Below are 57,671 nucleotides of genomic sequence, written 5' to 3'. Positions count from 1 at the left end.
GATGTTCACCGGGCAGTTGCAGCGCGGTGAGCATCGCCCGCCGCTCGTGATACGGCAGGTGCTGCGTCGACCGCCCATCCAGGACCAGCAGATCGAACACGTAGTAGGCGACCGGTGCGACGCGCAACGCCCGGACACCCACGGTGCTGCGAGTGCGACGCTGCAGCAGCCCGAAGTCAGGGCGCTGGTCGGGCCCGAGGGCAACAATCTCGCCGTCGAGCACCACCGTTCGCCCGTGCAGCAGCTCCGGCAGAACCCGCAGCTCCGGGAACCGGTCGATCAACTCCAACTGGTTGCGGCTGAGCATCCGCACCCGGTCCCCCTGACAGTACGCCACGCCGCGGTAGCCGTCCCACTTGAACTCGACCGCCCACCCTGGGCCTGCGGGAGGTTCACCGAGGGTGGCAAGCATCGGCGCGATGATCGGCTGATCAGCAGGAACAGCGGCAGCGCGTCCCACCTCGACCACCTCCAGCACCGGCAGGTATTCATCGTCACCGGGAATCAGGTGGAGCGCGATCGCACAGACGACAGGCAGCCACCTGCACCACATTCACACGACTGGCGAGCAACAATGCCGACAAGATCATCATGACGTGACCGGCCCCTACATCGATGCGATCAGGTCCGAGAAGGACTGTTACCAGCAGGCGGATCACGTCGGGGCCCACGAGGGAACACCCCCGATCGCCTTCACGACAGCCAGCATCGCCGCCAACGAGGGACAAGACACGGCCCTGTACGAGCTCGCCTACCGTCTACCCTCGTCGGTGACGTGAACCAGAACCCGACGTGGCCTCGGCCCGCCCCCGCTTCGACCTGCATGATCACCCGACACACGCACCTATCGCCGCTGCGCCTGGGTGCCAGCGTTGCGCTGGCGCAACGGTCAGAACGGCTCCTCCTCCAACTCCGACAGCCGACGTATTGCCGTCTTTTCCGGCATCAGGTGCCGCATCCGGGAGGGGAGAGGCCCAGTCCGGATTCGTCGCGCGAGCTCGTTCATGACGAGGGCGAACCATGGCAGGTAGATGCGAATAGTCCTCATGAGTCACACGTTCGAGTGAACGACGCGGGTTGCGTGTAACGCAATGCGACTGAACATCGAAGATCGAGACATCCCATCTGACAGGTTGTACTCGACCGTGAGACGAGTGCTGACCGAATGCTCTCAGGAGTCCATGTGCGACTTGCCGCAGTGGAGGCTCGCAACTTCCGCTCACTCCGCTACGTAACGGTGCCGCTACGCGAGCGTCTGACCGTCGTGATCGGAGAGAACAACGCTGGTAAGTCGAATCTGTTGGATGCGATCCGTCTGCTGACCGACCCGCTCGACGGCCGCAGGGACCGGTACTGGGATGTCGACGACGTCTCCAGGATTCCCGACGCCGCAGCCGCCGAGTTGGCCGCCAGGTACGTCATGACGTCGCCCGAACAGCTGGGAACCTACAGCCAGGGAGTCCTCGCCGACTCGTCCACGGTCCGCTATCAGGTGACGTACACGCCTCCGGTCGGGACCGAGACTCGAGGCCGGACCACGTGGGTCGCCGGTCAGGAGACGTCCAGCGATCGCGACCCCGAACCCGAGGCCCGCGAGCGATTGCGGCATGTCTACCTGCCACCGCTGCGCGATGCCCAGCGAGAGCTGAACTCGGGTTCGGGCAGCCGGTTGCGCATCGTGCTGCGCTACCTGTTGGCCGAGCACAACGTCAGCGAGACAGACTTCGTCAACACCGTCAAGGACAAGCTGGCCAGTCTCCGGAAGGATCCGGTGTCCGGCGAGGTGCTGAAGGGCGTCGAGCAGGCGGTGAGGGCTCCGCTGGCCGACGTGTCGGCGGGCGCCAGTCCCCAGGATTCCGACGTCTCGTTCGTCGACCCGGACCTGCTGTCCATCGCGCGATCGCTGCGTATCCGGATGAACGATCACGGTCTCGACCCCAGGAACATCGCGGACTCGGGACTGGGTTACGCGAACCTGCTGTTCATCGCCACCGTCGTGGCGGAGTTGCGCGCAGCCCAGGACCACGACCTGACGGTGTTCCTCGTAGAGGAACCCGAGGCACACCTGCACCCGCAACTCCAAGCCCTGCTGCTGGAGTACCTGCGTGACGCCGCTGAGGCGTCGACCGCCCGGACCGACACCTTCGGATACGCCGGGCGCATCCAGGTGGTCGTGACGACGCACTCCCCTCTCGTCGCCGCCTCGGCCGACATCGAGGACCTGGTGGTGATCAAACGCCATCCGCTTTTGTCTCGGGACAAGCACGCGTTCATCGTCGACCGATCGGCGCCTTCACAACCCGAGCCTTCGGTTCCGGGCAGAGACGAGAGCCTTTACGAGACCAAGGCGATCCCGCTGGCTTCGTTGGAGCTGAACGGTGGCGAGGGCAAGCTCAAGCGCTACCTCGACGCGACCCGCAGTGCCATGTTGTTCGGCCCGCGCGTCGTCCTGGTCGAAGGCATAGCCGAAGCTCTGCTCGTGCCCGCCTTCGCACGCCAGGTCCTGCGCCGTCCTCCGACCACGCCGCTCTTCCAGACCGCCCGCAACCTGGGCGCTTCGGAGCCGAAGCGGGACGACCATGACGATCGGGCGAGCTGGGCACGATTCGTCGGCACCACGATCGTCGCGATCGACGGTGTCGACTTCGAGCCCTACATCCGGGTGCTGCTCACTCCTCACGAAGGCGGCCGGGTCGCCGAGCAGGTCGCCGTCATCACCGACGACGACCCCGCGGCACCCGGTGATCGACGCATCGCGTTGACCAAGCTCGCGGTCGAACTGGAGGCCGAGGACAGGCTCCAGGTCTTCGTGGCACATCCGACCCTGGAACCGGAACTCCTGCGTGCCGGCTCCGCCAACGACGCGGTGATCAGGGATGCCTACATGCGGCAGCGTCCCCGCGCGGGCAAGGACGACTGGGAACGGATCGACGCTCTGGCAACCAGCTCCGAGAGGATCACGGCGTTTCAGCGGGAGTTCGCACAGCACAAGCTGCGCAAGGGCGACTTCGCCCAGGCGGTGGCCGAGTTGAGCACCACGAGTCCCGAATTCGTGGTGCCGGAGTACTTGAAGGCTGCGATCACCTGGATCTCCGAGGCACACGCGTGACGACCATCGAGGCAAGGCGAAAGCAGGCCCTGCTCCGGCAGAAGGACGCCATCGAACGACCGGCCCCGCTGTACGTCCAGGCATGTCCCGGAGCCGGCAAGACCAAGGTCATCGTGGAACGGCACCTGTCCGGTGGCGCCATGCGCGGCAGGCGCGGACGTGCTGTCGTCTCGTTCACCAACGTGGCATGCGACGAGGTCGTCCGACGGTGCCGTGAGGCAAGGCGTGACGACCTCCTCGCGTTCCCCAACTTCATCGGCACCATCGACACCTTCCTGTGGCGCTACCTCGTCCGCCCCTTCCTGCCTGGAGGAAAAGTCTGGGAGCGGCTCGACTCGTGGGACCGGATCAACGCGAAAGTCGACATCCCGGGCGAACCCAGGTACCGGCCCCGGCTGAGCGACTTCCAGTTCAGCCGCGACGAATCCGCGACCGCCTGCACGGCCCGACTTCAACCTTCCAAGAACTTCACCCTCTACCGAGCGCTGAAGAAGCAAGGACTGCTCGACGCCGCAGAGAAGGCAGCGCTCAAGACCCGCAAGAGGTACATCGACCTCGGATACGTCACCGGCCACGAGGTTCGCATCCTCGCCCTGCACGCGATTAACAAACCCGACGTTCACCCCATCGCCACGCTGTCCACGAGGTTCACCGAAGTGGTCATCGACGAGGCACAGGACTGCTCGCACATCGACCTGGCGATCTTCGCCAAGCTCCGTGACACCGGGCTTCCGCTGGTGTTCGTCTGCGACCCCGATCAAGCGATCTACGAGTTCCGGGGCGCGCGACCGGACAAGGTACGCGACTTCGGCATCACGCTCGGTTCTCGCGTCGACCTCACGGGCAACTGGCGCAGCAGCAGCGCCATCTGCAACCTGGCGGCCACACTGCGGCCCACACGATTCGCACGACCACCCGACGATCCCATCGGCCGACACCACGACGAGCCCGCCGGCATCGTGCTGGTGAAGACGGGCAACGGCACGCTCGACCACGCCCTCGCCGTCTTCACCGACCGCGCCGACGCCATGGGCGTCCCGACCGACAACCGACTCGTTCTCGCCCACTCCGCGGCCAACCTCCCCCGACAAGCCGGCCCGACAGGCAACCCGCCCGACACCCCGGCAGCACGCGTCGCCTGGGCCGCCACCATCCTCTCCGCCCCGCACCAAGGCCGACGCCGTCGCGACAGCGCCTACGGCATCCTTGAACGGTGCCTGCTGGACTACTGGTACGCCCATACCGACGGGAAGAGCACCAAGAGCCTGTGCGACCGACTCGGCATCGACAACCAGACACTCCGATCCACCGCCGCCAGGTTCGCAACCGCCCTACCCGACCTGGACCAGGGAACCTTCGGGAACTGGTGCACCGCGGTCAACAAACTGCTCAAGCACCATCCACCACAACCGGACATCGTTCGCCAGGACAACCGTGGGTCACTTCGCCCAAGTCCAGCACTGAAATCGGAGACCGCGCGTGAAGCGGGAGGAGCATCGTCTAACAGCAAGTCCGAGCCAATCCGCACCTCTCTGATCCACCAGGTCAAGGGTGAGGAAGCCGACGCCGTCCTCGTCATCGTGCCACCGAAGGACAAGCGCACGGATGCCGTGATCGACGCATGGATCTCCGGTGTACACGAAGACCACGTCGCCGAGAGCCTGCGAGTGTTGTACGTCGCCGCGACCCGAGCCCGTCGACTCCTCGCCATCGCATTGCCCGAGTCTGCTCACGACCGCATCGCAGCGCATCTCAAGGACAACAACGTGCCCGTCGACCTCGACATCGTATAGACCCGAACTCAGAACAAGTACCGACTGACAACGACAGTGCTGTGACGATGTAACGACGCAGCCAACCACAATCCATCGTCATTAACATCAATCACGTCTCAGAGAAAACCAGGTCCATACCCAAGCAGGGGGTCCAAGCGAAGACGCCACGATGCTGGTTCCCGTTTACCCATTCAACGATTGGCATTTGGTGGGAACCCATTGCTTGTGGGGGAGGGAGTCACGGCAGGAACGTCACAGCACTCGGCTGAGGTGCGTGAGCGAGCGGTGCGACTGACCCAAGAGCAGGTTCGAACTTCTTGATCAAGCCGAGCAATCGGCACCCTTGGTCGCGCTGTTGAACTCGACGCGCAGTGCAATGGCGAAGTCGGGATCTCGGTCGGCGGCAACCGCAATCTCGGACCGCGCCGCGGCATCATCCTGCGGCGGGTACCGTCATCGTGAACTCGCCGGACAGCGGTCCGTCGGCCTGCGCCGCCGCGACGGTGACGTCGTCGGCCAACGTGCGCCACCAGCGCTGCGCGGCGGAGTGGTTGGCCTTCTCCACCACGCCCTTGCGGTTGCCCCGCCGAGGCGGACAGACCACCGACCGGACTCCATAGTGCTTGGCCACCTGGGCGAACGCCGCCGTGATCCGTCCCGACGCCGGCGAACAAACCGTGGCCATCCGGTCGAACCGCCAGACCCGGGTCACCCCGCCCAGCTTGCGCACCAACGCGTCCAGCGCCTCGACCAGGTGCGGGAAGTCCTCCGCCTCGGCCAGCACCGCCCGCCACCGACCCGAGTGCGCCACCGCCCCGACCAGCAGATGCGCGTGCCTCCCGAGTCCCCAGGCGGCGGGCGGGTCGGGCAGCTCGACCCAGTCCCACTGAGTCTCCTCGCCCGCCGGGTGGGTGATGATCGCGACGTCACGACCCCTGGTCGCCTGGCAGGGTTCACAGTGCGGTCGCAGCCGGTGACGGCGCAACGCCCGGGTGAAGGTGGAATACCCGCCGCCGTAACCCAACTCGGTGATCTCGTCGAGCAGCGTCGAGGCCCACAGATGCGGATCGTCGACCAACCGCGCCCGGCAGTACGCCACGAACGGCTCGAACGGGTCCGCCGTCGACCGCCGCCGGCGCCCTGGGACTACCTCGCCCGCCAGGTAACGCCGGATCGTCTTGCGGTCCCGCTTCAGGTGACGGGCGATCGCCGAGATCGACCAACCCTGCTCGCGCAGCGCCTGCGCCTCCACGTCCTCCTCCAGCGAGAGCATCCAACCTCCAGCCGAACGGTCCACGGTGACCAACACCAAGACCGTCGTCCGGAAGCAACTGACCAGCGCAAACGACGCGCCGGAAGGACACCCGACTGGGGAACTAACAAGAGCGGGGCTGGCCCATTTCAGAGAGCACCATCAGGCTCGGCTACCAGATCTCCACCGTGGCGCAGCAGCAGTCCTACGGGGCGCTGGCCCGTCGCGAGGGCAACGGTCGGCTCCCTGGCCCGACCTCTCGCTCCGCGCCATGAACGCGCTGCAGTCGACGGCCGTTACGTCGACGACGCCCCGACCGTATTCAACCGGCCTTACGCGGGCTGACGAACACCCTCGACACGGCCGGTGCGGACCCGGTCGGGTTCGCACCGGGACCGACCTGGCTGCCCGATATGTTGACCGGATGAGGCGGGTCCACGAAGACGACGACCACTGGCCCGAGTTCGGCACGCTGACCGTGCGCGACACCTGGCTCGGCGACGGAGGGGACGGCCCTTTCGAGCAGCACGCCTCACGCGTCCAGCCGTGCGGGACGATCGCGCGCACCGGGCACGGCTGGTTAGAGGCGGCCGCCGGGGACGGGCCGGTAGCGGTGCGCATGGAGCTGCACGACAGCACGCCGCCCGAAGACACCGCCGAGTGGGAGGACGTGGTCGAGATCCCTTACCGGAGCCGGTCCGGGGCGGTCGGCCTGACCTACGTAACGGGTGGACCGGGGGACGAGCACCTCCGGTTGGCGGGGCCGGGTCTGTACCGGGTGCGGGTGTGCGCGGGCCCCTCGGCGGACGAGGAGGTCGAGGCGGTGTGGCGGCTGTGCTTCTGGCCGGTGGCCGAGGTCGAACCGCCGCGGTGGTCGGCACGCGCCCGGCCCGCCGTGCCGGTGGGCGACGGTGGTTGGCGGCACCTGTTCGGCTACCACGTCACCGATCTGCTGTTCGCCGCGTGGGCGGCGCGGGACGCGGACGGCGTCACCACCATCGACGCGGTACGGCAGTGGGGGAAACGGCACCACCGGGGCGCGGGGTGGCTGGACGGACCGTTACCCGAGCCGGTGCACCGCGAACTCGACCCCGTCGACGTCGCCGCCCAGTTGGGCGTGCCCGCACCGACGTCGCTGCGCGACCTGTTGCCCGTGTTCGCCGCCGCCGGGCTGCTCGTCGCCGACGGGGACGGCTACCGGTGGCCCGAAGTCGAGCCCAAGGCGAAGGACGTGCTGGACCTGTCGCCCGCGCGCCGCGCCGACCTGGTGCTGCGGGAGGAGCTGGACCGGTTCCGGTCCTTCGCCTCGGACCTGGTGTCGGTCGCCTTGTGGGGAGGTGCCCGGCAGACGGTCCCCGGGCTGGCGGCGCGCACGCTGGTGACCGAGGACGACGTGCGCGCCACGCTGGACTGGGCCGTGCGACACGCGCTGCTGGCCGTCGACGAGAAGCTGATCCGGGACCTGGCCACGTTGCGGTTCCTGGACGACGCCTCCAACGTCCTGCTGGTCGGCCCGCCGGGAGTCGGGAAGACCATGCTGGCCACCGCGCTCGCGCGGGGCGCGGCCGAGGCCGGCAACCGGGTCTACTTCACCACCGCGGCCGACCTGGCCGCCCGTTGCCACAAGGCCGCCGTCGAAGGGCGCTGGTCCTACTGCATGCGCTTCTTCGCAGGCCCCAAACTGCTGGTGATCGACGAGCTGGGCTATCTCCCGTTGCCCGGCGACGGGGCCTCGGCGTTGTTCCAGGTGATCAACCAGCGCTACCTGAAAAGCTCGACGATCTGGACCACGAACGTCGGGATTGCCGACTGGGCAACGGCTTTCGGTGACGCCACCGTCGCCGCCGCGATGCTCGACAGACTACTCCACCGCGCCGCCGTGGTCGGCATCGACGGACCTTCCTACCGGCTGCGTTCCCACCAGTCCACTTCGGACAAACTACGCAAGGCGGTGAACCATGCCGGCTGAGCCCGTCACCAAGACCTGCCCCATCTGCTGGGAGACCTTCACCGCCACCGGCCGCCAGGCCCGTCACCGCGTCTACTGCTCCAAGCGCTGCAAGAGCACAGCCGCCGGTCGACGCGAACGCGGCGAGTTCGTCCCCGAAACACGAGTCGTCGGTGGCGGCCCGACGCCGGCGGGCACACCCATGCAGCCAGCGCTCGTCGAACACCTCCCACAACCTGCCGCGCACCGCGAATGCCCCCACTGCGGCGGACCCGTCACCATCGTCGCCCTGCTCACGACACCCGAGGCAGCTCGGCCCCAGATGCCCATCGCAGCACCCGATGGAGTGATCCCACTCCGTCGCTGATCGCGGTTACGCTCCAACCGCCGGCTGGGGAACTTCACAGAACATGGCTGGCCCTTTTCGCAGAGCGCCATCAAGCCCGCTGACCGTGAGGACCGGCACGCGCAGGTCACCTGTGAACACGATTCCCTGGACGTTGCGACACGGCAGGAGGGTCCGCAGCGACGCGGGGAGCCGCGGCCAACCGTCCGAGGTCGGCACGCAGGCCCAACCGGGATCGGGCGTACAGCCGCACGACGGCTACCTGACCGGGTTCGGCCGACGCAAGTTGCTGGCCGTCGTCGCAACCCCCCGTGTTCCAAAAGGGGTTCCCACCCGCCGACTGTTCGAGGGCACACCTGCCGCTCATCGCCTGCCCGATCGCGCTCGCGTCCGCCATCTGCCAGTTGCCGGGTTGAGGGCTCGCGGCGGACTGTAAGACAGCGGACCACCCACCAACCCCTGATACACGCCGTTCTCGATGCCCGCCGCGTCCCACCACGCTGGCACCGACGGCATGGTGCACTGCGCGACGCTGCGGAGGCGTCAACCGCTCGTACCGACGCTCTGGAGTATGCCGGGCGCATGCAGGTGGTCGTGACATAGCATCGGCTGGAAACCCACCTATGAAAGGATGACAGGACTCCGCTGGTCAGCAGCGCGATCGTCAGAACCAGAAATGATTCCTACGGCAGTAACAGCGTTCGATCCCGTTGGCGGTCTCAGCACGGACGCAACGGCCACAGGCAGAAGTCAACGGCGACGTCCACCTCGAGAGTTCCGTCGCCCAGCGACGATCTTGTGCAGGTTCTCGGCGGCTCGGCCGTTAGACCCGTTGGCGATCATCCAGCCGGTGATGAAGTCTGCAGTGTTCTGCTCCGGGGACAGCAGGCTTTCCAGGTCGTCGAGAAGGTGGCCGGCGCGGCTCTTGCCCCAGGAGTCAGCCCAGGCGTTGTTTCCGTTGAAGTGGAGTTGCACCAGCACATCGGTCACCTCTTCGGTATCATAGACCTCAAACCGCTCTACCTCGTTCGTCTGCTCTCCGCTGCAACTCGCCTCCGGGTGATCACGCAATCAGCGATAGAACGCTCGTTCTGCAGTCCCACCAGCGGCGAGGTGTGCTGGCAGAATTACCGAGGCGCTCGTCGTGACGTGATGGCTTAGAGATCGAGATCGATCCAGACTGCGGCATGGTCGGAGGCGCCGTGGCGGGATGCGGTGATCTCGGGGTAGATCTCCCACTGTTGCGGCGGGTTGGTGTTGTCGGGATCGCCCCAGAGTCCTTTGCGGAACACTCCTCTCCCTGTGGTGAGTTCGGCGAGTTCGGGTGAGACCAGAATGTAGTCCAGGCGGTTGCGCAGGCTGCATGACTGGAACGTGCCGGGGCGTGGGCCGGTGTCGAACCCGGGCAGGTCGGCGGTGTCGACCAATGGTGTGCCGGGTCCGAGCAGTGGTTCGAGGGTGGAGTGTTGGGGTGGGGTGTCGTTGGTGGGGCTTTGTTGAGGTCGCCGAGCACGGCGACGAGGTCGGCGCCGTCGGCACGGAGCTGGTCGTAGATTTCCCGCACTCTGGTGGCTTGCCTACGGCGCAGCGGATCGGGGTCGCCGCTGGAGAACGACTGGCTCTTGAAGTGGTTGAGCAGCAGGAACAGCTCGCGGCGGCCGGGCAGCCGCAGCTGGTAGACCGGGCAGTCCCGACTGAACAACGCCCGCCCGGTTTCGGACTGCGGGTCGGGGTCGTCGACGTGGCTGCGCACCGACTCGATGGTTACCCGGGCGGTGGTCATCAGGCCGACGTCGATGCCGCGTGGGTCGTTGCCGTCGACCAGCATGGCGTGGGCGTAGTGGCGATCCAGCAGGGCTGTGTTGAACCGCACCAGCGACGGCCGCTGCTCGGCCTCGACCAGGCACAGGATGTCGGCTGCCACCTCGTTGATCACCTTGGCGGTCATGCGGGTCGCGGTCTCGTCGACCGGCTCGGTGATCAGATCGACCCAGCCGATCCAGTCGCCACGCCCGGTGGCCACGATGACAGCGTCACCGCCGGCGGGTTGCTTGAGGAAGTCGCCGCGGTTCTCCCGCAACAACGCCCACGCCTCGAACGGCCGAGGGTTCAGCACCAACCGCCCGCCTGGATCGGCGACCAGCACGCGCAAGGTTTCCAGTCCTGCAGCATGTCCTGCTTGTCCGCCTCTGTGTAGACCGTCTTGGCGGACAGGGTCGTGAACCGGCCGAAGGCGGCCAGGACCGGCTCGCCCTCCGCCCACGTCGTGGCGTCGAGGGCCTTGGCCCGCTCGAACAGGTTCTCCACGTTGAAGGTCGCGAGCCGGACGGCCATATCGACGTCCTCGATTCACAACGGCGGTGACGCGGTGCGTCACCGCCGGACGACTCCGACGCACCACGGTGTCCTACCCGTCCAGTCGCCGAGAACGTAGGCCGGGTTACATCATTCACCCGAACGAGCGACCATCCGCCGGGCCGATCCCATCTGCCGTCGCCGAACGGCGCACCTGACCTGCTCAGGTTGGTCATTCGGATGGAGAACTCCTCCGAACCTTCGGAAGCAGGTAGAGACGAATCAGGTGAACACGACTCCGGACTGCGCGTATGGACCTGCACAGCACACGCACCGCGGTCTGTGAGGACGCTCACGTCTGCCTGTCGCGGATGGTGGCGCGTGGGAGGTGAGTATGCTTCGGATCTTGTGGTTAGAGCAGACCAGGCGGAGCTGTACATCGTCTCAGACGACGGCTCGGTCGAGCTCGTCTAGCCCAGATACGACCAGCACGAGGCATGAACGGACGTGGTGAGCGCGGTCAAGGGCAACCAACCGAGGTTGCTCGCCCAACTCAATCCCTGCCCTGGCCCGAAATCCCGGTCGGTGACCGCACCCGCGACCGCGGTCACCGACGCCGCGAGACCCGTACCGTCAAAGCCGTCACCCCGCACACTCCCGGCGGCATCGCGTTCCCACACGCCGAGCAGGCCGCCCGGATCACCCGCAGCCGCACCACCGGCACGAAGGCCACCCGCGAAACCGCTTACTTCACCGTGTCCCTGCCCGCCGGCGACGCCCCGCTGGCCGATCTGCAGGACTGGGTCCGCCGCGAATGGCCCATCGAAAGCCAGGTCCACCACGTCCGCGACGTGACGTTCCGTGAAAACTCGCACCAAGCCCGGACGGGCACCGGTCCGGCCGTCATCGCGACCCTGCGCAACACCGCGATCGGCTGGCACCGCGCCAACGGCGACACCAACATCGCCCGCGCCCTCCGCCGCGCCAACCGCCGATCATACGACCTGATCACCGCCGTGACCAGCAGCTACCCCACAACACAATGACCCTGGACGTCCCCAGCTGCGCTCAACCGCACGAAACCGCAGGTAAAAGCACCAAACCGCACCTACGACAAACCTCGCACACAAGTGACCGCATACGGGGCACGCAAGACCAAGTGTGGTCACCTTGCAAACACTCGATCGCCAACTTTCGGCACGCCAGAGGTGTCTCCAGGCCTACCGGTCGTCGCCCTCCCGATACGCCGAGCGCCCAGGGCAGAGCCGCAGTCCGGCCGCTCGGCACCATCTGACGACTTGAAGGTTTGCTGCGCGAACTGCGCGAATCTCCACCGTCCCGGCGGGCCCGTGCCCTCGCGGGCCGTCCGGCGGCGACGTCCGGATCAAACCGCCCGGTCCGGTCTCAGCCGTCGGAACGTGTGAGCCACAACCGGGACCCGTTGCGGAGCGGTCGCGGAGGGGTCACCCCCATGACGTTGGGCAATTCCACACCGCGCGCCCCCGCCCTCGATCGCACAGGTGCCCACAACCATCACTGCCCTCACATCGTCCGACGTGCGGCGACGATCACACAGTCGAGCATTCCTCTCTATAGAAGTCGTGTCCGACCTTATGAAGATTATTCATCGTGTATGAAAGTTCCAGACAGACGAGTATTGCTCAATTTAGCTCGTTCCTACTATCGCACGAGTGACGTTAATCCATTTGCAGCACCCCTTAGTTCGTCGCGCTGAAGAGATATCGTTGGCGGGCGATACGCGCGGAATACTGCGCCTGTTGCGCTCACCGGCAGCACAGACCGACGTGCGCATGCCGGACACAGCCGAACCATTTGACCAGCGGTACTACTGCGGCCTTCGGGTCGCCTTTTCACGAGCGAGGACACCCCGACTGATGGCAGTGACCCAGCAGGAGATCGAGAACCGGTTATGGGACGCCGCCGACGAACTGCGCGTGGCGATGCCCGAGGCGCAGTACTCCTCGGTCGTCTTCCCGCTGATGTTCTGGAAGTACCTGTCGGACACTTGGGAGCACCAGCACCAGGAGTTCCTGGCCGACAACCAGGGCCTGGACGGCCTCTCCGCCGAGGAAGCCCACGAGATCGAGTACCGCGACTACCAGTCGTTCGAGATCCCGCTCATCTATCCCGGCACCGTCCGGGAGCGCCGCGCGTCCTGGACGTCCATCCTCGCTACCGTCACCCAGCCGGGCCTCGGTCAACGAGTCCGCGCCTCCCTGCAGGCCATCGAGACGGCAAACCCCGACAAGTTCTCCCGCCTGTTCGGGTCCATGACCTGGACCTCCGAAGAGGTGCTGTCGCGGGAGGTGTTGGCGGCGGTCATGCAGGCGATGGACCGTACCCCGAAGATGCACGAGGGCAACATGTCCCACGACGTGCTCGGTGGGGCGTACGAGTACCTGCTGAAGCGGTTCTCCGACGGGTCCGGCACCCGCGCCGGCCAGTTCTTCACTCCGCGCGAAGTCGTCGAGCTGATCGTCGAGGTCCTGGACCCCAAGAACTTCGAGTCCGTGTACGACCCGACCTGCGGGTCGGGCGGCATGCTCATCGCCTCCGCGAACCTCCTCAAGGCCCGCGGCGGGCGTGGCTACACGCTCCGCCTGCACGGGCAGGAGGCCGTACCGGACACCGCGGGTGTGGCACGCATGAACCTCTTCATGCACAACCTCACCCAGTTCCAGGTCGAGGTCGGCGACACTCTGAAGGACCCGCGCTTCAAGAAGCCGGACGGGTCCGTCGCGCAGTTCGACGTAATCGTCGCCAACCCGCCCTACAGCCTGAAGTGGAAGCCCTGGACCAACGACCCGCGCGCCCTCGGCGGGGTCGCTCCGCAGTCGTCGGCCGACTGGGCGTTCGTGCAGCACATGATCGCGTCGATGGACCCGAAAAAAGGGCGCGCCGGCGTCGTCTTGCCCCACGGCGTCCTCTTCCGCGGTGGCCAGGAAGCAGCCATCCGCCAGCGCGTCCTGGACGATGACCTCCTCGAAGCGGTCATCGGCCTGCCTGCCAACCTCTTCTACAACACCAGCATCCCCACGGCGATCCTGGTGTTCCGTGCACCCGGTACCAAAGCCCCGAAGCGGAAGGACGGCGTGCTGTTTATCGACGCCTCCAAGCGGTTCACCAAGGCCAAGAACCGCAACATCCTCACCGACGCCGACATCGCCGACGTCGTGACCGCCTACCACTCAAGCTTCGACGCCGACGGTAACCCGGCGGACCCTGACGGAGAGGGCGGCCTATCGGCGCGGTTCGTCCCCACCACGGAGATCGTGGCAAACGGGTACGACCTCAACATCGGCCGTTACATCAAGCAAGCCGCCGCCGAGCAGGAAGACCTCGGCACTCTCATCAAGGCATACAACATCGCCCGAGCTGAGCGCCAGAAGGCCGAGCAGCGCATGCTCGCCGTCCTCGCTGCCGCCGGGATCGAGGGCTTCGATGAGTGACTGGCGGCAGATCTCACTGTCGGAAGTCGTCACTCGTGTCACGACGAAGAACGTGGACGGGACCAACGAGAACGTCCTGACCGTCTCCTCCGAGCACGGGCTGATCGCTCAGGAATCGTTCTTCACGAAGAAGGTCGCCAGCAACGACACCTCGGGCTACTACGTTGTCGCGCCGGGGCAGTTCGTCTACAACAAGAGCACGTCGAAGTCGGCCGCCTACGGCACGGTAGCTCGCAACCTCAGCGACGAGCCTGGCATCGTCTCCCCGCTGTACTTCGTGTTCGAGGCCAAGGAAGGGGTTGGGCTTCCCGAGTACCTGGAACTTGCCCTCAACTCGGACCAGTTCTTCGGCTCGCTCGCTGGCACCCTCCGGGAGGGTGCGCGTTCCCACGGCCTGCTGAACGTCCGCCTGAAGGAGTTCTACGCCGCCACCGTCACCCTGCCGCCCGCACCCATGCAGAAGCGGATCGTCGAGGTCATTGGCGCGGTCGACGACCAGATCACCGCACTCGACGCCGAGGCCAGGGCGGTGAGTGTGCTGCTGCGACGACTTCGCGCCGAACTGGTCAACGACCAGGATGCTCCGGCAGTCCGTGCTGACGAGGCGTTCGAGATTGCGATGGGGCGACAGCGGGCACCGAAGTACGCCGCAGGGCCCTACATGACACCGTACTTGCGTTCCGCCAACGTGGGCTACGGGACGCTCGACCTGACCGACGTGTTGGAGATGAACTTCGACCCGAAGGAACGCGAGGCGTTCGGCCTCGTACCCGGCGATGTACTCGTGTCGGAAGGCAGCGCAAGCCAGTCCGCAGTCGGCATGCCGGCGATGTGGCGTGGAGAACTGCCAGAACCGATCTGCTTCCAGAAGACGCTCATGCGGTATCGAGCCATCGAAGGCGTCAGCGTCCCGGGGTTCGTGAACCACTGGTGCCTGTGGGCCTATGAGTCGGGCACGTTCCTCGACATCGCGGGAGGCACCAACATCAAGCACATCACCGCCATGCGTGCCGTTCGGATGCCGGTGCGCCTTCCAGACGTCGCAGACCAGGAGCGGATCGCTGCGGAGCTCGACACGATGAGCGAGGTCGTCGCCGCGACCCGGGCCGAGGCACACCGTCTCCGTTCTGTGCGGGCAAGGCTGCTGGCGGGGTTGTTGGATCGCACCATCGACATCGAGTCCGCCGAGATGGAGGTCTGAGCCATGGCGAAAGGCATCCGCGAGCGGGAGTTCCAGAGCCTGATGATCCAGTGGTCCCTCCCGATGGGCTGGGGCTTCACAGCGGGCAGGTCGCTGCCGCGTGAGACGACGCAGACGGTGATCACCGGTCAGCTGCGGGACGCCATCGTCCGGCTCAACCCCGGAGTGATCGGCGGGTTCGACGTGGACGCGGTGGTCGAAGAGGTCCTCGCCACGGTCAACGCCGTCGAGGGTGGGCTGGTGCGGGCCAACGAGCAGGTGCTGCACCTGCTGCGCGGGCATAAGGAGTTCCGGGACGCCGACGGCGTGTGGCACGCCCTGAAGGTCATCGACTTCGAGCACCCGACCGCCAACACGCTGGTCGTGTCGGACGAGGTGACCATCACCGTCCCCGGCAAGACCTCCCGCCGGTTCGACCTCGTGTACTGGGTCAACGGACTGCCCCTGGTAGTGATGGAGGTGAAGTCACCAACCGCGAAGTCCGGATGGGCCGACGCCGCTCGTGAGATCAACGAGGTGTACGTCTCCGATTACCCGTGGTTCTTCACCCCCAACGTCTTCGCCGTCGCCTCCGACGGGTTGAAACTGCGGTTCGGTGCCGCAGGCGCACCCACGAACCTGTGGCAGCCGTTCCGGTCCACCGCCGACGACGAGAACCTATCCGGGCAGGCCGACGTACAGCGTTCCGTCGAGCTGCTGCTGAACCCGGCCACGGTCCTGGACATACTCGCCAACTTCGCCCTCTTCGACACCTCCGGGGGCGGGACGGACAAGAAGTACCTGCCCCGCTATCCGCAGATGGAAGCCGCGCACCTGGTCCACGAGCGGGTCCTGGCGGGAGGGTCGAAGGGCCTGATCTGGCACCACCAGGGGTCCGGGAAGACGCTGCTGATGGTGTTCGCCGCCTCGCTGCTGCTGGCCGACACACACACCGAGTCGCCCACGATCATCCTGCTCTCCGACCGGACCCAGCTCGTCCGACAGACCTCCGGGGTCTTCACCTCCGCGATGGGGGACGCCCACTTCCACCAGCCAACCACCAGCCAGGAGCTGCGTTCCCTGCTGGCCGACGACGTGCGCGGCGTCATCTCCACGACCGTGCACAAGTTCGCCGATGCCGGCAAGAACCTGTCGACCCGGGGCAACATCATCGTGCTGGTCGACGAGGCGCACCGCACCCAGTCCGCCAGATCGAAGTCGCTGGCCGGACAGATGCGTGCGGCGTTGCCGCACGCGAAGTTCTTCGGCATGACCGGCACCCCCGTCAGGAACCTCGCCACCGACACCTTCGCCCTCTTCGGCGAGGAGACCGACCCGGGCAGAGTGCTGCACCGGTACTCGGTGTCCCGATCGCTGCGGGACGAGGCGACCGTCCCGGTCATACTGGACCCGCACCCGGTCTCCTTCGAGATGGACGACCGGGCGTTGCAGGCCGAATTCGACCAGTTCGCTGACGAATTCGACCTCGACGACCCCGACCGTGAGGCCCTGTCTCGCAAGTTCGGGCGTCTCACCTCGGTGTTCGCCAACCCCGACCGCGTCCACACGGTCTGCCAGGACGTCGTGGACCACTACCTGGCCGGCGCCTACCGCAACGGCCTCAAGGCCCAGGTCGTCGCCTATAACCGCGAGCTGGCCGTGGCCTACACAGACAAGATCAACGAGCTGCTGGCCGGCTTCGAGGCGTCACAGGTCCTCGCCGAGGTCGGAAAGCACGACCGGATCACCGCCGAGGTGAACATCTCCGTCTCGGACTCCAAGGACGAAGATCCCGCCATGCGGCCGTTCCAGCTCTCGGAGACCGAGGAGGAGGAACAGAAGCGGCGGTTCCTCACCTCGGACGACCCGCTGTGCTTCCTGGTGGTGACCGCGAAGCTGATGACCGGGTTCGACGCCCCCAACGAGGGCGTCCTCTACCTGGACAAGCCGCTGAAGGCCCACACCCTGTTCCAGACCATCACCCGCACGAACCGCACCTGGGTATCCCCGACCGGGTTCGTGAAGACCTCCGGCGTGGTCGTGGACTACATCGGCCTGGCCGAAGAGGTCCAGCGGGCCGTCGTCGACCCCACCTCGGACGGGGCCGGCAAGGGCGGCGGGTTCGTCACCGACCTGTCCGAGCTGGTCGCCGAGTTCCGCACCACCTTCGCCCGCATCGAAGACCTTCTCGTGGACGTGGACGACCTGGACCTCACGGTCCACGGATACGAGTCCGTGCGAGCCATCAACACCTTCCTGGACGCCAACCCCGGCGCCGCCGAAGTGTTCACCAAGGACTACCGGCTCCTGGCCCGCCTGTACCCGCTCATCAACACCGACAAGCGGGTCGCCAAGTACCGGGACGGCTTCGGACTGTTCGGATCCGTGTACACCACACTGTTCAAGAAGTCCTCCGACGAAGAGAGGAAGGAACGGCTGAGCGAGCTGGGGCCGATGGTCCTGGAGATCATCAACGCCCACGTCCACTCCTTCTCCGTAGCCGCCTCTCACGAGGAGCCCCTCGTTCTGGACGCGCAGGGCATCGCCATCCTCAAGGAACTACTGGCCCTCGTCCGCACCAAGCCGGGCAAAGACGGCGGCAAGGGCGACACCCCGCCGTCCGCGGCGGAGATCCTGTCCCGCATCAAGGCCGCCCTCGACAGTGGCGTCGAGCCGGGATCCGCGAAGTACACCGCACTTGCGGAGCGGATCAAGCTGCTGCGGGACCGGATCATCCAGAACGCCCAAGACGCCCTTGCGTTCCTGTCCGAAGCGCTCCGGATCGCCCGCGCCATCGTGGACGCCGGGAAGCATCCCGGCGAGGCCGTGGTCGTACTGGACGACGATCACGTGGGCGTTCTGTCGCGGATCATCCACGACCACGCACCACCCGGTTTCACAGTTACAGAGAGGAACCTGGCAGAGGAGATCGACCAGGTGGTCACCCAGACCCTCGCTCGGTCATGGGATAACGCCGACGCCCGCAACCGAGGCGTCCGCCGCGCCACCGCCGCCGTCTTCCGCCGGTACATGCTGAAGCCGGTAGGAGAGCCGTACGACTCGACCGTCGCCTACATCGAAGCTCACTACCTCGTCGACTGACCAATGCCCCTCGTTCGACGCTGGCATCAAGATCACAAAGACCCGCCAGCCTGCCTGTCTCTCAAACCACTCGTCCCACCCGACGTGACGCAGGTTGTGGCTGCCGTAGCCGGGCAGGTCGAGCCGTAGGAGCCCACCACCTGTCCGACGGCCTGCCGCACCTGCCCCAGGCCTGCGTCGTACCGCGGTCGAGTCACTGCACCGGACTCCTCACTGCGTCCGCGCTGTCATCTCGCACCCGGCTTCCGGCCCAGGCGGGTTCGACCTCGGCCGATACCGCCGATCGGACCAGGACGCAGGCACGAGCGGTCAGGCGGGTGTGACCGACGAGCGTTCGGCGTCCCGACCGGCTGTGGACGTCGACGCGTCGGCGGCCGAGTTCCGCCGGCGACGACCGTGCGGGCAGCCGTCGTCGACCGGCTCAAGGCGGTGGCCGGGTGGTTACTCTCGGCGGATGACGGAGCAGGCGGGATCCTGGCACGCGGTGTTCAGCCGGATCGTCGACGAGTCGCACGTGGCCGGCGCTGACGAGTTGGCGGGCATCGTCAACGGCGCGACAGCCATGGTCGGGGTGTCGGTGCAGCTGTACTTGGTGGACCTGTCGCAGCAGCGGCTGCACCCCGTGCGGTCGGAGGTCGGGCCGTCGCTGCCGGTGGACTCCTCGACCGCGGGCGTGGCGTTCCGGCGGATGGAGGTCCTCGCGGTGCCCGCCGCGGACGGCACGCCTCCCTGCTTGTGGTTGCCGGTGCTCAACGGCACCGAACGGCTGGGAGTGGCCCGCGTGGTGCTGCCCGCGGACGGCGACCCGCACAACACCTGGTTGCGCGAGCAGTGCTGGGTGCTGGTCAGCCTGATCGCCCACCTGGTGACCAGCAAGCACCACTACAGCGACCTCTTCCACCGGGTGCGCCGCACCAAGCCGCTGACCGTGGCCTCCGAACTGCTGTGGCAGCTGCTGCCGCCGCAGACCTTCGCCTGCGACCGCATGGTCGTCACCGCCGCGCTGGAGCCCTACGACCAGGTGGGCGGAGACGGCTACGACTACGCCGTCGACGCCGGCCACGCGCACGTGGCCCTCTTCGACTCCACCGGTCACGACCTGCACGCCGGCCTGACCACCGCGGTGGCGCTGGCCGCCACCCGCAACGCCCGCCGCGGCGGTCTGGGCCTCGTCGAGGCGGCCCGGCTGGCCGACCAGGCCATCGCCGTGCGCAACGGACCCGACCGGATGACCTTCGCCACCGCCGTGCTGGGGCGACTGGACCTCGACAGCGGCCTGCTGCGGTACCTCAACGCCGGCCACCCACCCCCGGTCCTGCTGCGCGACGGCAAGATGGTCAAGGCCCTGGACGCCCCGGTGCGCACCCCGCTGGGGCTCGGCCACCTCGGCGGATCCCCAGCGGCACAACCCGCCACCGAGCAACTGCAACCCGGCGACCGGGTGCTGTTCCACACCGACGGCGTCACCGAGGCCCGCAGCCCCGACGGCGCCCTCTTCGGCCTGGACCGCCTCGTCGACCTCACCGAACGCCACGAAGCCGCCGGACTGCCCGCCCCGGAAACCCTGCGCCGCATCGTCCACGCCGTCCTCGAACACCAGCACGGAAGCCTCCAGGACGACGCCACCCTCTTGCTGCTGGAGTGGACCACCACCGGCCAACTCGCCCTGTTCCCCACCCTCTGACCTGGTTCCGGCGCTGCGCGACGGGATCTGTGGCGGCGTGGATCCCGGTGCGGAAGGCCACGTCGACGACCCAGGACCACCGCCATCCGACCGGATCGGCACCGGTGTGGTCAGGACCGGGCGGCGCTCAACCGATCGACGACCTCGCTGTCGATCGCGTCGACGTCGATACCCCGTTCCCGCAGCAGCGCGTCGACCTTGGCCTCCAACCGGTCGTCGCCCTCACGGGACTGTGAGGAACCCCAGTAGTACAAGAAGGACAGACCTGCCGCCTGCCAGACGAGCTGGAGGAATTCCGACTGCCAGTTCTCGAAGGTCGCCGAGAGGAACTGGGGGATGAATTCCGACCACGTGAACGCCTGGCCGTGCTCCTCGGCCGTGTTGGACACCTCGATCATCTGGGTGATGAACTGCGCGGCCCAGGACAGCAGGAACAACGCCAAGGTGATCAACGCGAAGGAGTACGCCTTGCGAAAAGGCGGCCGACCACCGTGCTTCTTCGTGCCGTTCATCGCGTCCACTCCGTTCGGTCGCCGCGGGGGCGGTCGATCGGTAGCCGTCGACCTCCCGCTCGTTGCAACCCCGGTACCCGCCCGAACTCGCGCCCAACCACGAGGACATGCCGGTCGAGGTCCGTTCCGGGCGGGCGGCGCATGTCCGCCAATCGTCGAGGTCGGTGATCATCCGCGCCGGACGTCGTAGGCGTGACTACCGGGATCGGGCATGTCGCACGCTGTCCGGAGTCGCAGCGTTACCGGCAATGCGGTCGTGCCGGTCACCGCGCCGCCGGAGACCTCGGGAGCGGCACTTGGTCCACCGGGACGCGCGGCACCGAGCGGCCGTCGCCGGACGCGGACGGGCGCAGGTCACCCACGAGAGGTGGACCAGCGGCGGACCGGAGGAAGAGTCCGGCGACCCATTCGGCCACCGCGACGGGCCTGGGCACCGCCAGGCCGTCGAGGCGTTCGAGGACCACCAAATCCTCGCCGACCTCGACCGCGACCGACCAGCCACGGCGCTCGTCCCACAGCAGTGCCACGTCGTGGTCCGGGAACGACGCCAACCGGCCGTCCAAGGCCAGGTAGAGGCCCACGGGATGCTCGCCGTGCACGCACCAGCAGTCACCGCTGAGCCCCAAGGCCGAGGTGACCGATCCCGCGTACCTCCGCAACGCCTGGGTCATGGTGTCGTCGAAGTACAGGTCCATCAAGCCTCGCCGCCTCTGCTCGGTGCCCGCCGCGCATGCCGCGCCGACTGCTTGACGCCCACGCCGGGTACCCGTCACCACGGCGCCCAACCGCCGCACGACCGCACGCGGCGCCGCCCCGGTCAGGTGACGGTCCTGGATCGTTTCGCCGAGTGCCGTCGTAGGTCCCCGGTCTCGGTGCGCCGCTTCCGGCGCTGAGCCCGCACCCGCAGCGGAACGTGCGGCCGCGGATCAGTCCTTGAGGGGGTCGTGGCCCCAGTTCATCAGGGAGTAGCGCCACCGCGTGTGCTCCACGTCCCCGTCGGGTCGCTGCGCGAGGTGGCGGTGGACGTAGCCGACGACCTTGCGCATGTGCGCCTGGTCGTCGTCGGTCAGTTCACCCTTCTTCTTACGCAGCAGCTCCACGATGCGCCTGCCGGACTCGTGCCCGACCGATTCCCCGCCGTCGGACTGGCCGACCGACTTCGACTCGTCGGTGGCCAGCCACCGCTCCAGCTCGGTCGCGGTCATGTTCACGGCGTCGTCGAACTCGCCGCTCACGAGTCGTCCTTCAACGCGGACGGCTTGTGCACCGCGTCCTTGCCGCTCTTGTCGCTGCGCACCCGGTACTGCGGGGCGTCCTCCGAGGCGCGCACCGTCCGACCCGCCGCCTCCGTGTCCTCGGTGATCTCCTCGACCACCTCGCCGTGCACCGTCTGCCCGTGGCTGGACCAGGTGACCTCGTCACCCTTGTCGAACTTCTCCTCACCCATGAGCGCAGTCTGTGTCGTCCAGCCGAAGCCCGCACGACGGTAGGGCCCCGGCCGTGTCACTTTCACCCTGGAGGATGGCCGGCGCCATGGTGCCTATCCGGCCGGGCCGTCGCCTCTCCCTCGCCGACGCGGTTGACCACGCGCAAGTGGGCTACTCAAGTGCGCACACCGGTGACCGCTCCCGCTCAAGGAGGACGACGATGACGACACGACGCCGAGACGAGGAGCAGGGCCCCGCGCACGATGAAGCCACGGAGGCCGACACCGTGGAGCAGCGCGCTGCGGCCACTCCCGTGCACGAAACCGACGTCGACACCGGATCGCCCCGAGCCGGTGCCATGGAGGCTTTCGGCGACGACGTGACCACGATGGAGGCCGACCCGGCCGACGTGGCGGAACAGCACCGGACCTGACACCCGCGAGACGTGCGGCAGCGTTCCGCGCAACCATGGGCGGGACGCGGTCGCGGATGTCGGGACGTGGTCAGCGCCAGAGCGGCTGCCGCACGCCGAGGAGTCGGTTGAGGGCCACGCCCAGCACGGTCACCAGCAGCACCCCCGCGGCGATGGCGAGCAGTTCGCGCGTGGAGGTGAGCAGGCCCAGGCTGATGATGAGCGTGGTCGCCCCGGCGGGTGGGTGGGGGCAGTCGAGCAGTCGCAGGACCAGCGCGGTCAGGGCGACGGAGAGGGCCGCGGCGCCGACGCGCGCACCCGTGACGCCCTCCTGGATGACCGGTGGGTGCTCGGTCAGGCCGAACAGGGCCAGGCAGCCCGCCCCGGCCAGGATCGCCACGCCGTGCCCGATCAGGGTGCTCCGAGGTGCGGCCGACTTCTGCAGAGGCGATTCGAAGAACAGCATCACGGCCGGACCGAGGCTGGGGAACAGGTAGGGCTGCTTGACGAGCAGGGCGACCCCGCCCACCGCGGCGAGCACCGCCAGGCACAACGCGAAGGCGTAGCCCGCGGCTCCCAGGCGGCCCGCTCGTCGTTCGGCGGCTCCGAGCACGCCGCCCGGCTCCTCGTCCAGGCCGCTCACCGGGCCGCGATGAGGGCTTGGGGCGCGGCCTGCTTGATGCGGGTGCGCAGCCAGGTCAGTTGGCGGGCGGTGTCCTGCTCGCAGGTGTTGACGACGTCGAGCAGTTCGCGGTCGCGCAGCCCTTGGGCGGCTTGGCCGACGACGGTCCAGGTGATGTCGGTCAGGCTGGCGAGGGTGTAGAGGTCTTGGAGGTCGCGCAGCAGGCCGACGGGGCCGCTGCGGGTGGATTCCAGTTCGGCGGCGTGCAGGCGCTCGGGCTCTTCCTCGCGGTGCTCGCCGTAGCGCTCCACGACCGGTGCCAGCGCCTCGGCCTGCCGGTCGACGCGGCCGGCGAGGACCTGGCAGGTGTGCCACACGTCGGGCTCCTCGCCGTGACCGCGGCCGACCTCGCGGAAGGCGTCGGCCAGCGTGGTCAGCGAGGTGTGCAGCAGTCCCAGGTAGGTGGCCAGGTGCATGGGTCAGCCCTTCGACGCGACGTGCGGCAGCACGTTCGGGGTGCGGTCCGGGGTCGGCGGCGGCGAGGGCGGGTCGACGGGGGTCGCGTCCTCGCGCACGTCGTCCTCACCGGTGGTCGCCGGGACGTTCGCCGGGTCGTTCGGTGCGGAGGCCGTGGTGGTGGGCGCGGGAGCGGGGCCGGTGGCGTCGGCCAGCTTGGTCACCCGCGCGGCGGCGATCTTGAACAGCGGCTGCTTGGACACCGAGTCCCACTCCGTGAGCGTCAGCTCGTTGGCCGCACGCGCGTGCTCGTCGCCGTCGGTGTCCCAGTAGCCGTAGTGGAAGGGGACGAAAACGACACCGTCGCGTCCGCGCTCCACGCGGGCGGGTGCCTCGACGTGGCCGCGGGGTGATTCGACGCGGACCAGGTCGCCCTCGTTCACGCCCAGGGCGGCGGCGTCGGCCGCGGACAGCTCCACCCAGGGCTCGGGTGCGGCGCGGCGCAGCTGCCGGGAACGGCCGGTCTTGGTGCGGGTGTGGAAGTGGTAGGCCGTGCGGCCGGTGGTGACCAGGAACGGGTAGTCGTCGCTCGGCTGTTCCGGCGGTGGGGCGTACTCGGCGGCTTTGAGGAAGGCACGGCCGTCGGGGCGTTGGGCTTTGTACTGCTCGGGTGAGGTGGTGCCGCCGGTGAGCAGGTCGTGGCCGTAGTCCTCGCACACGTCGGGGTGGGTGGGGAAGACGCCGTCGGCGTAGAGCCGGTCGCAGCCGTCGGGGTGGTCCTCGTTGCAGGGCCAGGGGATTCCGCTGCCGCCACGGAGCTTGTCGTAGGACAGGCCGGTGTAGTCGCACAGCCGACCCCGCGAGCACTCCTGCCACGCCTTGAACGCTTCCTCCGGCTCGGACCACTTGATCAGTGGTGCGCCGTCGAGGTCACGGAAGTCCATGCGGCGGGCGTAGTCGAGGAAGATGTCCAGGTCCGACCGCGCCTCACCCGGTGGGTCGACGGCCTTGTCCGACAGGTGCACGGTGCGGTTGACGTTGGTGAACGTGCCCTGCTTCTCACCCCACAACGCCGCCGGCAGCACCACGTCGGCGTATTCGGCGGTCTCGGTGCGGAAGCCGTCCTGCACCACCACGAACAGATCCTCCTGCGCGAGGATCTCGCGGATGCGCGGCAACTCCGGCAACGACACGGCCGGGTTGGTCGCGGAGATCCACAGGAACTTGATGGAGCCCTGCTGGGCGTAACGCCAGATCTGCATGGCGTGAGTGGGCGGCGCCCAGTGCGGGATGGTCAGCGGGTCGACGTTCCACAGCTCGGCCAGTTCGCGGATGTGCTCGGGGTTGTCCCAGTTGCGGAAGCCGGGCAGGTCGCCGTCCGCGCCGCACTCGCGGGTGTTCTGCGCGGTGGGCTGCCCGTTCATCTGCAGGATGCCACACCCCGGCCGGCCGATCAGGCCGCGCAACAGGTGCAGGTTGTTGACCTGGCACGACGCCGCCGTGGCCTGGTGCGACTGGTAGAAGCCCTGCAACACGGTCGACAGCACGCGGCCGGAGGTGCCGAAGATCCGCGCCGCGCGCCGCAGGTCCTCCGGGTCGACCCGGCAGATGCCGGCGACGTGCTCGGGCGTGTACGGCTGCACGGTGGCGGCCAGGTCGTCGTAACCCAGCGTATGGGCGGCCACCCAGTCGTGGTTCACCCACCCGTTGACGATCAGCTCGCGGATCAGGCCGTTCATCAGCGCCTGGTTGGTGCCGGGCAGCGGGGCCAGGTGCACTCCCCCGGATTCCACCGCGGCCTCGGCGACCTTGGTGCGCCGCGGGTCCACCGCGGCCACCACGGGCCGGTCCGGGCCCTGCAGCCGGTCCAGCACGCGCGCCCACAGCACGGTCTGCGTCTCGGCCATGTTGTGCCCGAACAGGAACAACGCGTCACAGGAATCGATGTCGGTGTAGCTGCCGGGCTGGCCGTCGGAGCCGAAGCTCTCCTTCAACGCCGCCGCCGCAGTGGCCGTGCACAACCGGGTGTTGCCGTCCATGTGCGGCGTACCCAAACCGGCTTTGCCGATCACACCGAGCGTGTAGTACTCCTCCAGGAACAGCTGCCCGCTGGTGTAGAAGCCGTGCGACAACGGGCCGATCTCGTCCAGCAGTTCGCGGGAGCGCCGCACCACCAGGTCCATCGCGGTGTCCCAATCGGACTCCACCAGCACACCGCCGCGCCGCACCAACGGACGGGTCAACCGGTCACGACCGTTCCACTGCCACGAACCGTACAGGCCCTTGGGACCCAGACGACCGTGGTTGACCACGTCACCGGCGCGACCCCGCACGCCGACCATGCGCCCGTCCTTGACCGCGATGTCACACCCGCAGCCGTTGCTGCACAACACGCACGCCGACTGCACCCACCGCTCCACGTCGGACTCCGCCACACCAGCGTCCAGGTGCAGGTCCACCCGCACCGGCCACGGCGCGTCCTTGGTGTGCGGCGTCCGGGCACCCCAGATGTCCGCGATCCGGTCGGCCACGTGCCCTCCCTCGGTCCCGTGTGATCACCGTGTCGACTACCCGCCGCGACGACCGTCAACCGCACCGTCCACCGGACCGCGATGGTGCGATGGGCAACCGTCGGCCCTCACCGCTCCACGACGGGTCGGTCTGTGCTTCCAGGACCGGGTCCGACGCCACTGCGAGCAGCGCTTCTCGCGTGCCACCAGCGCCGATGCGACAACGGTCCAGGATGTCGCGGTAGATCCGGTGGAGGTCGGTGGCGACGCGCGTGGGTGTGTGGCGCTGTTCGACCCGGTCGAGCGCGGCGACGGCGAACGGGGCCCGTGCCGTGCGGTCACCGAGCAGCCGCCGGGCCGCGCGGCCGAGCGCCGCCGGATCGCCCGCGCCGACCAGCAGCCCGGTCACCCCCGCGATCACGGTGTCGCTCAGGTCCCCGGTGGTCGAAGCGATGACCGGTTTCCCGCGCGCCATCGCCTCCAGCACCGGGGTCACCGGGCCCGGTACACGGGGGACGTGCACCACGACGTCGGCAGAGTCGATCAGGCGCTCGGCGATCAGGGAGTGGCGGTCGACCTCCCGCATCCGATCGGCGACGCCGAGCTTGCGTGCGCCGTCGAGCAGCCGGGTGACCTCTGCTCGCGCCCCGGAGGTGACGGTTCCGCCGTGGACTACCACCAGTTCGGCTTCGGGCAGCCATCGCAGCGCGGCGATCGCGGTGTCGGTGCCGTCCTCGGGCCGCAAACGGCTGTGGCACAGCAGTCGTGGGCGCCCGGCCGCAGCACTCGTCTCGTTCTGCGTCCGCCGGAGTTCGTCGTCGACGGTGTCGACGACGATGCCGATGTCCGATCTCGCCACTCCCCGGCTGGCCAGCGCGGTCGCCGCGGCCTTGCCGGTCACCGTGTAGTGGTCGGCTTCGGGAACAGGGTGCGCGGCGGTGGCGTAGGAGCACCAGTCGGCCACCAACGGGATTGCGCTCTCCGCGATCATGGCGCGGGCGGTCGCGGTGGAGCGCACGCCGAAGGCGTGCACCACATCGGCCCGCCCCAGCTCCCACCGGTCGCTCGACCCCGCTGTGCCGTCCTCGCCGCCGGCCATGCGGACCTGCTCGTACCGCCCCGGGCCGGGTGGTGCCTGATGGGTCGGCGCGTAGTGGACCACGTGGTGCCCTAGCCTCGCCAAACCACGGGCGAGCAGACCGACGTCCCGGTGCGCACCGCCGTCGAGTTCGACGAACGCCACCGTCACGGGCACTGTCACGCCCTCGGTGGCGTCCTCGAACGGCATGGCACCTCCACTGCGTCACCGCGCTGCCGGCCGGGGGCCCTCGGCCGGTCGACAACGTTCTCTTGACCGTAACCGGGGAGAAGGGGCCGTGCAGGACGTCACGTGCCCGGCAGCGCCCGTGCATGCCGGAAGCCCCGCCTGGTGGTCCGTTGGCATCTGCGGGAAAGCAGGAGGCTTGCTCTCACCCGGCACGGTCTGGGCTCGGGCGGCGGCGAGGCAGTGTGCTCTGGTCGAACACGTCCACCTCGAGTACCTGGACGGCGAGCGGTGACGGCCGCCTCGCAGCTCAGGCTGCGAGGGGATCACCGCCGCCGGTGATGGGCCGACCGGTGCGCTACGCCGTGGCGGTCAGGTGCCGTCGCGGTCGTCCTCGGCGTCGTCCCGCTGGTCGTCGGGCGAGGAGGAGTCCGGTTCACCGAGCCCTTCCTCCTGCTCGGTGGCGGGCTTCGCCTCGCCGGCGCGCACGGCTTCTTCCTCGGGACCGGCTCCGGTGATGTCGTCCATGCCGGTCCGATACCCGTGTCGCCCGGTGCGAAACGGGTCGTGCCCTGGACCGGCGCGATCGTGGGCACCGTCCGGGGTCGCGGTGGCCGGTGAGCGGTGGTGGGCCGGGTGCCGCCCGGCCCACCAGCACTCACGGCCGGTGGCCTTCGTCGGCGCGTTGCCGTCGCAGGTGCTCCCGTTCCGCGTCACCCTCAGGCTCCTGGTCCAGTCCTTTGTGGATCTTGTCCACCTTCTCCTCGGGCAGGTGCGGGGCCAGCAGCGGCACGGCCGGGTCCACGATCGCCTCCACGACCACCGGTCGGTCAGCGTGGAACGCCTCGTGCCACGCCTTGCCCACCTCGTCCGGTGAGTCGACCCGGATCCCGCCCAGTCCCAGCAGCTCCGCGTACGCGGCGTAGGGGAAGTCCGGCACGCGCTGCGAGGTCGGGAAGCGCGGGTCGCCCTCCATCTCACGCTGCTCCCAGGTGACCTCGTTGAGGTCGCGGTTGTGCAGCACCAGCACCACGAACCGCGGATCCGCCCAGGTGCGCCACCGGTCGGCGACGGTGATCAGCTCCAGCAGCCCGTTCATCTGCATCGCGCCGTCACCCACCAGGGCGACGACCGGCCGGTCCGGTGCGTCCAGCTTCGCGGCCAGGCCGTAGGGCAGGGCGCAGCCCATCGACGCCAGGTAGCTGGAGGTGTGCGCGGGCGCGCCGACCGGCAGGGCGAGGTGGCGGGCGAACCAGTAGGTGGCCGAACCGACGTCGACCGCCACCCGCACGTCGAGCGGCAAATGCCCGGACAGGGCGTGCACCACCAGCTCCGGGTTGAGCGGGTCGGCGGGGGCCTGGGCGCGTTTCCCGGCGATGCGCCGCCACCGGGCCACGGAGGTGAACACCTGCTGTTCCCACCGGCGGTCGGGGTTGCGGCGCAGCAGCGGCAGCAGCGCCCGCAGCGTCTCGGTGGTGTCCCCCACCAGTGGGACCTCGACGGGGTACTTGCTGCCGACCACGCGCGCCTCGATGTCGATCTGCACGGCACGCGCCTGTCCCGGCTCGGGGTAGAACTCGGTCCACGGGTCGTTGCTGCCGACGATGAGCAGCGTGTCGCAGCCCGACATCAACTCGGCCGAAGCGGTGGTGCCCAGGTGGCCCATCACCCCGGTGTGCCAGGGGGCGTCCTCGGGGATCACCGGCTTGCCCACCAGCGACGCCGTCACCCCCGCGCCCAGCACCTCGACCACCCGCGCGATCTCGCGCTCCGCGCGGGCCGCACCGCGCCCGACCAGCAGCGCGACCTTCCGACCGGCGTTGAGCACGTCCGCGGCGCGGCGCAAATCGTCGGTGCGCGGCAGCACCCGAGGCCGGGCCACGACCGCCGAGGAGGGAACCACGCCGTGGGTGTGCGGCAGTTCCTCCACCGCGTCGGCCCGTTGCACGTCGTGCGGCACGATCAGGCACGTCGGCACCCGCTCGGAGATCGCGGTACGCATCGCGTTGTCCAGCAGCACCGGCAGCTGCTCGGGCGAGGACACCGTCTGCAGGTACTGGCCGCAGACGTCCTTGAACAGCGCGTGCAGATCCACCTCTTGCAGGTAACCCGTACCGAGCGCGGTGGACACGACCTGCCCGACGACCGCCACCACCGGCCGGTGGTCCAGCTTCGCGTCGTACAGCCCGTTGAGCAGGTGGATCGCGCCGGGCCCCTGGGTGGCCAGGCAGACGCCGACCTGACCGGTGTACTTGGCGTGCCCGGTGGCCATGAACGCGGCCATCTCCTCGTGCCGCACCGGCACGAACTCCGGATCGCCGCCGGCCCGGTGCAGGGCGGCCAGGATCGGGTCGATCCCGTCGCCCGCGTAGCCGAACACCCTGGGCACGCCCCAGGTCCGCAGCCTCCGGACGAGCGCGTCCGCGACGGTGGCGCTCATGCGACGTCCAGGACGGTCTTGAGCCAGCCCTCTTCGCGCCGGTCGAAGGTCTCGTACGCCTCGACCGCGTCGACCGGGTCCTCGTGCTGGGTGATGAACGCGGTGGGGTCGACCGTGCCGCTGACCACGAGGTCGAGCAGTTCGGGCAGGTAGCGGCGGTGGTTGCAGTTGCCCATCTTCACGGTGAGGTTCTTGTTCATCGCCTCGCCGATCGGGAAGCTGCTGAAACCGGGCGGGTAGACGCCGATGATCCCGATGCTGCCCGCCTTGGCCACCGCCTGCACCGCCCAGTGGAGGGCTTGGCTGGGCGCGTCGCCGGGCACCCACTGCTCCCCGCTGGGGTTGGCGTCAGGGGCGGCCTGCCGGCGTTCCTGCTCGAACTCCTCCGCCTGCTGTTCGGCCTGCCCGGCGGCCGGGCCGGTCTTGGGGCGCTGGGCGTCCACGCCGACGGCTTCGATGACGCGGTCCACGCCGATGCCGCCGGTCAGCTCCTTGACCAGCGCGACGGGGTCCTCGCGGTTGAAGTCGACCGTCTCGGCGTTCTGCTCGCGGGCCTTGTCCAGCCGCGAGGCGATGCCGTCGACCACGAACACCCGGCCCGCGCCCTGCCGCTTGGCCGAGGCGATCGCGAACTGCCCCACCACGCCCGCGCCCAGCACCAGCACGCTGTCGCCCTTGCGGATCTCGGCCAGCCGCGCGCCGAACCAGGCGGTGGGGAAGATGTCGGACAGCAGGATGGCCTGGTCGTCGCTGACCGCGTCCGGGACGCGCACCAGGGTCGTCATGGCGAACGGCACCCGCGCGTACTCCGCCTGCAACCCGTCCACCGGGCCGGTCGTCTCCGGCCCGCCGAAGAACGACGTACCCGCCGACGGCCCGTTCGGGTTGGCGGTGTCGCACTGCGCGTAGTAACCGGCCCGACAGTAGGAACACGTGCCGCACCCGATCGTGGAAGTCACCACGACCCGGTCACCAGGGGTGAACCCACGCACGGCGGGACCCACCTCCTCGACGACGCCGACCGCCTCGTGCCCGAGGACCGTGCCCTCGACCATGCCGGGCATCGTGCCGCGCACCAGGTGCAGGTCCGTGCCGCAAATCGCGCTACGCGTGATCCGCACGATCGCGTCACTCGGCTCCGAGATCTTCGGGTCGGGCACCTCGTCCAACCGGATGTCCCCGGCCCCGTGCCACACCACAGCCTTCATACCGTCCCCTCCATCGCCGTCCACGGACGGCTTCCCGCGCGACCGGCGCCGAAACGCCACCACCCCGGCCGGACACCCGGGTGTTGCGCTCCAGCACCGGTGGTCAGCGGTTGCGGCCGGACAGCGCGTCGCGCAGCCGGTCGATCAACCCCGTGCCCGGGTTGAGCAGGAGGTTGGCCGGGGGCCTGTCCGGGGCCGCCGGGTGGGGGCGGGTGGGGGCGATCTTCTTGGCCGCGATGACCTTGCGCCCCAGCTCCTGGAGGTCCTCGGCGGAGCAGCGGGCGGCGAGCTGGGGCAGCAGGTCCTCTTCCTCGTCCTTGATGTGGTGGCGGATCTCGCGCATCAGCTCGATCAGCAGCTCGTCGAAGCGGGGGTCGGTCGGCTCCACGCCCTCCAGCTCCTTCATCACCCGCTCGGCCTCGGCGTGCTCCTCGATCTCGTGGTCGGCCACCTCGTCGCCGTTCGGCAGGACCTTGCGGGCGGCCGGGTACATGAGCTGCTCCTCGGCCACCGAGTGCCGCACCAGCTCTGTGATCACGTGATCGGCCAGCGCCCGCCGGTGTTCGGGCGTGCCCTGCCCGGACTCCAGCTCCTGGAACAGTTGTTCGACCTCGCGGTGGTCGGCGGTGATCACGCGGACCAGGTCGGTGTCGCGCTCGCGCTCAACGGTCACGGAGTCCTCCTCGAAACGCCGGGTGACCGCCGCTTACCCGAGCCGGACGGGTTCAACCACCTGTCACCTCCGTCGGGCACGGGCGGTCGCGTCACTTGTTGCCGGGTTCCTGGGTTCGACGTTCGAACTCGCTGTGCCCGTTGGGGCACTTCGGGATCTCCTCGCCTTGTGTGACGTGGACCTTCTCGTCGCACTTGGCGCAGTGGAACGTCCCGGTCTTCTGCGCCTTCTCCCCGGCATGGGCGGACATCTCGCCACCTCCGTCAACCGATGGTGGCCAGCAGGTCGCGGCACGCCCGCTCGCAGTTGCGGCACGCCTCGGCGCAGATGCGGCAGTGTTCGTGCATGTCCGCGTGCCCTTCGCACTCGTCCGCGCAGGACTTGCACGCCATCGCGCACGCCTCCAGCAACGACCGGCTGATGTTGGCGTCGTAACCGGTGTGCCGCGACAGCACCCGCGCGGTGGTGGAGCAGATGTCGGCGCAGTCGAGGTCCGTGCGCACGCACTTGGTCAGCTCCGCCACCGAGCTTTCGCTCAGGCAGGCGTCCGCGCACGCCGTGCACGCCTGGGCGCAGGCGATCAGCGCGTCGATCGCCGCGGCCAGCTTGGTCCGGTCCAGGTTGATCTCGGCCGGGTAGGTCTCCAGCATCGGCATCGTCGTGGTGGTCAAGCGGATCACTCCTTGGTTCGTGGTGTCACCGGAGTCGGACGGGTCCGGCGTCGATCGGCACGCGGAACAGGTGGTAAGGCTTGCGCCTGCGGTCCTGCCCGCCCTGGTACTTGGCCTGGCGGTGCAGCTGGTTGGCGGTGACGTAGAGGTAGCCGTCGGCGACCGACATCGTGTCCGGCCACAGCAGCCGCGGGTCGTGCGCGACGGTCTCGAACGCGCCGTCCGGCAGCCGGCGCAGCACCGCGTCGTGCTCGTAGTTCGTCAGGTACAGCCGGCCCGCGTCGTCGGTCTCCAAGCCGTCCGCGCCGCCGCCCTTGTCGCCCTCGTCGACCACCTGCTCCCCCACCTCGTCGTCGGGCAACGACCGGTCCAGCAGGGCGTGCGTGGGCACGCTGTACCAGCGGCGCGACGCCAGCGGGCAGTAGTACAGGCGGGCGCCGTCGGCACTGATGGCGATGCCGTCCGCGCCCATCGCCACCGGCTTCGGCTCTTCGTCGGCGGGGCGCTCCAGGAACGGGGCGCCCTCCACGACCGGGCGGAACGTCTCCAGCGGCTCCGCCTTGGTGGAGGGGTGGTCGTGCAGCCTGCGCCACGACTCGCCGCTGTCCAGGTCCACCACGATGATCCCGTTGGGCCCCGAGTCGGCCGAGTCGGTGATGTAGGCGACCCCGGCCTCACCGCGGCGCAGGTCGAACCGCACGTCGTTGAGATAGGTCGTCTCCAGGACAACGTCGGTCGGGAACGTGATCACCTTGACCACGGTGTCGGTGGCCAGGTCGACGCACACCAGCTTCGGCCCACCGGGCTTGGTCGGCCGGAACAGCGGGCTGCCGGTGTCGAGCACCCACAGCCGGTCGGCCGGGTCCACCACGATGCTCTGCACCGACACGAAAGCGCCCTCGTCGTCATCACCCGACGGTGAGTTCCACGCCTGATCGGGGAACGGCACCTCGACGCCGTCACGCAGCTCCACCACGGTCGCCGACACCTCGTCACCCCACAGGGGGAAGTTCACGAACACCCGACCGGTGTGCGACACGCTCACCCCGGTGGGCATCGGACCGGTGAACCCGTGCACCAGTTCCAGCTCGCTCACGCGGACACTCCTCACTGGACCGGCGGGTACTGGGCCTGCTTGAGCAGCCGCGCCAGGTGCGCGGCGTTGTTCGCCAGCTTCTTGTTCGTCGAGGCCACCGGATCGGGCGTCTTTTCCAGCTCGATGTAGTCCTTGGGTGTCATCGCCTCGTTGTTCCAGTACGTGCCGCCGCTGGCCGGGATGGTGAAGCCCACGTCGTTGAGCGCCTGGAAGCAGTCGGCGATGATCTTGTGCGCGCCGTCCTCGTTGCCGACCACCGCCACCACCGCGACCTTGCCGTAGGTCAGCAGGCGGCCCTCGTCGTCGGTCTCCGACAGTTCCGCGTCCAGCCGCTCCATCACCCGCTGCGCCACGCTGGACGGGTGACCCACCCAGGTGGGTGTGGCGAAGACGAGGATGTCGGCGGCCAGGACCCGTTCCCGGATCATCGGCCACTCGTCGCCCTCGCCCATGTCCTTTTCCACGCCGGGGCGCACGTCGTGGTCCACGACCCGGATCAGGTCGCCCGCCACACCGTGCGCGGCCAGCTCGTCGAGCACCTGCCGGGCAAGCTTGTCGGTGCTCGAAGGCTCGGGCGTAGGTTTGAGGGAACAGGTCAACGCGAGCGCGGTCAACGTCGTGGGAGCCATGCACAGGGCCTACCCACTCAACCCGGCCCCAATCTGCACGGCGTCCGGCACGCCGTCATGCTCACGCCTCGTCGACTCGCCGCTCCCCTCGCGCGGACGGCTCGCACACCACGTACTCGGCGCGGTCGTCACCACACGCCAGTACCGCCGATCCGGTGCACGCCCACGATGTTCACCCGGTCAAGTGGTCGGCGACCTCCACGCACCGCACAGCCGCGCCAACCTGGCACCTCCCGGTACCGCGCGGCCCACACCAACCGGTGATCCACGGCGAAGCGGAAGTGCAGACGACCGACGCCGGGGTACTCGGCGACCATGACCCTCAACCCGATCCAAGTCCAGAAGTTCCTCTCCGGTGTCGACTACCCCGCCACCAAGGACGACATTGTCGAGACCGCCCGCTCCCACGGAGCCGACGACGACACCCTCGACGCCCTGCGCAACCTGCCACGCGACGACTTCAACTCCCCCAACGACATCAGCGAAGCCATCGGCCAACAGAACTAGAAACCCGACGGGGCGGGTCGGGACGAGGAGAACGCGAACCCCGCCCCGACCCGCCACCCGCTGGATCAGCGAATCCGCCGGGGCCGGCCGGTGGAACCGGACCGATGGAGGAAAGGCACTCATGGGCGAGGTCACCGCAGTGGACGTGCTGCTGGACGGGTTCGGACGGGTCCGCGAGTCCGTGGAACGCATGCTGGACGGCCTGACCCCCGATCAGCTCACCCACCGGGTCGGCGGCACGGCGAACCCGATCGCCTGGCTGGTCTGGCACCTCACCCGCGTCCAGGACGACCACGTCGCCGACGTCGCCGGCACCGAACAGGTCTGGACCGCCGACGACTGGGCCGAGCGCTTCGACCTGCCGCTGTCCACCGACGACACCGGCTACGGGCACGACAGCGACCAGGTCGCCGCCGTCACCGCACCCTCAGACCTGCTGCTCGGCTACCACCGGGCGGTGCATGAACGCACGGAAACCTACGTGCGCGCCCTGAGCGCCGAAGACCTGACCCGGGTCGTGGACGAGTCCTGGGACCCACCCGTGACCCTGGCCGTGCGGCTGCTCAGCGTCATCGAGGACGACCTCCAGCACGTCGGCCAGGCCGCCTTCGTGCGCGGCGTCCTATCCCGCACTTGACCCGGAACACGCCGCGCCCCTTCCACGGTTTCTCCACCATGCCGCCGACTCAATCATTCGCCGACGCGGTCGATGCTGCCAATTACCCGGCGAAAAACGCTTCTTTGCGCCAGCAAGCAAGGATGCGGCCCCGATGTCGTTGACACAGTGCGAAGTGTTCACAAGTGAACCGTGAGCGTTCTTGCACCGCATCGGGTGATCACCGAGCCGTGATGACGATCTTGTCGCTGGGTAAACAAGCCGCGACACCACGTTCGGCAAGGAGGACCGCCATGATCACCGAGGAGAACCCCGCCAACAGACCCCGGCCCGCCGACCCGGTACTCGAACTGGTCGGCGAGGTACCTGATCTCGCCGGAGTGCGGCGCTGGACGGGCGAGGTCCTGGCCGACCTCACCGAGGACGAGATCACCGACGCGAAGTTGGTGGTGTCCGAACTCGTGACCAACGCCTACCAGCACGGCCAGCCCCCCTCCACCTGCGGTTGCGACGCACCCGTGCGCTGATCCGCGTGGAAGTGACCGACTTGTCGCCGCACCTGCCGGTGGTGGGCCGATCCTCGGTCCGGGTGACACGCGGTCGCGGGATGGTGCTCGTGGACCGGCTGTGCCGACGCTGGGGAACCGTGCGCAACGCGGTCGGCAAGACGGTGTGGGCCATTCTGTCCCGCCGACCCGGACACACCACGGTGTCGACCGGTTGACCCCCGGTTGACCCACCCTCAACCGCACAACACCGGCGTACGACAAGCGAACAACTCTCGCCGCACATGCGATGGCAACTGCGCGGTGCTGATGAACCACCGCGGGTTCACGCTCGACCGAGGCTCAGTCAGGTGCTCGAACTGATCGGTGAAGAGCCGACACTGCCCACTCCGGGTTCCGCCGTTGACGACGAGACCACGTGCTGCGACGGCCAGGTGGACTACAAGGGCGTGGCCGGTGTCGGCGATTTCCCACACGGAGCATCGCGCAGTAACCCGAGTGCTCCGGAGCCTGATCGTGTCGCTTGTTGATCTACGTCGACACAGGAGGAGTCCTCGGAAACGCTATTCGAGGTGACCAGGCGTTATCGGATCTTGGGGAGTTCGCCGCTGTTCACCAGGTTCGGCCACCTCGACCAGTTTGGTGTTGGTGTGCTGGCTGGCCCGCGTGAGCACGGCGAAGGCTTGGTTCCCGGTGATCTTGTGGCGTTCCATGAGGATGCCCTTGGCCTGGCCGATCAGGTCACGGGTACCTACCGCCCGCGACATCTGCGCCACCTTCTGCGCGTCGGCCATCGCCACCGCGGCGTGCGTGGCGAACAACAGTCCCACCTGCTCGGACTCGTCGGTGAAGGCATCGGCGTCGCGCGAGTACAAATTCAGAGCACCCAGGTCGTCACCGGTGACGTAGAGCTGGAACGACAACATGCTGCCCACGCCCAGTTCGACGGCACGAGCGGCGAAACGCGGCCAGCGCTGCTCCACGGCCATGTTCGGCAGCCGCACCGTGCGGTGCTCGTACAGCGCGTCGACGCACGGCCCCTCGCGGAAGTCGACCTGCGCCTGATCCACCTTGTAGACCAGGTCGTCGGAAGCCGCCGGCGTGCTCATCGTCTTGCGGCTCTCGACCACCGACACCCCGGCGTACTGCGTTCCCGGAACCGTGCCGACCGCCGCGTGCACGATCCCGCGCAGGGTGTCCTCCACACTGTCCTGCCCCTGCAAATAGCGCGCCAGGTCGCCCAACTGCAACGCCAGGTCGTTCATCTCGTCACCCCCGAGGGCATGACGAGGCAATGCCTCTTGCCGATCCCGGCCACCCGCGTCCTGTCCGTTGCCAGCCGTCATGGGAAACCACCTTGCCGAGGGGGCGGCCGTCGGCGCGTTGTACCGCCCCAGGCCGTTGACCGAAGCGCGCTACGCGGATCGAGCGCTGACCCGGGACCGCCATACGCGCCGTGAAGCCTACCCGCCAGTCACCGGTCACCACGACCACGACCCGCGTAAACGGTCCTCGCACCCACCCGGATGCGCGCTGTCGGCACCTTTTCGCCAGGCCGACAGTCTCAAAAGGCGCCGGGATATCCGGCCTCAACTCGCAGCAGAGGGGATCGTAGTCCTTGGCCACCAGAACAACTCTCCAAGCGTGGCCCACAGCTCAGGGCTCCCGGTGTCACGTAAGAAAACTCTTCTCGCCGTGCGCCTGGTCCGCATAACCGGCACCACCGACCGTCGCATCGTCGAGGTCGATGGAGACACATACGCCGTCGCCCGCGGCGACGATCCCTTCGAGCCAGCCCGTCACATCCGCTACTGACCCTTCCATGGCCTATCCCCGCCGAAGCCAAGCGTCAAGATCATGATGAATCAACCACACCACCCACAGGACGACCGTTATTGCCTCGGGGCTTCGGGCCTTGCCCCTGCGGCGCTTGACGAGGTTCACCGCGACCGCGTGTTCCTCCAGGTGCCGACGTCCCACGACAGTTCCTTGGTCGTCGCGGAGTTCCGGCCGGACAAGGCGACACCGAGCACCAACAGCGGCAGCAGGTCCTGCGTGGTCAGGGACACCTCGCCCACCAGATCTCACTGAGCGGTCAGATCGGTGGACATCGCCACCTCCGGGCCCGTCCCGAGGCCGGCTTCGCCACCGACTCACCCACCTCACCTGGACCGATTACCGATCAAGGTTGCGCGACACAGCACCAGCCCGAATCCGTCGGCCGCGACAGACCCGGCTCGAGGATCCACGTGCTGTCCGAGCGGATCGGCTGCCGCTCGCCCTCGGCAGGTTGAGCTTCCCCCGATAACCCGAGGCGGTTGTTACCTGGATACGGTCGGTGCCGCCGGGATGGTAGCTGGCCGGGCCTGAGCGGTGTGCCAGGCGGCTTCGTACTCGTCGGGGCTGAGCCAGCCGAGGTCCTTCTGGATGCGTTCGGTGTTGTAGAACCCGTCGATATAACGGAACAGGTCGTTCTCGGCCTCGTCACGGGTGCGCCAGGACCGGCGGTAGACCAACTCGATCTTGAGCGTGGAGAGGAAGTTCTCCATCAGGGCATTATCGTAGGAGTCGCCGACCGACCCCATCGAAGGCAGGATCCCGTTGTCCTGCAACCGTTCCGCGAACCGGAAGGCGGTGTAGGTCGACCCGCGGTCGCTGTGGTGGATCAACTGCCCGTCGCGCACGTCGCGGGACCAGATCGCGTACTCCAGCGCACCCAGCACCAGGTCGGTGTCGCAGCGGTCGCTGGTCTTCCAGCCCACGATCCGGTTGGAGAACGCGTCGCGCACCGCGGCCAACCAGAAGGCGCCCTCGCCGGTGCGGATCCGGGTCGCGTCGGCCACCCACAGCCGGTCCGGCGCGGGCGCGGTGAAGTCCCGGTTCACCCGATCGGGCGCCGGTGCGGCCCGTGGATCCTGCCTGGTCGACGGCGTCCGCCAGTGTTTGCGCAGGAACGCGCCCTGCAGGCCGGCCTGGCGCATCAGCCGTTCGACCCGCTTGCGCGACACCCGGATACCCCGACGCCGCAGGACCTGGTGTACCCGCGGGCTGCCATAGGTGCCGCCCGAGGCGGTGTGGATGTCGGTGATTTCGTCGGTGATCGCCCGGTCCTCGCGTTCGCGATCCGACGGGGCGGCCTGTCGGGCCACCCAGCCGCGGTAGGTGGACGAGGCGACACCGAGAACCCGGAGGACGAACTCGACCCCGAAGCGGCCGCGAAGCTGCTCGACGAGCTTCACGACCGTCGCCGGGTCGGGTCGAGTTCCGCCGCGAAAAACGCGGACGCGGTCTTGAGGATCTCGTTGGCCCGCTTGAGCTCCGCGTTCTCTTTACGGAGGCGGCGCAGCTCCTCCGACTCGGTCGCGGTGGGCCTGTCGTCCCGCTCGCCGCGGTCGGCCTCGTCCTGCCGTATCCAGTTCCGCAACGCCTCGTGGTGCACGCCCAGCTGCTCGGCCAGGCGCCGGATCACCGGCTTCGGATCCGACTCCCGGTACAACCGGACAGCCCGAGCCCGCAACTCGTCGGGGTACTTCTTCGGTGGTGCCACGGACGACTCCCTTCAGGCCCTATCGGACCATGCCTGGAAAGCCACCGGGCTACCGGGGGAAGCTCACCTTCCGGTTCCTCGCCAGACCCGTGTGCTGATCACCCGACCGTCAGCTGACCGTGGGATCCGCCACGCTGGCATGACGGTGACGAACACACTCGAACGCCACCAGCGCCGCCGCGTCGGACTCGGCAAGAGTGTGCAGGTACCTCTCGGTAGACCGCAGGCTGGCGTGGCCCAGGCGCTCGCGGACGGTCTGGATGTCGGCACCGCCGGCGAGCAGCCAGGAGGCATGCGCGTGGCGCAGGTCATACATCCGCACCCGACGCCTGATCCCAACCGCGGCCAGGGCCGGTTTCCAGATGGTCCTGAGATACCACCTGCGAGGTAGGTGCCCGTCGGTATCAACCCGCCGTCCGCACCGAGGCCGATCCTTGCCCTGCGCACGTCGCCGGGCCCGGTAGCCGGCGTAGGCGGCACGGCACGTTCCACATCGGCATCCGCGCGCGGAGTAGCGCGACAGTGTCCCATGATCGCCCGGGATCGAGCCCTCGTCGGATGAGCTCGGTTCCGTGACCGCCTCGCGCTCCGGGAAGGGGAACAGCAGGTCGCCGGGTTCGAGGCGTGATCGCTCAACGTAGGCCGCCACCTGGCCGACGAGTTGTCGACGCAGCCGCAGCCGCCGGAAGTCCCGGTCCTTCGGATACTCCTTCACCAGGAAGCGACCGCCGGTCGGATGGAACCGCGGCTCGACCTCCTCCACGGCCCTGGCCACAGTCAACAGACACGCCGCCACATCGAGGTCACGCACCGCTCGAACGACTGACGGACACTCCTGGCATCGGCGAACCGACCCGACACCACGTCCACCTCGGCCCGCCGCCACGCCCGATCGGCATCACGCACGTGGTCGAACGTGCCGGCCGAACGCTCACGACCCCACACATCCCAGTAGTACGCCGTGTACCGCACACGATCCGACACACCCACACGCCGACGCGAATAACCCACCACCAACACCTCCGGCCATGCTCGATGAGCAGAAACAGCAGCTCAACGAGCATGGCCGGTTCGACAGCTCCCGGACTACAAGGTGCTGCGCTCAGATCCGGTGACGAGGTTTCGCACATCGTGAGGCGTGTGGATCAGGTAGTGACGCAGCAGATCGGCAGTGGCTCTGGCGTCGGCGAGGGCTCGGTGAGCGGTGCCATGAGTGGTTATGCCGATCGCGGTGAGACAGTCGTGCAGTTTGCGGCGACCTGCCTGGTGGACGCGGTCGTCGAGCTTCATCGTGCACAGCGTCGCGCTCGACGTAAGCGGGGTGCTGGTGCGGGCGAACTCGGCGTTCAGGAAGTTCAGGTCGAACGAGGCGTTGTGGGCTACGACGACGGCGTCCGCCAGGTGAGCGGCGAGGGTGGGTGCTATGTCGGCGAACGCGAGAGCGCCCACCACGTCGTCCTCAGTGATGCCGTGAATCTCGGACGCAGCAAGTGGGCGTTGTGGGTTGACCAGTGCGCTCCACTCACCCAGGACGGTGCCGTCGGGAGCGACGCGGATGACCGCTACCTCGATGACTCGGTCCTTGCCCCAAGCGGCGAAGCCGGTGGTTTCGACGTCCACGACCGCGTAGGCCGTCGGGGTGGTGAAGAGCGGTGCCGGGACGGAAGAGGTCCCGGTGATGACGTCGACTTCGTACTCGGGCATCCGATCGATCAGGTCCGTCAGTGCGGAACGGGCTCCTGTCATGTCGAGGTACCCGGCGGCGTAGCCACGGGTGCGCAGTGGCTTGCCGAGGTGGACGTCGTGCTTCTCGACCGTCGTGTCGGGCAGGGCGGCGGCGATGTCCTCGGCGGTTGTGTCGTCTTCGAAGAGCAATTGCTGGAGGACCGCGCGCAGCTGGGCCGGTGTGCACTTGGGCACGGTGAAGGCGACGCCGTCCCCGACCGCCGGCACGCCCGCACGAGTCAGCCACGCCGTCAGGGTGTTGACGATGCGATCGCCGCGCCACGGGAAGACGATGGTGTCGTTGCCCGTGGCCAGCGCGGGGTTTCGGGCGAGGTCGAAGCGGCGGTAGGCCGCGCGTCCTTCGTCGAGGAGGCGTTGCGCGGTAGCGTCGAGGTAGCCGGGAACGTCGTCCGATTCGTACCACCTGCGCATCCGGCGTCGGACTTCGTCGTGGATCTCGGCACGACCGCCGGCGAACTTGGGTGCCCGTCCGCCCCGCGAGGGCTCTACCTGGATCAGTGCCGCCTGATCGTCCACCGAGACGATCTTCCAGCGCCTGCCCGCGAAGATGACAAGTGAACCGACTTCGGTGGGTGTGGTCATGTGCAGTACGCCGAGGGTTCGGGAGCCGTGCACGAGCCGGTACTCCTGCTTCTCCGCGAAGACCGCGTAGAACGAGTAGTGATTGACGATCCGCTCCCCCACCCGGCCGAGCAGCAGCAGGCCATCGGGCTCCTGCTGAACGAGTTCCGCCTGGCCGAGGTCGCGCAGCAGGGTGGCGAAGGTTGTCTTGTCGATGTGCGCGAACGGTCCGGACAGGCACAGCGCTTGGAACAGCTCGACCGGGTGGGCGCCTTGGTGCTGGGCGATGACGGACATGATCTGCTGGATGAGCGTGGAGAGGTGCAGCGATGACGTGTCCGCGGGCTCGTACCAGCGCTCGGACAGCAAGCTCATCATCGCCACTGCCTGGAACAGTTCGGCGCGCAGCTCGTCCTGGGGTGCGATGTCGGCGTTGATCTCCTGGGCCGTCACGTACATCCGCAGGACAGCGGGCTCGCCACGGCGTCCGGACCGGCCGATGCGCTGGCGCAGGCTCGCCACCGAGGGCGGGGCCCCGACCTGGGCAACCGAGGTGAGCGTGCCGATGTCGATCCCCATCTCAAGCGTCGACGTGCACAGCACGGTAACCGGCCGATTGCTCTTGAGCAGGCCTTCGACGTGCTCGCGCACGTCTTTGGCGAGGCTTCCGTGGTGTGGGAAGAACTCATTGGGCACGGCGTGTTCCTCGCTGCGGCGGCGCAGGCGGTCGGCGTACAGCTCGACGTCTCCGCGCCGGTCGAAGAAGACGAGGTTGTTGCCGCCTCGCAGCTTGGTGAACACGTGCTCGCTGATGCGCTCGACGGAGGTCCCCCCGTCGGCTTCATCGTCCTCGGTGGTCGGTGCCTCGTTGACGTACCCACGAATGATGGCGCTGATGTCGGCACTTTGATGCGAGGCCGTCAGGAGGTGGACGTCGCCGCCGTTACCCGGGCGCAAGTAATCACGCGCCGACTCCATATCGCCCAGGGTTGCCGACAACCCGATGCGGGGAACGCGACGCCGGGTCGCCAGTTCGACGCGGTGCAGCAGGGACTGGAGCTGGGCGCCGCGCTCGGTGCCCATGAACGAGTGCATCTCGTCGATCACGACCCAGCGCAGGGCGCGCAGCAGCCAGCCGATCTCCATACCGCGCAGGACGAACATGGCTTCCAACGACTCCGGCGTGATCAGCAGGATGCCGTCGGGTTTGGTGAGCACCTTGGCCTTGGCCGAGCCGGGAACGTCACCGTGCCAGCGGTGCACCGGGAGGTCGAGGTCTTCGCACAGCTCGTCGAGGCGGCGGTGCTGATCGTTGATCAACGCCTTGAGCGGTGACACGTAGAGCACCCGGATGCCGCCGTCATCCACCTCGTCGAGCAGGGCGGAGCAGATCGGCAGGAACGCCGCCTCCGTCTTGCCCGACGCGGTGGCCGCCGAGACGATCACGTCCTCGGTCCCCTTGAGCACCAGAGGGATCGCCTGCTCCTGCGCGTCGTTGAGCTTCTGCCACCCCTGCCGGTGAATCCAACGCTGGACCTTCTGGTGGAGGCGGAAGAAGTGCGAGGACCCTGGTGAGGTGTCAGAGGCGGAAGGTGGCCAGCTCATCGTCCACCCTCGACTCGTCCTGTGCGGCGGGCTCCAGTGGTTCGAGGTCGGGGTTGAGCTCCGCCTCGAACCGAACGCCACCGACGAGCGGTTCCCAGGGTTGGCCGGGGTTGTGCTCGAGCACCGACAACAGGTTGAGGAACTCGCGGATCGTGGTGCGCGGGGTGCGGAAGTAGGCGTCGCCGATGTTCTGCGAGCAGTGGCGCATGAACGCGTGCAGTGCTTCGTCGGGCACGAGGTATTGCTGCGGGTCGCCCGAGGCGTGCACGTGGCGCAGCTTCGTGAGCAGGATGTAGAAGTCCTCCTGGGTGAGGTTGGTCAGCCGCAACACCGGACCGGAGTGGTCCACCAGGCCGTTGGCGGCGAAGGCGTTCTCCGCCAGGCGGGACTGCAGCGCCTCGTAGGAGTACAGGCCACGGCGAGTGTCCATGAGGAACTCGGGCGTGCCGCCGAACAGGAAGCCGACGTGGGTGCTGATGCCCTGCAGGCTGTCGTTGACGATGCGCAGGATCTGCTCGTAGTTGGCGGAACGGGCCTGCGACGAGGTCAGCTTGTAGAGGTTGACCATCTCGTCCAGGCACACCAGCAGACCGCTGTAGCCGGCCATGCGCACGAAGCGGGACATCAGCTTGAGCTGGTCGTAGAAGCTCGCGTCGTCCACGATCGTGCGCACGCCGAGTGCGGCACGAGCCTCGGTCTTGGTGGTGAACTCGCCGCGCAGCCACCGCACCGCGTCGATCTTGAGCTGCTCGTTGCCGGTGTCGTGGCCACGCCAGTAGGCCTCGACGACGGTGCCGAAGTCGTAGCCACCGACCAATTCGGACAGCTCGGCCATGCGCTGCCGGATCACGTTCTCCGGTGACGTGCCCTGCTCACGGGCGGTGGTGAGCGCCTGGGAAACGAACCGCTCGACGATGCCCGCCAACGCGCCGCCGTCCGGCTTGGCCGAGGTCGAGGTGTTGCGGGCCAGCTCGGCGTAGAGGCTGCGGGCCTGGCCGCCGGTGGCATGCAGGCGGCGGTCGGGCGCGAGGTCGGCGTGCATCGTGACCAGGCGCTTCTTCAGCGCGGCGGCGCGGATGAGGTTCAGGAAGAACGTCTTGCCCGAACCGTACTCGCCGATGACGAAGCGGGCCGTGGAGCCGCCGTCGGCGACGCTGTCGAGGTCGCGCAGCAACGACTCGACCTCGCGCGCGCGTCCGACCTGCACGTGCTGCTGGCCGGAGCGAGGCACGACGCCCGCCCGCAGCGATTGGATGATCGCGTCGCGGTCGCGGGGCCGGATGCGCGTGTCGTTCATGCGAGCAGTTCTCCCATTGCGTAGTCGTTGATCACGAGCTGGTCGCCGTCGTCCTCGACGACCGGTTCGTCGGCGGCCTCGACCGCCGCTTCGTTGAGCACGTCCAGCACACCCTCGGGCAGCAGGCCTGCCCCGGCGCAGAGCGCGTCGAAGTCGGCACGGCTCCAGGACGGTTGTCCGGCCAGTTCCCGCAGCAGGGTCGAGTGGGCGGCGTCGAGGTCGCCGACGAGGTCCACCGCGACGACCGGTGTTGGTGGAGGTGGTGCCGCTGCTGCCGGCTCGTCGTCGAAGACGTCGGCGAGCAGCGCGGCCACGGCGGCGCTTTCCCGCATCTTGGCCTCCACCAGGGCGGGGTCGAGGCGCACCGCGCCGACCGGTGGCTCCGGCTTCGGTGGTGGCGGGATGAGGTAGCCGGTCGGGCCGGTGTCCGCGGGCACGACGACCACGGGTTCGGTGGCCGGTGCCGGACGGGTGGACGCGGCGGTGAGAGCGTGCAGTTCGGTGTACACCGAGTCCGGCTCCTGCCCGAGCAGCTTGTAGATCTTGCGCAGCGTGTCGACTTCGCCCGGCGAGACGACGCCGTCCACGGCCGCGATCGCGGTGGCGAACTCGGCGACGTGAGCGCGTTGCGCGTCGGTCAGGCTTCCCAGGCGCTTGGTGAGCCCGGTCAGCTTCAGCTTCGAGGCCAACAGCCAGTCCAAGTGGGCGGTCAGCCTGATCCGCTCCCCTGGCGTCAGGTGCAGGCTCGACTCCAGGTGGGAGACCAGGTGGTCCCGCTCGGCGGTGGACACGACGTCATCGGCCGCGGAGACCACGGCGGCGAGGTGCAGCAGCGTCGTGGCGGCGGTGTACTCGGGTGTCGCGGTCGCGGACTGTGCGGCGGTGATGCGGAACAGCACGGCCGGCCCCGCGCTCTGCACCGGACCGCCCAAGCGCACGTCGGGTTCGATGCCGATGCCGAACTTGTCCAGCAACTGTGCCAGTCCGACCGCGTCGGCCTTGGCGAACTTCCCTGACGCCTTCGCGGGCCAGAGAGCGACCAGGTCCGACATCTCGAACCTGGCCCGCGGCACGTCTGCGGGCAACGTGCGCTCGACCAGTGCGCGCACCGGCCGCAGGCCCGCCAGGTCGCCGGTGAACAGCTCGGTTGGCAGCAGCGCCAGCGCGGGCAGCGTGCCCGCGGCTTCCGGTTGCCGTCCGATCAGGCGGCTGTAGGCGTCCAGGTCGTCCGTGCAGGACTCGACCAGGGCTTTGAGCACCTTCGTCGGCGCCGCGGCGGTGAGCACGTCGGGCACGTCCGAGTGCCACGTCGTCGAAGTCAGCCCACCGCTGGCGGGGCGGTAGGAGAGTTCCACTCGGCTCTTCAGCGGACGGACCCGGAGGCCATCGGCGTAGCGGGCCCGGTAGCGAGTGGCGAACAGCGCGTGGAACTCGTCGGGGCAGCGCGTCGCGGGTGTTCGCGGGTAGATCTCGGGGTGGAGCATGGCCCACGACCACGCCCACTCCACGGGAACGGGGAGGCCTTCGGCGGCGAAGCGGCCGATGCCGAAGCGCAGGGTGAGCGGCGGGAGCCACTTGTCGTGTTCGGCCGGGTCCGGCGGAGGTCCTTCTCCCCTGGAGATGAGCGCGCGGAGAACCTCTCGGAAGGCGGTCGCGTACTGGCGGAACGACGAATTGCCGCCGTACACGGTCAGGAGCCGGACGACCTCGCCAAGGATGCGCGGCAGGTCGGCCCGCGCGGCCGGGTCCTGCTGCGCGTCGACCAGCGCCCGTCGTTCCAGGCCGTAGAAGTACAGGAACACGTAACCGATGCAGGCGTCCGGCGCCCACCTGCCGCCCTCCAGCCAGAGCAGGTACGCGGCCCGGCTGCGCGGCGTGATCGAGTGGTAGGCGGGCCAGTAGTCCATGTCCCGCCCGGCGAAGTCGGGCCTGCGCCAGTCGATCGGCAGCGTCGGGTCGATCACCTCGACGTTCCGGTCAGGCACCGCGTCACCCCGGGACAGCTTCCCGATGTAGAGCATCCCACCGGGCAGTGACCTGCCGGCCACTGATGACGTGGAGCCGGCCGGCACCCAGGCGGGGGCGGACGCGGAGGGCTGACGTCGCGGCTGCGGCCGGGTCGGCGGTGGTGGTCCGGGCCGCGGCGGACGCGGGGCGGGTGCCACCGGCGGCACGGGCGCTGCAAACGGCGGCACGGGTCGCGGTGGCGCCATGACGGCGGGCTTGCTCTCGAACAGCTGCCGCAGCCGGTCCAACAGCCCCACTCGGCCCCCTTAGCTCGCGCCGTATCCGCACGGACGGTCCTTCTGAACGGTGACAGCGGCTACGTCGCGTCAGTTCGACCCAGCGTTAGCGACCGAACGGGTGAACTACATCGGTGACACTTTCGTTTTGTCGCAGCAACGAGCCACTACGCGAGGGTTGCTCACTCAATCGTGTTATTGGTCGATGTAGCGCTGCCGTGAAGGGCCGCGATGTGCGAGCCATGATCCCTCTGCATGATCACCACCCGGCGCCGCGCCCCGTGATCCCCACGATCCTCCGGAGCGTGCGACGGTGACCGGAGTGCGGATCGTGCACGCGGCGGACATCCACCTCGACAGCCCGCTGCGGGGGTTGAACGGGTTCGTCAAGGAGGACGTCGCCCACCAATTGCGCCACGCCTCGCGGCAGGCGTTGAAGAACCTGGTGCGGTTGACCGTCGACGAGAAAGCGGCCGCGCTCGTGCTGGCCGGCGACATCTACGACGGCGACTGGCCCGACTACGCCACGGGCCGGTTCTTCGCCGAGCAGATGGACTTCCTGAACGAACACGGCGTACGGGTGTTCATGGCCGCCGGCAACCACGACGCGGCCAGCGTGGTCACCAAGGCCGTGCGGCTGCCCGACAACGTGACCGTGCTGGATGTGGACAAGGCCGAGACCGTGATCGACGAAGACCTTGGCCTGGCCGTGCACGGTCAGGGGTTCGCCACGCGTGCCGTCACGACGAACCTGGCGCTGGCCTATCCCGACCGCGTCCACGGCTTGGTGAACGTCGGAATCCTGCACACCGCGGTATCCGGCGCGGAGGGCCACGACACTTACGCACCGTGCACCCCGTCTGACCTGCTCAAGCCCAGGTACGAGTACTTCGCGCTCGGCCACGTCCATCAGCGGCGACTGGTGAACGACGGCCCGTGGGTCGCGGCGTTCTCCGGCAACCTGCAGGGCAGGCACGCCAACGAGACCGGCCCGAAGGGCGCTCTGGTGGTCGACTTGGACCGGGACCAGCCCGCCGTCCCGAGGTTCGTCGCACTCGACGTGGCCCGGTGGGAGCGGATCGAGGTCGACGCGTCCGGTCACGGGACGTTCGACGAAGTGCTCGACGCGGTGGAGACGAGCTTGGCCGACGCCAGCGTCGCCGCCCAGGGTCGTCCGCTGGTCGCCAGGGTGACGGTGATCGGGACAAGCCGTGCGGCGGGTGCGTTGAGCGACCGTGAGCGGTTGGTCGAGGAGGTGCGGGCGTCCGGTGTCCGCTCGGGCGTCACCGTGGAGAAAGCCGTCTCCCACGCGCGCATGCCGCAGACCGGCGACCACGTGGACGATCGGCTGATCGAAGCGGTGCTCCGCAGGGCTGGGGACCTGGGTCACGGCAGCCCTTTGGTCGACCGGCTGACCGCACCCCTCAAGCGCGATTTCGGCCGGGTGCTGCGCAAGGACAGCCCGCTGGACCTCAACGACCCCGCCGTGCTGAAGCGGATCACCGCGGCGGCGTTGCACGGCCTGGTCGCCAAGCTGACCACAGGGGAGGACCGATGAGGGTTCGGCGGCTCACACTGGACAGCTACGGCGCTTTCCACAATCGGACGATCGAGCTCGGCACCGGTCTGAGCGTGGTGCTCGGCCCGAACGAGACCGGCAAGACCACCGCGCTCGACGCGCTGGCCGACCTGCTGTGGTCGATACCGCAGTCCTCGAAGCGCGCCTTTCACTACCGCCGCCAGGAGCTGGCCATCAGCGCGGTGCTCGTCCTGCCCGACGGCACCGAGATCCCCGTCGAGCGACGTGCGAGCGGAATGATCGACACCGCCACCGGCGCGGAGGTTCCCGTGCTGTGGCAGGGGGACGGAGATGACCGCGGCCGGTGGCGGACTTCGTTCGGCCTGTCGCACGAGGAGCTGCGCAAGGGCGGTGAGTACCTGTTCAAGGGTGAGGGCGACCTCGCGTCCCTGATCTTCCGAGCCCGGAGCGGGCAGTCCGTGCACCACCTGCTGGACTCGCTGTCGGCGCGTGCCGACTCGCTCTACAAGGAGCATCGAGGAAACAAGGGTGTGCGGGCACGTCGTGCTATCGCCGAGTACGAGCAGGCGGTGCACGACGTCGAGGAGGCCACCGCGCTCGCCGCCGACGTGACTGCCATCCGCGAAGTGCTGCGCCAAGTCGGCGAGGACGTCGAGCGAGCCCGACGGGTCAAGGACGCCGCCTTCACCGAAATGGCCGGCCAACAGGCACGCCTGCGGGTGATCGGCAGAATTCGGCTGCTGGCCCAGGCCGAAGGCAGGATCTCGGCCCTGCGATCGGCAGGGCCTTGTCTGGATGCCGACGACCTCGCACTCCACGGCGAGACCGCGGAACGGCTCCACCGTGCCGAAGGCGAGATAGTCGGCGTCGAGGGCGAAATCGCCGCGACGTCCGCGCAGCTGGCGGACACCGCTTCCGAGGACCCCATCCTCGAAGACCGCAGCCTGGTCGAGCGTCTGCAGCGGGAATCCACGGCCAGACTCGACGACGCGGAGCAGGCCCGGGCATGCCTAGCTGACGCCGATGAGAGCGACGCGAGCACCCGAGCGCTGCTGGTCGAACTGACCGGCAACGTCGACCAGCCGGTCGACGTACTGCTGAACACGCTGTGGGTCGGCGAGGATCGCGTCTCCGAGTTGGACGCCGCGGCGGAGGCGCTCGTTCAGGCGGACGCCGTCGTGATCGAGCGACAACGCCAGGTAGAAACCGCGGGCGACCGCGAACCGGCCACATCCGACGCGGAGGCACCGGACGCGCAGGTCGTCGCGTCCCTGCGTGAGGCGGTGAGTGCCATCGAGGCCGAGGACTCGGTGGTCACTGCTTTCCGGCGTGCTGTTCAAGCCGTGGCGGATGCGCGGCACGAGCACGCTCGTCTGCTCACGACGGTGGGCCTGCCCGCACACACGCGTCTGGGGACACTGCCGTCCCGCGAGTCGGTGATGGGCGCGCGCGACGACATCACGGCTTGTGACGATGCCATCCGCACGGCTCGTCGAGAACTGGACGGCCTCGACAGGCGGTCCACCGACATCCAGAGGCAATTGTCGGACGACGAACTGCACCACGTCCCAGACCCGGCAGAGGTGACGGTTGCCCGTGCGGCTCGCGACGACCTGATCACCGAGGTCGTGCGCGCTTGGCTCGCGGGTGAACCGCCCGCACGAGCGCCCGGTCTGCCGGTGGAGGTCGAACGCGCCGTCCGCGAGGCCGATCGCGTCGGCGACCTGCTCGCGGAGCACGCCGAAGTGGCGGCGAGACGCGGAGTGCTGACCGCCGAACTGGCGAAGACCCGTGCCGAAGCGATCGTCGCCGGATCGAAGGTCGCGGAGGCGGAACGTGCGTGCACGGCAGCCCGCCAGGCGTGGGAGGCCATCTGGGCGCCGGTTGGCGTTCCGCATCCGCCCGTCACCGATGCGCTCGTGTTCCACGAGTCGCTGGCCGGTGCGCTTGTGGCCGAAGGACGGGCGGTCACCGCGACCCGTACCGCCGAGGACCTGCGTCCCGCGGTCGAGGAGAGGCGCCACTACCTGGCGGACGTAGTCGCCCGGGCGGGACGACCTCGGCCCGAGGCGGACTTGGACAGCCTGCTCGAAGCGGCGAGACACCTGCTGGACGAGGACGACGACGCACGCGAGGCCCGTGCGGTCGCGCGGAAAGTACGGGCCATCCGGCAGGAGGCGGAGCGGGAGCTCGAACGGGCACGCACGCGGCGGAACGAATCCGCGGACCGGTGGCGGACGACCCTGGCCACCGCCCACCTCCCTGACCTGAGCCCCACCGGGTGGTACCGGCGGCGCGACATCGTCACGCGGGCCCGCACGTCGCACGTCACCGCGACCGGCCTGCGGGAACGGGCACGGCAGCTGGCTGAACGGCACTGCGGGTTCGTGGACGAACTGGCGGCACTCACCGCACGCCTGGGGGTCGAGGGTGACCACGTCACCGACGTGCTCGACACCCTCTCGGCCCGGGTCCAGGCGGCGATGCAGGCCAAGGGCACCGCGGACAACCTCGTTCGCAGGCTCGACTCGCTGCGCCGGAAGCTCGAAGAGCACATCGAGCAACGGCGCCTGGCCATCGCCGTTCTGGACGACTTGCGTCAGCGGACCGACGCTGTGGACCTCGACGCCGCGGCTGAACGAGGCGAGGAACTGGCCGGCCTGTTGACCGACGTCGACCAGCACAGTGAGGTGGTGCGCACCGCAGTGCCGCGAACCGACCCACGGCAATTGGTCGCCGAGTTGAGCGATGTCGACGAGGAACAACTGCGGATCGACGCCGACACGGCCGGCCGGCGGTACGAGGACGCCGATAAGGCCCACGAAGAAGCACTCCGCCGTTACGGCGAGCTCTCTCAACGGCACCAGGCTCTGATCACCCGGCCCGGCGCCGCCGAACTGCACGCCAAAGCGCACGAACGACTGGCAGTGCTGGCCGACGAGGTCGAGGAGTACCTCGTGGCCGAGATCCAGCGCACTGTCCTGCGCGACGAGTTGGAGGCCTACGAGCGGGAGCACTCGTCACCGCTGCTGGAGACCGCCGGGCGCATCCTCGAAGAGCTGACCGGAGGGCGTTACGTCGCCCTGCACACGCACAGCGACGCCAACGGGCGGTCGTTGCGCATCGTCGGCACCGACGAGCGACCCCGGAAACCGGACGAGCTGTCGGAGGGGACGGCCGACCAGGCGTTCCTCGCCCTCCGCTTGGCCGGCATCGAGTCGTTGCAGGACGACAGGCGGACCCGCGGGCTCCCGACGCTGCCGGTCGTCCTCGACGACGTGCTGATGACCTTCGACGACGCCAGAGCCGCTGCAACGCTCAAGGTGATGGCACGGCTCGCACGGCGGTGGCAGATCGTCGTCTTCAGCCACCACACCCACCTCCGCCAAGTCGCCGAAGGCCTGGAGTCGGACAACCTCACCATCGCCGAACTGGACGCCCCCTCCTCGATCGACTCCACGCGCACCCCGCAGGAGATCCGCGACGCCGCGCGCGAGCGCATCGTGATCGGCAACCACACCGAACCCGCCCCGCGCGCCACGAAGACGGTCGACCCGACCCTCGTCCGGGCATGGGCGCGCCGAACCGGCAGGCAAGTGGGGGACCGCGGCCGGATCTCACAAGACGTCATCGACGCCTACGAAGCCGCTCACAGCTGAACCTGCGCCACCGGGGCGCAGTGCGCCCTCAAGTCGATCAGGGCGGCCAGACCGGACGGCGCACCGATCTACGTGATCATGGACAACCTGTCGGCCGACAAGACCCCGAAGATCCTCACGTGGGCCGCCGGCAACAACGTCGAGATCTGCCCGACTCCGACCTACGCCTCCTGGGCCCACCCCATCGAGCCCCAGTTCGGACCACTGCGCACCTTTGTCATCGCCAACTCCGACCACCCCAACCACACCGTCCTGGCCAGACAGCTCCAACAACACCTGCGCCGGCGCAACGCCAACGCCCGCCACCCCGACATCCTCGACGCCCAACGCCGGGATCGAGCCCGCATCCGCAGCGAACGACACCAACGCTGGGGCCGACCACGAGCAGCCTGACCAACCCGGCGAACCTATGTGGTCAACGCACTAGCCACCGTCGTGCAGACGGGCCAGCGCACGAGAACGGTGAATCATGACCCATCCGAAGGAGGGATATCGCCAGCGTGGGAGCACGTTCCAGTTCGTGGCATAGACGGAGGTTTCCGCGACGCCGGAGTAGCACTCGCGGGTGGAGACCGGGGCGGCGGCGGCCCAGCCGGCGACCCGGCCGTCGACGAGGGCGACCCAGCGGTGCTCGGGCAGCAGCAGAGGTACGAGGGCTGTGAATAGACTTGATCGGCATCAGCCAAGTCCTCCTCAACACCGCCGACTTCGCGCTGTAGGCCGGCTCCCGCGAGTAGGACGCCGAACCGATAGTCCAGTCCGATGTGGATGGACAGCCGACGAGCACGAGCCGCCCTGCGTGCCAGCCCACCGGTCGGCCGGGGGGCAAAGCCGATCAACGCGGTGAGGGGTGCCCGCGTCCGAGAATCCCTGGCCGGCAGTCGGATTGTCGGCTCTGGCACCGGACGTCCTGGCAGCCCTGCTGCTCTCGGCCGCGCGGTTGGACTCGACGCCCGCTTCGTGGAGGATTCCACCTACTGCGGACCCGCGGTCACGAGTTCCGCGCATACGCCCAGCGGGCAGGATGGTTTCTGCGCCACCTCGGTCTCCTCCGGCGTGCCGATGGCGAACGTCACGATTCGCACGTTGCAGGGCCGTGCAGATGATGACGCTGGACGTAGGTGAATGCGATAAGGACGAAGACTGCCCCCACTGCGACGCAAGTGATCGCGACGAAACCCAGGGACGCGGCGGAGGCTTGACGGACGATCCCGGTTGTCATGGCGGTTCGGGCGGCGGCCGTGATGCCTTCTTGTTCGAGGCCGGTGATGAAGCGGTACTGGAAGAGGGCGCCGAGGCCCGCGATACCGACGGTGAGGCCGAGGTGGTGGGAGGTTTCGTTGATTCGGCTCGCGGTGCCGGCTTTCGCGGGATCCAGTGCGCGGGCGAAGAGGTTGTGGCGAAGTGGGGTGCCCATTCCCATGCCCGCGCCCACCAGGAGCGTGCTGGGAAGAACCCCGAGCCAGGTGCTGTCCGGGGTGATGAGGCCGAGCAGGCCCGCGCCGATCGTGATGAGCAAGACCGACGTGCCGACTGCGATACCGGGCGGGATCTTGGTGACGAGGCCTCGGGTGGCGAGGGCCGCGCCGATCAATGCCACCGCTAGCGGTAGCAGGCATGCGCCTGTGATCAGCGGCGAGTATCCGAGCGTGGCTTGGAGGTGGAGGGTCGTCAGGAAGACGGTGGCCAGGCCGATGGCGGCGGATACGAACGTCGTCAGGGAGACGCCGAGGAACGCGCGGTTCCCGAACAGGGCCAGTTCGAGCATGGCCTTGTCACCACGGGCGCGTTGTGCCAGCAGGAACACGAACAGCAGGAACGTCGCCGCGGTGAACATCGCCAGGATCGGGGTGCTGGTCCAGCCGAGTGCCTGGCCGCGGAGCAGGCCGAGGACGACGAGCGCGACGCAGGCGCCGGACAACGTGAACCCCGGCCAGTCGAGGGCATTCGACGCGATCGGTGGGACCGCACGCAGTTGCGTCTTGCCGATCGCCTGCAGCATCACGCCGGCCGGCAGGACGGACAGGAAGACCAGTCGCCAGTCGACCTCCGCGAGGAGGCCACCCACCACGGGGCCGAACGCCAAGCCCAGCACCGCGGCGGTGGACAGGAGGCGAACAGCCCTGCCACGTGCCGGCCCGGGGAAGACGTGTGCGGCGAGCGTCGAGGCCGCCGCGAGCAGGAAGGCGGAGCCGACGCCCTGGAACGCTCGGGCGGTGGCGAGCACGGGCAACGTCCCCGCGGCGCCCGCGGCCACCGAGCCGGCGGTGAACAGCAAAGCTCCCAACCGGAACGCCGACCGGTGGCCGAAGCGGTCCGCCAGCGCGCCCGCGGTCAACAGGAACACGGCCAGCGGCGCGACGTGTGCGGCGACAACCCACTGCTGACCGCTGAAGTCGATGTCCAGCTCAGCGCGCAAGCCGGGTAACGCCATCACCACCGCGGTGCCGTCGAGCATCACCAGGAAGGTGGCGGTGGCTGCGGCCACCAGGGTCCACCACGGTGAGGACAACGGGATGATCTTCCCTTGGGCGCGCCCTGCGGACGGCTCATCCGCCATCGGGCGCCCCTCCCGCGGGGCGTTTCCGAGCGACAGCCCGCCCGGGTGTCTTGGCGCCGGTCCGGTGACGTCTCATGGTGGAGAGGTCACGGCTGGCGGTGGTCACGCCGCGCAGTCGCACCAGGACGGTGCCGTCCGCAGTGGTGGCGGTGTACTGCTCACCGTCCGTTGTGGAGAAGCGGCGCAGGTCGACGTGAGGGCCGAGCAACCGGGCCAGCTCGCGATCATCCGACGGAACCGGGATGTCGATGGACTTCACCTCGGACAGCGTTCCCGGAGGGCCGGCGGAGCCGAGGAGCGCCTCCAGCGCGTCGCCGGGAAGCAGGTACCCGTCGAACCTGGTGTCCACCGCCGACTCCGGCTCATGGTCCGGCCAATCACCCATTTCCGACGTATCGGGCACGCAGAGGTGCACCGACATCCGGGCGTGCTCGACCGTCGGGACGGCGTTGACGGGCGGGCTGTCGATGCGGACTTCCACGTCGTCGCCGCTTCGGGTGGCGGTGACGACGACGCGTCGCGGCCACCGCCCGGCGGGTGCGCGGAGCAGTCGCGGTAACAGGACGTTCGAGTACCGGACGGGTACCAAGTCCGGGGTGAAGGAGGCGGCGGCCTCGGCCGCGATCTGCACCAGTGAGGCGGTCGGCATGGCCGGTTGGCCGTTGACGAGGTGGTGGCGGATCTCCTCGTGGTGGTCGAGGTCGATCTCGACGTGCCACAGCGCCGCGGTGCCGTCGTGCCGCTCCGGCTCGGGCAGGAACACGGCCGTCCTCGTCCGGCTGCCTTCGTCGTGCGGTGTGGAGTGGTTCGACATCATGACGTCCCGTCTCGGCGGGTCGGGAGGGAGATGAAACCACGAAACGCTCTCGGCCGGAAACCGTGCGTTCGCACCCTTACCGTAGCGACCGGACGTGTGCTCGCCGACGAACTCCCTCCTCCTGTCGGCGGTACTCGCCGCTGCTGTCGGCTGTCAGGGTCGGAAACCCCCGTCCGTCCCATGAGGAGGTCCGATGCAGACCACCACGTACGTCGAGGTGGAGCGGCACGATCGCGTCCGCGTGCTGCGGCTGGCTCACGGCAAGGCCAACACCCTGACGCCCGACGTGTGCCGTGACCTCACCGGTGCCCTGGCGACCGCCGCGGCCGACGGGGACGCGGTGGTGCTGACCGGTGCCGGAGCGATGTTCAGCGCGGGCATCGACCTGCACCGACTGCTGGCGGACACCGGCCTCGTCGGTGAGTTCCGGGAGGCGTTGGTGGAGAGCTTCGCGGCGCTGTTCCACCACCCCCACCCGACGGTCGCGGCGGTGAACGGCAACGCGGTCGGGGGTGGCGCGATCTACGCGGCGGCGTGCGACTACCGCGTCATGTGCCGAGGTCGTGGCCGCATCGGCACGCCGGAATTGCGCGGCGGCATCCCGTTCCCCGACCTCGGCATCGAGATACTTCGGCATTCCGTAAGTCCCGCAGTGCTGGTCGATCTGGCCCTGCGAGGTGCCCTGTACAGCGCTGACCAGGCACGAACCATCGGGCTGGTCAACGAAGTGGTGGACCCGGACCAACTGCTGGACACCGCTCTCGCGACCGCGGGCGTGATGAGGCAGGCACCGGCGCCCCTGTACTCATGGACCAAACGGCAGGTGCGCGGTGACCAGGCGCGGCCGGAGGTGGCCGCGGTGTGGGACGACGACGCGGTCCTCGCGAGCATCGCGTCCTACGCCGAGAACCTCGGCGCCGGACGGGCGTAAGGCTCCGGCGTTCCGCCTGGGCTTCGGTGGCTTGACTTGAACTCGGCTTCAACGCCGAAACTGGCCGCGATCCGAATGCCCACACGGCGTCGAACGCGAGGAGAGGCATGCTTGAGCACGCCCGCAGGCTGTTCACCAGTGAGTCGGTGACCGAGGGGCACCCGGACAAGATGTGTGACGCGATCAGCGACTCGATCCTGGACGCGTTGCTGACCGAGGACCCGCGTTCGCGGGTGGCGGTGGAGACGATGGTCACCACTGGTCAGGTGCACGTGGCGGGTGAGGTGACGACCGAGGCGTATGCCGACATCCCGTCGATCGTGCGGGACAGGATCGTGGAGATCGGGTACGACTCGTCGGCCAAGGGTTTCGACGGTTATTCGTGCGGTGTGAACGTGGCGATCGGTTCGCAGTCGCCCGACATCGCGCAGGGCGTGGACACGGCGTTCGAGAAGCGGGTCGAGGGTGCCGAGGACGAGATCGCCAAGCAGGGTGCGGGCGACCAGGGCCTGATGTTCGGGTATGCCTGCACGGACACGCCGGAGTTGATGCCGTTGCCGATCGCGCTGGCGCACCGGTTGTCGCGGCGGTTGACCGCGGTGCGCAAGGACGGCACGGTGCCGTATCTGCGTCCGGACGGCAAGACGCAGGTCACAATCGAGTATGCGGGTGACCAGCCGGTGCGGCTGGACACGGTCGTGGTGTCCACGCAGCACGCGGACGGCATCGACCTGGAGAAGCTGCTCGGCGTCGACATCCGGCAGCACGTCGTGGCGCCCGAGGTCGACGCGCTCGGCCTGGACACCTCCGACGTGCGGCTGCTGGTCAACCCGACTGGCCGGTTCGTCATCGGCGGTCCGATGGGTGACGCGGGCCTGACCGGTCGCAAGATCATCGTCGATACCTATGGTGGTATGGCGCGGCACGGTGGTGGTGCGTTCTCGGGCAAGGACCCGTCGAAGGTGGACCGGTCGGCGGCGTACGCGATGCGGTGGGTGGCGAAGAACGCGGTGGCCGCGGGTCTGGCCACGCGGATCGAGGTGCAGGTGGCGTACGCGATCGGGAAGGCGGCGCCGGTGGGTTTGTTCGTGGAGACCTTCGGTACCGAGACGGTCGACCCGACCAAGATCCAGCAGGCGATCGGTGAGGTCTTCGACCTGCGTCCGGCCGCGATCATCCGCGACCTGGACCTGCTGCGCCCGATCTACGCCCCGACCGCCGCGTACGGCCACTTCGGCCGCACCGACATCGAGCTGCCGTGGGAGAACACCGACCGCGCCGACGCCCTCCGCGCCGCAGCGGGAGCCTGAACCATGGGTCTTCCACAGAGGACCGCCATCCACGCCGCCAAAACCAGGGGGAACCGCGTGACCCAAGTGGCATCGGACAAGTTCACGACTCGCAATGGCATCGATTTCGCCGTGGCGGACCTCTCCCTGGCCGAGTTCGGCCGCA

The 57,671-nt window shown here is 68.6% G+C and carries 50 protein-coding genes (1 of these 50 running past the window's edge); 19 read left to right on the top strand and 31 right to left on the bottom strand.

Annotation, left to right across the window (positions count from 1 at the left end):
* Positions 1 to 478, bottom strand: partial view of a non-homologous end-joining DNA ligase gene (gene ligD / locus A6A25_RS33000; RefSeq protein ID WP_338013242.1) — the 5' end (the start) only. Its footprint begins 524 nt before the window's first position; 478 of the gene's 1,002 nt are visible here — the first part of the coding sequence; it begins with the start codon at positions 476 to 478; its stop codon lies beyond the left edge, outside the window.
* 118 nt (positions 479 to 596) lie between these two features.
* On the opposite strand from ligD, the gene A6A25_RS32995 reads away from it, so the two are divergent.
* From A6A25_RS32995 to A6A25_RS32985, 3 genes are all read left to right on the top strand, one after another.
* Positions 597 to 779, top strand: a complete 183-nt coding sequence (locus A6A25_RS32995; RefSeq protein ID WP_073896930.1) for a hypothetical protein — start codon at positions 597 to 599, stop codon at positions 777 to 779.
* A gap of 404 nt (positions 780 to 1,183) precedes the next feature.
* Complete coding sequence (locus A6A25_RS32990; protein WP_073896928.1) at positions 1,184 to 3,109, top strand: ATP-dependent nuclease; 1,926 nt, start codon at positions 1,184 to 1,186, stop codon at positions 3,107 to 3,109.
* Positions 3,106 to 4,902: a UvrD-helicase domain-containing protein gene (locus tag A6A25_RS32985; RefSeq protein ID WP_073896927.1), complete on the top strand. Its 1,797-nt coding sequence runs from the start codon at positions 3,106 to 3,108 to the stop codon at positions 4,900 to 4,902. The genes A6A25_RS32990 and A6A25_RS32985 overlap by 4 nt, the downstream gene beginning before the upstream one ends.
* Positions 4,903 to 5,317: 415 nt before the next feature.
* Here A6A25_RS32985 and A6A25_RS32980 read toward each other — a convergent pair whose 3' ends face one another.
* Positions 5,318 to 6,157, bottom strand: coding sequence for a helix-turn-helix domain-containing protein (locus tag A6A25_RS32980; RefSeq protein WP_241829038.1), 840 nt, complete (start codon positions 6,155 to 6,157; stop codon positions 5,318 to 5,320).
* A 403-nt stretch (positions 6,158 to 6,560) separates the two neighbouring features.
* Here A6A25_RS32980 and A6A25_RS45960 point away from each other — a divergent pair, with 403 nt between their 5' ends.
* The gene (locus A6A25_RS45960; RefSeq protein ID WP_241829037.1) at positions 6,561 to 8,105 is read left to right on the top strand and encodes a DUF6042 family protein; all 1,545 of its coding nucleotides are present in this window, start codon (positions 6,561 to 6,563) and stop codon (positions 8,103 to 8,105) included.
* Positions 8,106 to 9,180: 1,075 nt separating this feature from the next.
* Here the strand turns inward: A6A25_RS45960 and A6A25_RS43500 are convergent.
* The 3 genes from A6A25_RS43500 to A6A25_RS42580 form a co-directional block, all read right to left on the bottom strand.
* Complete coding sequence (locus A6A25_RS43500) at positions 9,181 to 9,420, bottom strand: hypothetical protein (RefSeq protein ID WP_143193563.1); 240 nt, start codon at positions 9,418 to 9,420, stop codon at positions 9,181 to 9,183.
* Positions 9,421 to 9,493: 73 nt separating this feature from the next.
* Positions 9,494 to 10,576, bottom strand: coding sequence for an endonuclease/exonuclease/phosphatase family protein (locus tag A6A25_RS43495; protein WP_241829043.1), 1,083 nt, complete (start codon positions 10,574 to 10,576; stop codon positions 9,494 to 9,496).
* Entirely contained in the window at positions 10,540 to 10,764 is a 225-nt protein-coding gene (locus A6A25_RS42580) for a hypothetical protein (RefSeq protein WP_083668866.1), read from the bottom strand. Before A6A25_RS42580 ends, A6A25_RS43495 begins: the two co-directional genes overlap by 37 nt.
* Before the next feature lie 716 nt (positions 10,765 to 11,480).
* Here A6A25_RS42580 and A6A25_RS32960 point away from each other — a divergent pair.
* The 5 genes from A6A25_RS32960 (at position 11,481) to A6A25_RS32940 (ending at position 20,161) form a co-directional block, all read left to right on the top strand.
* Positions 11,481 to 11,771, top strand: coding sequence for a hypothetical protein (locus A6A25_RS32960; protein ID WP_073896942.1), 291 nt, complete (start codon positions 11,481 to 11,483; stop codon positions 11,769 to 11,771).
* A gap of 855 nt (positions 11,772 to 12,626) precedes the next feature.
* Positions 12,627 to 14,195, top strand: coding sequence for a type I restriction-modification system subunit M (locus A6A25_RS32955; RefSeq protein ID WP_198932945.1), 1,569 nt, complete (start codon positions 12,627 to 12,629; stop codon positions 14,193 to 14,195).
* The gene (locus A6A25_RS32950) at positions 14,188 to 15,396 is read left to right on the top strand and encodes a restriction endonuclease subunit S (RefSeq protein ID WP_198932944.1); all 1,209 of its coding nucleotides are present in this window, start codon (positions 14,188 to 14,190) and stop codon (positions 15,394 to 15,396) included. The genes A6A25_RS32955 and A6A25_RS32950 overlap by 8 nt, the downstream gene beginning before the upstream one ends.
* A 3-nt stretch (positions 15,397 to 15,399) precedes the next feature.
* A complete protein-coding gene (locus tag A6A25_RS32945) occupies positions 15,400 to 18,477 on the top strand; it encodes a type I restriction endonuclease subunit R (RefSeq protein WP_073896922.1) in 3,078 nt (1,025 codons plus the stop codon).
* A 454-nt stretch (positions 18,478 to 18,931) separates the two neighbouring features.
* Complete coding sequence (locus A6A25_RS32940) at positions 18,932 to 20,161, top strand: PP2C family protein-serine/threonine phosphatase (protein WP_073896921.1); 1,230 nt, start codon at positions 18,932 to 18,934, stop codon at positions 20,159 to 20,161.
* A gap of 110 nt (positions 20,162 to 20,271) precedes the next feature.
* Here the strand turns inward: A6A25_RS32940 and A6A25_RS32935 are convergent, their stop codons facing one another.
* The 4 genes from A6A25_RS32935 to A6A25_RS32920 form a co-directional block, all read right to left on the bottom strand.
* Positions 20,272 to 20,673, bottom strand: coding sequence for a DUF6766 family protein (locus tag A6A25_RS32935; RefSeq protein ID WP_143193561.1), 402 nt, complete (start codon positions 20,671 to 20,673; stop codon positions 20,272 to 20,274).
* A gap of 263 nt (positions 20,674 to 20,936) precedes the next feature.
* Positions 20,937 to 21,368 carry a DUF6292 family protein gene (locus tag A6A25_RS32930; RefSeq protein WP_073896919.1) on the bottom strand — a complete coding sequence of 144 codons (432 nt, stop codon included), beginning with the start codon at positions 21,366 to 21,368 and terminating at the stop codon, positions 20,937 to 20,939.
* Between the two features lie 231 nt (positions 21,369 to 21,599).
* Positions 21,600 to 21,908: a DUF3140 domain-containing protein gene (locus tag A6A25_RS32925; RefSeq protein ID WP_073896918.1), complete on the bottom strand. Its 309-nt coding sequence runs from the start codon at positions 21,906 to 21,908 to the stop codon at positions 21,600 to 21,602.
* On the bottom strand, positions 21,905 to 22,120 hold the full coding sequence (locus tag A6A25_RS32920; protein ID WP_073896917.1) for a DUF2945 domain-containing protein: 216 nt from the start codon (positions 22,118 to 22,120) through the stop codon (positions 21,905 to 21,907). Before A6A25_RS32920 ends, A6A25_RS32925 begins: the two co-directional genes overlap by 4 nt.
* Before the next feature lie 200 nt (positions 22,121 to 22,320).
* Between A6A25_RS32920 and A6A25_RS43490 the strand changes: the two genes are divergently transcribed.
* On the top strand, positions 22,321 to 22,533 hold the full coding sequence (locus A6A25_RS43490; protein WP_143193560.1) for a hypothetical protein: 213 nt from the start codon (positions 22,321 to 22,323) through the stop codon (positions 22,531 to 22,533).
* Positions 22,534 to 22,603: 70 nt separating this feature from the next.
* On the opposite strand, the gene A6A25_RS32910 is transcribed toward A6A25_RS43490, so the two are convergent.
* The 12 genes from A6A25_RS32910 to A6A25_RS32855 form a co-directional block, all read right to left on the bottom strand.
* Complete coding sequence (locus tag A6A25_RS32910) at positions 22,604 to 23,155, bottom strand: HPP family protein (RefSeq protein WP_241829036.1); 552 nt, start codon at positions 23,153 to 23,155, stop codon at positions 22,604 to 22,606.
* A complete protein-coding gene (locus A6A25_RS32905) occupies positions 23,152 to 23,610 on the bottom strand; it encodes a hypothetical protein (RefSeq protein ID WP_073896915.1) in 459 nt (152 codons plus the stop codon). The genes A6A25_RS32910 and A6A25_RS32905 overlap by 4 nt, the downstream gene beginning before the upstream one ends.
* A 3-nt stretch (positions 23,611 to 23,613) precedes the next feature.
* A complete protein-coding gene (locus tag A6A25_RS32900; protein WP_073896914.1) occupies positions 23,614 to 26,121 on the bottom strand; it encodes a molybdopterin oxidoreductase family protein in 2,508 nt (835 codons plus the stop codon).
* 55 nt (positions 26,122 to 26,176) lie between these two features.
* The gene (locus A6A25_RS32895) at positions 26,177 to 27,388 is read right to left on the bottom strand and encodes a glycosyltransferase family 4 protein (protein ID WP_073896912.1); all 1,212 of its coding nucleotides are present in this window, start codon (positions 27,386 to 27,388) and stop codon (positions 26,177 to 26,179) included.
* A 348-nt stretch (positions 27,389 to 27,736) separates the two neighbouring features.
* On the bottom strand, positions 27,737 to 27,892 hold the full coding sequence (locus A6A25_RS44955) for a hypothetical protein (RefSeq protein WP_198932943.1): 156 nt from the start codon (positions 27,890 to 27,892) through the stop codon (positions 27,737 to 27,739).
* A 130-nt stretch (positions 27,893 to 28,022) separates the two neighbouring features.
* Positions 28,023 to 29,804 carry a thiamine pyrophosphate-requiring protein gene (locus tag A6A25_RS32885; RefSeq protein ID WP_073896908.1) on the bottom strand — a complete coding sequence of 594 codons (1,782 nt, stop codon included), beginning with the start codon at positions 29,802 to 29,804 and terminating at the stop codon, positions 28,023 to 28,025.
* The gene (locus tag A6A25_RS32880) at positions 29,801 to 31,012 is read right to left on the bottom strand and encodes a zinc-dependent alcohol dehydrogenase (RefSeq protein WP_073896906.1); all 1,212 of its coding nucleotides are present in this window, start codon (positions 31,010 to 31,012) and stop codon (positions 29,801 to 29,803) included. Before A6A25_RS32880 ends, A6A25_RS32885 begins: the two co-directional genes overlap by 4 nt.
* 103 nt (positions 31,013 to 31,115) lie before the next feature.
* Positions 31,116 to 31,685 (bottom strand): hemerythrin domain-containing protein, encoded by a 570-nt coding sequence (locus tag A6A25_RS32875; RefSeq protein ID WP_073896904.1) that lies wholly within the window; start codon positions 31,683 to 31,685, stop codon positions 31,116 to 31,118.
* 91 nt (positions 31,686 to 31,776) lie between these two features.
* Positions 31,777 to 31,935 carry a zinc ribbon-containing protein gene (locus tag A6A25_RS32870; protein ID WP_073896903.1) on the bottom strand — a complete coding sequence of 53 codons (159 nt, stop codon included), beginning with the start codon at positions 31,933 to 31,935 and terminating at the stop codon, positions 31,777 to 31,779.
* Between the two features lie 13 nt (positions 31,936 to 31,948).
* Positions 31,949 to 32,365: a four-helix bundle copper-binding protein gene (locus tag A6A25_RS32865; protein ID WP_380734730.1), complete on the bottom strand. Its 417-nt coding sequence runs from the start codon at positions 32,363 to 32,365 to the stop codon at positions 31,949 to 31,951.
* Between the two features lie 16 nt (positions 32,366 to 32,381).
* Entirely contained in the window at positions 32,382 to 33,452 is a 1,071-nt protein-coding gene (locus tag A6A25_RS32860) for a major royal jelly family protein (RefSeq protein WP_241829035.1), read from the bottom strand.
* A gap of 11 nt (positions 33,453 to 33,463) precedes the next feature.
* Positions 33,464 to 34,081, bottom strand: a complete 618-nt coding sequence (locus A6A25_RS32855) for a flavodoxin family protein (protein WP_073896900.1) — start codon at positions 34,079 to 34,081, stop codon at positions 33,464 to 33,466.
* 315 nt (positions 34,082 to 34,396) lie between these two features.
* Between A6A25_RS32855 and A6A25_RS32845 the strand changes: the two genes are divergently transcribed.
* From A6A25_RS32845 to A6A25_RS42575, 3 genes are all read left to right on the top strand, one after another.
* On the top strand, positions 34,397 to 34,588 hold the full coding sequence (locus A6A25_RS32845) for a DUF2795 domain-containing protein (protein WP_073896897.1): 192 nt from the start codon (positions 34,397 to 34,399) through the stop codon (positions 34,586 to 34,588).
* 121 nt (positions 34,589 to 34,709) lie between these two features.
* Positions 34,710 to 35,225 carry a mycothiol transferase gene (locus tag A6A25_RS32840; protein WP_073896895.1) on the top strand — a complete coding sequence of 172 codons (516 nt, stop codon included), beginning with the start codon at positions 34,710 to 34,712 and terminating at the stop codon, positions 35,223 to 35,225.
* Positions 35,226 to 35,497: 272 nt separating this feature from the next.
* Positions 35,498 to 35,731, top strand: coding sequence for an ATP-binding protein (locus A6A25_RS42575; RefSeq protein ID WP_083668865.1), 234 nt, complete (start codon positions 35,498 to 35,500; stop codon positions 35,729 to 35,731).
* 542 nt (positions 35,732 to 36,273) lie between these two features.
* Here A6A25_RS42575 and A6A25_RS32830 read toward each other — a convergent pair.
* Positions 36,274 to 36,975, bottom strand: coding sequence for a GAF and ANTAR domain-containing protein (locus tag A6A25_RS32830; RefSeq protein ID WP_073896894.1), 702 nt, complete (start codon positions 36,973 to 36,975; stop codon positions 36,274 to 36,276).
* Between the two features lie 79 nt (positions 36,976 to 37,054).
* Here A6A25_RS32830 and A6A25_RS46950 point away from each other — a divergent pair, with 79 nt between their 5' ends.
* Positions 37,055 to 37,525 carry a NaeI family type II restriction endonuclease gene (locus A6A25_RS46950; RefSeq protein ID WP_143193559.1) on the top strand — a complete coding sequence of 157 codons (471 nt, stop codon included), beginning with the start codon at positions 37,055 to 37,057 and terminating at the stop codon, positions 37,523 to 37,525.
* Between the two features lie 125 nt (positions 37,526 to 37,650).
* Here the strand turns inward: A6A25_RS46950 and A6A25_RS44345 are convergent, their stop codons facing one another.
* From A6A25_RS44345 to A6A25_RS32790, 7 genes are all read right to left on the bottom strand, one after another.
* Positions 37,651 to 37,788: a hypothetical protein gene (locus A6A25_RS44345; RefSeq protein ID WP_158073856.1), complete on the bottom strand. Its 138-nt coding sequence runs from the start codon at positions 37,786 to 37,788 to the stop codon at positions 37,651 to 37,653.
* Between the two features lie 243 nt (positions 37,789 to 38,031).
* A complete protein-coding gene (locus A6A25_RS32820; protein WP_073896893.1) occupies positions 38,032 to 38,949 on the bottom strand; it encodes an IS3 family transposase in 918 nt (305 codons plus the stop codon).
* The gene (locus A6A25_RS32815) at positions 38,946 to 39,257 is read right to left on the bottom strand and encodes a transposase (protein WP_053715920.1); all 312 of its coding nucleotides are present in this window, start codon (positions 39,255 to 39,257) and stop codon (positions 38,946 to 38,948) included. Before A6A25_RS32815 ends, A6A25_RS32820 begins: the two co-directional genes overlap by 4 nt.
* 109 nt (positions 39,258 to 39,366) lie before the next feature.
* Positions 39,367 to 40,020: a tyrosine-type recombinase/integrase gene (locus tag A6A25_RS32810; RefSeq protein ID WP_198932942.1), complete on the bottom strand. Its 654-nt coding sequence runs from the start codon at positions 40,018 to 40,020 to the stop codon at positions 39,367 to 39,369.
* A 323-nt stretch (positions 40,021 to 40,343) separates the two neighbouring features.
* Positions 40,344 to 43,169: a DEAD/DEAH box helicase gene (locus A6A25_RS32800; protein ID WP_073896888.1), complete on the bottom strand. Its 2,826-nt coding sequence runs from the start codon at positions 43,167 to 43,169 to the stop codon at positions 40,344 to 40,346.
* A complete protein-coding gene (locus A6A25_RS32795; RefSeq protein ID WP_073896887.1) occupies positions 43,144 to 44,466 on the bottom strand; it encodes an ATP-binding protein in 1,323 nt (440 codons plus the stop codon). Before A6A25_RS32795 ends, A6A25_RS32800 begins: the two co-directional genes overlap by 26 nt.
* Entirely contained in the window at positions 44,463 to 46,730 is a 2,268-nt protein-coding gene (locus tag A6A25_RS32790) for a tellurite resistance TerB family protein (protein WP_083668862.1), read from the bottom strand. Before A6A25_RS32790 ends, A6A25_RS32795 begins: the two co-directional genes overlap by 4 nt.
* Before the next feature lie 292 nt (positions 46,731 to 47,022).
* On the opposite strand from A6A25_RS32790, the gene A6A25_RS32785 reads away from it, so the two are divergent.
* From A6A25_RS32785 to A6A25_RS32775, 3 genes are all read left to right on the top strand, one after another.
* Positions 47,023 to 48,267: a metallophosphoesterase family protein gene (locus A6A25_RS32785; protein WP_241829033.1), complete on the top strand. Its 1,245-nt coding sequence runs from the start codon at positions 47,023 to 47,025 to the stop codon at positions 48,265 to 48,267.
* On the top strand, positions 48,264 to 51,908 hold the full coding sequence (locus A6A25_RS32780) for an AAA family ATPase (RefSeq protein ID WP_073896882.1): 3,645 nt from the start codon (positions 48,264 to 48,266) through the stop codon (positions 51,906 to 51,908). Before A6A25_RS32785 ends, A6A25_RS32780 begins: the two co-directional genes overlap by 4 nt.
* Positions 51,909 to 51,986: 78 nt before the next feature.
* Entirely contained in the window at positions 51,987 to 52,301 is a 315-nt protein-coding gene (locus A6A25_RS32775) for a hypothetical protein (RefSeq protein ID WP_198932941.1), read from the top strand.
* A 679-nt stretch (positions 52,302 to 52,980) separates the two neighbouring features.
* On the opposite strand, the gene A6A25_RS32770 is transcribed toward A6A25_RS32775, so the two are convergent.
* On the bottom strand, positions 52,981 to 54,468 hold the full coding sequence (locus tag A6A25_RS32770) for an MFS transporter (RefSeq protein WP_083668861.1): 1,488 nt from the start codon (positions 54,466 to 54,468) through the stop codon (positions 52,981 to 52,983).
* Positions 54,458 to 55,282, bottom strand: coding sequence for a polyketide synthase dehydratase domain-containing protein (locus A6A25_RS32765; RefSeq protein ID WP_158073855.1), 825 nt, complete (start codon positions 55,280 to 55,282; stop codon positions 54,458 to 54,460). The genes A6A25_RS32770 and A6A25_RS32765 overlap by 11 nt, the downstream gene beginning before the upstream one ends.
* A 196-nt stretch (positions 55,283 to 55,478) precedes the next feature.
* Between A6A25_RS32765 and A6A25_RS32760 the strand changes: the two genes are divergently transcribed.
* Positions 55,479 to 56,216: an enoyl-CoA hydratase/isomerase family protein gene (locus A6A25_RS32760; protein ID WP_073896876.1), complete on the top strand. Its 738-nt coding sequence runs from the start codon at positions 55,479 to 55,481 to the stop codon at positions 56,214 to 56,216.
* A gap of 107 nt (positions 56,217 to 56,323) precedes the next feature.
* On the top strand, positions 56,324 to 57,526 hold the full coding sequence (gene metK / locus A6A25_RS32755; protein WP_073896875.1) for a methionine adenosyltransferase: 1,203 nt from the start codon (positions 56,324 to 56,326) through the stop codon (positions 57,524 to 57,526).
* Positions 57,527 to 57,671: the final 145 nt, after the last annotated feature.

This window comes from Saccharothrix sp. CB00851 (assembly GCF_001905065.1).
GTDB lineage: Bacteria > Actinomycetota > Actinomycetes > Mycobacteriales > Pseudonocardiaceae > Actinosynnema.
This window is presented reverse-complemented; position numbering and strand designations above follow the sequence as displayed.

Excerpts from the sequence above, each read along its gene's own strand:
- A6A25_RS32980 (WP_241829038.1), bottom strand. The coding sequence starts at position 6,157 with ATGCTCTCGCTGGAGGAGGACGTGGAGGCGCAGGCGCTGCGCGAGCAG.
- A6A25_RS45960 (WP_241829037.1), top strand. The coding sequence starts at position 6,561 with ATGAGGCGGGTCCACGAAGACGACGACCACTGGCCCGAGTTCGGCACG.
- A6A25_RS42580 (WP_083668866.1), bottom strand. The coding sequence starts at position 10,764 with ATGGCCGTCCGGCTCGCGACCTTCAACGTGGAGAACCTGTTCGAGCGG.
- A6A25_RS32950 (WP_198932944.1), top strand. The coding sequence starts at position 14,188 with ATGAGTGACTGGCGGCAGATCTCACTGTCGGAAGTCGTCACTCGTGTC.
- A6A25_RS32945 (WP_073896922.1), top strand. The coding sequence starts at position 15,400 with ATGGCGAAAGGCATCCGCGAGCGGGAGTTCCAGAGCCTGATGATCCAG.
- A6A25_RS32940 (WP_073896921.1), top strand. The coding sequence starts at position 18,932 with ATGACGGAGCAGGCGGGATCCTGGCACGCGGTGTTCAGCCGGATCGTC.
- A6A25_RS32935 (WP_143193561.1), bottom strand. The coding sequence starts at position 20,673 with ATGAACGGCACGAAGAAGCACGGTGGTCGGCCGCCTTTTCGCAAGGCG.
- A6A25_RS32930 (WP_073896919.1), bottom strand. The coding sequence starts at position 21,368 with ATGGACCTGTACTTCGACGACACCATGACCCAGGCGTTGCGGAGGTAC.
- A6A25_RS32920 (WP_073896917.1), bottom strand. The coding sequence starts at position 22,120 with ATGGGTGAGGAGAAGTTCGACAAGGGTGACGAGGTCACCTGGTCCAGC.
- A6A25_RS43490 (WP_143193560.1), top strand. The coding sequence starts at position 22,321 with ATGACGACACGACGCCGAGACGAGGAGCAGGGCCCCGCGCACGATGAA.
- A6A25_RS32905 (WP_073896915.1), bottom strand. The coding sequence starts at position 23,610 with ATGCACCTGGCCACCTACCTGGGACTGCTGCACACCTCGCTGACCACG.
- A6A25_RS32895 (WP_073896912.1), bottom strand. The coding sequence starts at position 27,388 with ATGCCGTTCGAGGACGCCACCGAGGGCGTGACAGTGCCCGTGACGGTG.
- A6A25_RS44955 (WP_198932943.1), bottom strand. The coding sequence starts at position 27,892 with ATGGACGACATCACCGGAGCCGGTCCCGAGGAAGAAGCCGTGCGCGCC.
- A6A25_RS32885 (WP_073896908.1), bottom strand. The coding sequence starts at position 29,804 with ATGAGCGCCACCGTCGCGGACGCGCTCGTCCGGAGGCTGCGGACCTGG.
- A6A25_RS32880 (WP_073896906.1), bottom strand. The coding sequence starts at position 31,012 with ATGAAGGCTGTGGTGTGGCACGGGGCCGGGGACATCCGGTTGGACGAG.
- A6A25_RS32870 (WP_073896903.1), bottom strand. The coding sequence starts at position 31,935 with ATGTCCGCCCATGCCGGGGAGAAGGCGCAGAAGACCGGGACGTTCCAC.
- A6A25_RS32855 (WP_073896900.1), bottom strand. The coding sequence starts at position 34,081 with ATGGCTCCCACGACGTTGACCGCGCTCGCGTTGACCTGTTCCCTCAAA.
- A6A25_RS32845 (WP_073896897.1), top strand. The coding sequence starts at position 34,397 with ATGACCCTCAACCCGATCCAAGTCCAGAAGTTCCTCTCCGGTGTCGAC.
- A6A25_RS32840 (WP_073896895.1), top strand. The coding sequence starts at position 34,710 with ATGGGCGAGGTCACCGCAGTGGACGTGCTGCTGGACGGGTTCGGACGG.
- A6A25_RS42575 (WP_083668865.1), top strand. The coding sequence starts at position 35,498 with ATGATCACCGAGGAGAACCCCGCCAACAGACCCCGGCCCGCCGACCCG.
- A6A25_RS32830 (WP_073896894.1), bottom strand. The coding sequence starts at position 36,975 with ATGAACGACCTGGCGTTGCAGTTGGGCGACCTGGCGCGCTATTTGCAG.
- A6A25_RS46950 (WP_143193559.1), top strand. The coding sequence starts at position 37,055 with ATGGGAAACCACCTTGCCGAGGGGGCGGCCGTCGGCGCGTTGTACCGC.
- A6A25_RS32800 (WP_073896888.1), bottom strand. The coding sequence starts at position 43,169 with ATGAGCTGGCCACCTTCCGCCTCTGACACCTCACCAGGGTCCTCGCAC.
- A6A25_RS32795 (WP_073896887.1), bottom strand. The coding sequence starts at position 44,466 with ATGAACGACACGCGCATCCGGCCCCGCGACCGCGACGCGATCATCCAA.
- A6A25_RS32780 (WP_073896882.1), top strand. The coding sequence starts at position 48,264 with ATGAGGGTTCGGCGGCTCACACTGGACAGCTACGGCGCTTTCCACAAT.
- A6A25_RS32775 (WP_198932941.1), top strand. The coding sequence starts at position 51,987 with ATGGACAACCTGTCGGCCGACAAGACCCCGAAGATCCTCACGTGGGCC.
- A6A25_RS32770 (WP_083668861.1), bottom strand. The coding sequence starts at position 54,468 with ATGGCGGATGAGCCGTCCGCAGGGCGCGCCCAAGGGAAGATCATCCCG.
- A6A25_RS32765 (WP_158073855.1), bottom strand. The coding sequence starts at position 55,282 with ATGTCGAACCACTCCACACCGCACGACGAAGGCAGCCGGACGAGGACG.
- A6A25_RS32760 (WP_073896876.1), top strand. The coding sequence starts at position 55,479 with ATGCAGACCACCACGTACGTCGAGGTGGAGCGGCACGATCGCGTCCGC.
- metK (WP_073896875.1), top strand. The coding sequence starts at position 56,324 with ATGCTTGAGCACGCCCGCAGGCTGTTCACCAGTGAGTCGGTGACCGAG.